This window comes from Brenneria populi, assembly GCF_036016195.1.
GTDB classification, from domain to species: Bacteria; Pseudomonadota; Gammaproteobacteria; order Enterobacterales; family Enterobacteriaceae; genus Brenneria; species Brenneria populi.
On record NZ_JAYWTM010000009.1, the window covers coordinates 115,343 to 171,887 of the forward strand.

At 55.5% G+C, this 56,545-nt stretch carries 59 protein-coding genes and 2 pseudogenes (2 of these 61 cut by a window edge); 20 read left to right on the plus strand and 41 right to left on the minus strand.

Features of this window, described 5'->3' with window-relative positions; genetic code table 11:
* The 3 genes from bcsG to VSX58_RS12110 form a co-directional block, all read left to right on the plus strand.
* Nucleotides 1–1,382 carry the 3' portion of a cellulose biosynthesis protein BcsG gene (gene bcsG, locus VSX58_RS12100; protein ID WP_327618307.1) on the plus strand. The gene continues 274 nt to the left of window position 1, outside the view, so only the last 1,382 of its 1,656 coding nucleotides appear in the window; its start codon lies beyond the left edge, outside the window; its stop codon occupies nt 1,380–1,382.
* A 421-nt stretch (nt 1,383–1,803) separates the two neighbouring features.
* Nucleotides 1,804–2,994, plus strand: a complete 1,191-nt coding sequence (locus VSX58_RS12105; RefSeq protein WP_327618308.1) for an adenylate/guanylate cyclase domain-containing protein — start codon at nt 1,804–1,806, stop codon at nt 2,992–2,994.
* Between the two features lie 367 nt (nt 2,995–3,361).
* Entirely contained in the window at nt 3,362–4,666 is a 1,305-nt protein-coding gene (locus VSX58_RS12110; protein ID WP_327614180.1) for a dicarboxylate/amino acid:cation symporter, read from the plus strand.
* 84 nt (nt 4,667–4,750) lie between these two features.
* Here VSX58_RS12110 and VSX58_RS12115 read toward each other — a convergent pair whose 3' ends face one another.
* The 5 genes from VSX58_RS12115 to acrD all read right to left on the minus strand — a co-directional run bounded on the left by VSX58_RS12115 (nt 4,751) and on the right by acrD (nt 13,362).
* On the minus strand, nt 4,751–5,593 hold the full coding sequence (locus VSX58_RS12115; protein WP_327618309.1) for an ABC transporter permease: 843 nt from the start codon (nt 5,591–5,593) through the stop codon (nt 4,751–4,753).
* A gap of 15 nt (nt 5,594–5,608) precedes the next feature.
* Nucleotides 5,609–6,634, minus strand: coding sequence for an ABC transporter permease (locus VSX58_RS12120; RefSeq protein ID WP_327618310.1), 1,026 nt, complete (start codon nt 6,632–6,634; stop codon nt 5,609–5,611).
* A 17-nt stretch (nt 6,635–6,651) separates the two neighbouring features.
* A complete protein-coding gene (locus VSX58_RS12125; protein WP_327618311.1) occupies nt 6,652–8,340 on the minus strand; it encodes an ABC transporter substrate-binding protein in 1,689 nt (562 codons plus the stop codon).
* 48 nt (nt 8,341–8,388) lie between these two features.
* Complete coding sequence (locus tag VSX58_RS12130; protein WP_327614184.1) at nt 8,389–10,101, minus strand: ABC transporter ATP-binding protein; 1,713 nt, start codon at nt 10,099–10,101, stop codon at nt 8,389–8,391.
* 147 nt (nt 10,102–10,248) lie between these two features.
* Nucleotides 10,249–13,362, minus strand: a complete 3,114-nt coding sequence (gene acrD, locus VSX58_RS12135; RefSeq protein WP_327618312.1) for a multidrug efflux RND transporter permease AcrD — start codon at nt 13,360–13,362, stop codon at nt 10,249–10,251.
* Nucleotides 13,363–13,746: 384 nt separating this feature from the next.
* On the opposite strand from acrD, the gene VSX58_RS12140 reads away from it, so the two are divergent.
* Nucleotides 13,747–15,219: a M16 family metallopeptidase gene (locus VSX58_RS12140; RefSeq protein WP_327618313.1), complete on the plus strand. Its 1,473-nt coding sequence runs from the start codon at nt 13,747–13,749 to the stop codon at nt 15,217–15,219.
* A gap of 36 nt (nt 15,220–15,255) precedes the next feature.
* Here the strand turns inward: VSX58_RS12140 and kdgK are convergent, their stop codons facing one another.
* From kdgK to yhjD, 3 genes are all read right to left on the minus strand, one after another.
* A complete protein-coding gene (kdgK, locus tag VSX58_RS12145) occupies nt 15,256–16,188 on the minus strand; it encodes a 2-dehydro-3-deoxygluconokinase (RefSeq protein WP_327618314.1) in 933 nt (310 codons plus the stop codon).
* 302 nt (nt 16,189–16,490) lie between these two features.
* A complete protein-coding gene (locus tag VSX58_RS12150; RefSeq protein WP_327618315.1) occupies nt 16,491–16,688 on the minus strand; it encodes a 4-oxalocrotonate tautomerase family protein in 198 nt (65 codons plus the stop codon).
* A gap of 50 nt (nt 16,689–16,738) precedes the next feature.
* A complete protein-coding gene (gene yhjD, locus VSX58_RS12155) occupies nt 16,739–17,752 on the minus strand; it encodes an inner membrane protein YhjD (RefSeq protein WP_327618316.1) in 1,014 nt (337 codons plus the stop codon).
* A 370-nt stretch (nt 17,753–18,122) separates the two neighbouring features.
* Here yhjD and VSX58_RS12160 point away from each other — a divergent pair, with 370 nt between their 5' ends.
* Nucleotides 18,123–19,652: a flavocytochrome c gene (locus VSX58_RS12160; protein ID WP_327618317.1), complete on the plus strand. Its 1,530-nt coding sequence runs from the start codon at nt 18,123–18,125 to the stop codon at nt 19,650–19,652.
* 84 nt (nt 19,653–19,736) lie between these two features.
* A pseudogene (locus VSX58_RS22515) lies at nt 19,737–19,841 on the plus strand (site-specific integrase); the annotation flags it as partial.
* Nucleotides 19,842–20,090: 249 nt separating this feature from the next.
* On the opposite strand, the gene VSX58_RS12165 reads toward VSX58_RS22515, so the two are convergent.
* The 4 genes from VSX58_RS12165 to VSX58_RS12180 all read right to left on the minus strand — a co-directional run bounded on the left by VSX58_RS12165 (nt 20,091) and on the right by VSX58_RS12180 (nt 22,622).
* A complete protein-coding gene (locus tag VSX58_RS12165) occupies nt 20,091–20,834 on the minus strand; it encodes a type VI secretion system-associated protein TagO (RefSeq protein WP_327618318.1) in 744 nt (247 codons plus the stop codon).
* Nucleotides 20,835–20,838: 4 nt separating this feature from the next.
* On the minus strand, nt 20,839–21,171 hold the full coding sequence (locus tag VSX58_RS12170; protein ID WP_327618319.1) for a zinc ribbon domain-containing protein: 333 nt from the start codon (nt 21,169–21,171) through the stop codon (nt 20,839–20,841).
* A gap of 122 nt (nt 21,172–21,293) precedes the next feature.
* The gene (locus VSX58_RS12175) at nt 21,294–21,542 is read right to left on the minus strand and encodes an ogr/Delta-like zinc finger family protein (RefSeq protein ID WP_327618320.1); all 249 of its coding nucleotides are present in this window, start codon (nt 21,540–21,542) and stop codon (nt 21,294–21,296) included.
* 36 nt (nt 21,543–21,578) lie between these two features.
* Complete coding sequence (locus VSX58_RS12180; protein ID WP_327618406.1) at nt 21,579–22,622, minus strand: phage late control D family protein; 1,044 nt, start codon at nt 22,620–22,622, stop codon at nt 21,579–21,581.
* 253 nt (nt 22,623–22,875) lie between these two features.
* Here VSX58_RS12180 and VSX58_RS12185 point away from each other — a divergent pair, with 253 nt between their 5' ends.
* From VSX58_RS12185 to VSX58_RS12210, 6 genes are all read left to right on the plus strand, one after another.
* Nucleotides 22,876–24,060, plus strand: a complete 1,185-nt coding sequence (locus tag VSX58_RS12185; RefSeq protein WP_327618321.1) for a phage tail sheath family protein — start codon at nt 22,876–22,878, stop codon at nt 24,058–24,060.
* On the plus strand, nt 24,061–24,576 hold the full coding sequence (locus VSX58_RS12190) for a phage major tail tube protein (RefSeq protein WP_327618322.1): 516 nt from the start codon (nt 24,061–24,063) through the stop codon (nt 24,574–24,576). It abuts the gene before it with no gap.
* A gap of 187 nt (nt 24,577–24,763) precedes the next feature.
* Complete coding sequence (locus VSX58_RS12195) at nt 24,764–25,072, plus strand: phage tail assembly protein (RefSeq protein ID WP_327618323.1); 309 nt, start codon at nt 24,764–24,766, stop codon at nt 25,070–25,072.
* Between the two features lie 20 nt (nt 25,073–25,092).
* Complete coding sequence (locus VSX58_RS22585) at nt 25,093–25,233, plus strand: GpE family phage tail protein (protein ID WP_327618407.1); 141 nt, start codon at nt 25,093–25,095, stop codon at nt 25,231–25,233.
* Complete coding sequence (locus VSX58_RS12205; RefSeq protein ID WP_327618324.1) at nt 25,220–28,213, plus strand: phage tail tape measure protein; 2,994 nt, start codon at nt 25,220–25,222, stop codon at nt 28,211–28,213. The genes VSX58_RS22585 and VSX58_RS12205 overlap by 14 nt, the downstream gene beginning before the upstream one ends.
* Nucleotides 28,214–28,225: 12 nt before the next feature.
* On the plus strand, nt 28,226–28,717 hold the full coding sequence (locus VSX58_RS12210) for a phage tail protein (protein WP_327618325.1): 492 nt from the start codon (nt 28,226–28,228) through the stop codon (nt 28,715–28,717).
* A gap of 81 nt (nt 28,718–28,798) precedes the next feature.
* On the opposite strand, the gene VSX58_RS12215 is transcribed toward VSX58_RS12210, so the two are convergent.
* From VSX58_RS12215 to VSX58_RS12290, 17 genes and pseudogenes are all read right to left on the minus strand, one after another.
* Nucleotides 28,799–28,996, minus strand: a complete 198-nt coding sequence (locus VSX58_RS12215; RefSeq protein ID WP_327618326.1) for a hypothetical protein — start codon at nt 28,994–28,996, stop codon at nt 28,799–28,801.
* Nucleotides 28,997–30,776: 1,780 nt separating this feature from the next.
* Nucleotides 30,777–31,256, minus strand: a pseudogene (locus tag VSX58_RS12220) (phage tail protein); the annotation flags it as partial.
* Nucleotides 31,253–31,948 carry a phage tail protein I gene (locus tag VSX58_RS12225; protein ID WP_327618327.1) on the minus strand — a complete coding sequence of 232 codons (696 nt, stop codon included), beginning with the start codon at nt 31,946–31,948 and terminating at the stop codon, nt 31,253–31,255. The gene VSX58_RS12225 and the pseudogene VSX58_RS12220, both read right to left, overlap by 4 nt.
* Nucleotides 31,941–32,837 (minus strand): baseplate assembly protein, encoded by an 897-nt coding sequence (locus VSX58_RS12230; protein WP_327618328.1) that lies wholly within the window; start codon nt 32,835–32,837, stop codon nt 31,941–31,943. Before VSX58_RS12230 ends, VSX58_RS12225 begins: the two co-directional genes overlap by 8 nt.
* Nucleotides 32,824–33,192 (minus strand): GPW/gp25 family protein, encoded by a 369-nt coding sequence (locus VSX58_RS12235; protein WP_327618329.1) that lies wholly within the window; start codon nt 33,190–33,192, stop codon nt 32,824–32,826. The genes VSX58_RS12230 and VSX58_RS12235 overlap by 14 nt, the downstream gene beginning before the upstream one ends.
* Nucleotides 33,189–33,770, minus strand: a complete 582-nt coding sequence (locus tag VSX58_RS12240; protein WP_327618330.1) for a phage baseplate assembly protein V — start codon at nt 33,768–33,770, stop codon at nt 33,189–33,191. Before VSX58_RS12240 ends, VSX58_RS12235 begins: the two co-directional genes overlap by 4 nt.
* Entirely contained in the window at nt 33,767–34,405 is a 639-nt protein-coding gene (locus VSX58_RS12245) for a phage virion morphogenesis protein (protein WP_327618331.1), read from the minus strand. Before VSX58_RS12245 ends, VSX58_RS12240 begins: the two co-directional genes overlap by 4 nt.
* Nucleotides 34,402–34,863 carry a phage tail protein gene (locus VSX58_RS12250; protein WP_327618332.1) on the minus strand — a complete coding sequence of 154 codons (462 nt, stop codon included), beginning with the start codon at nt 34,861–34,863 and terminating at the stop codon, nt 34,402–34,404. Before VSX58_RS12250 ends, VSX58_RS12245 begins: the two co-directional genes overlap by 4 nt.
* Nucleotides 34,864–34,873: 10 nt before the next feature.
* A complete protein-coding gene (gene lysC, locus VSX58_RS22590; protein ID WP_433913811.1) occupies nt 34,874–35,065 on the minus strand; it encodes an Rz1-like lysis system protein LysC in 192 nt (63 codons plus the stop codon).
* Nucleotides 34,983–35,420: a DUF2570 domain-containing protein gene (locus VSX58_RS12255; RefSeq protein WP_327618333.1), complete on the minus strand. Its 438-nt coding sequence runs from the start codon at nt 35,418–35,420 to the stop codon at nt 34,983–34,985. Before VSX58_RS12255 ends, lysC begins: the two co-directional genes overlap by 83 nt.
* On the minus strand, nt 35,417–35,962 hold the full coding sequence (locus tag VSX58_RS12260; RefSeq protein ID WP_327618334.1) for a lysozyme: 546 nt from the start codon (nt 35,960–35,962) through the stop codon (nt 35,417–35,419). Before VSX58_RS12260 ends, VSX58_RS12255 begins: the two co-directional genes overlap by 4 nt.
* A complete protein-coding gene (locus tag VSX58_RS12265) occupies nt 35,946–36,248 on the minus strand; it encodes a phage tail protein (protein ID WP_327618335.1) in 303 nt (100 codons plus the stop codon). Before VSX58_RS12265 ends, VSX58_RS12260 begins: the two co-directional genes overlap by 17 nt.
* The gene (locus VSX58_RS12270; protein WP_009114931.1) at nt 36,239–36,439 is read right to left on the minus strand and encodes a tail protein X; all 201 of its coding nucleotides are present in this window, start codon (nt 36,437–36,439) and stop codon (nt 36,239–36,241) included. The genes VSX58_RS12265 and VSX58_RS12270 overlap by 10 nt, the downstream gene beginning before the upstream one ends.
* On the minus strand, nt 36,439–36,936 hold the full coding sequence (locus VSX58_RS12275) for a head completion/stabilization protein (protein WP_327618336.1): 498 nt from the start codon (nt 36,934–36,936) through the stop codon (nt 36,439–36,441). The genes VSX58_RS12270 and VSX58_RS12275 overlap by 1 nt, the downstream gene beginning before the upstream one ends.
* 102 nt (nt 36,937–37,038) lie before the next feature.
* A complete protein-coding gene (gpM, locus tag VSX58_RS12280; protein WP_327618337.1) occupies nt 37,039–37,968 on the minus strand; it encodes a phage terminase small subunit in 930 nt (309 codons plus the stop codon).
* Between the two features lie 44 nt (nt 37,969–38,012).
* The gene (locus VSX58_RS12285) at nt 38,013–39,062 is read right to left on the minus strand and encodes a phage major capsid protein, P2 family (RefSeq protein WP_327618338.1); all 1,050 of its coding nucleotides are present in this window, start codon (nt 39,060–39,062) and stop codon (nt 38,013–38,015) included.
* 36 nt (nt 39,063–39,098) lie between these two features.
* Nucleotides 39,099–39,932 carry a GPO family capsid scaffolding protein gene (locus tag VSX58_RS12290; protein WP_327618339.1) on the minus strand — a complete coding sequence of 278 codons (834 nt, stop codon included), beginning with the start codon at nt 39,930–39,932 and terminating at the stop codon, nt 39,099–39,101.
* A gap of 164 nt (nt 39,933–40,096) precedes the next feature.
* Between VSX58_RS12290 and VSX58_RS12295 the strand changes: the two genes are divergently transcribed.
* Nucleotides 40,097–41,818 carry a terminase large subunit domain-containing protein gene (locus tag VSX58_RS12295; protein WP_327618340.1) on the plus strand — a complete coding sequence of 574 codons (1,722 nt, stop codon included), beginning with the start codon at nt 40,097–40,099 and terminating at the stop codon, nt 41,816–41,818.
* Between the two features lie 2 nt (nt 41,819–41,820).
* Nucleotides 41,821–42,873 carry a phage portal protein gene (locus VSX58_RS12300; RefSeq protein ID WP_327618341.1) on the plus strand — a complete coding sequence of 351 codons (1,053 nt, stop codon included), beginning with the start codon at nt 41,821–41,823 and terminating at the stop codon, nt 42,871–42,873.
* Between the two features lie 608 nt (nt 42,874–43,481).
* Here the strand turns inward: VSX58_RS12300 and VSX58_RS12305 are convergent.
* The 11 genes from VSX58_RS12305 to VSX58_RS12355 all read right to left on the minus strand — a co-directional run bounded on the left by VSX58_RS12305 (nt 43,482) and on the right by VSX58_RS12355 (nt 50,503).
* The gene (locus VSX58_RS12305; protein WP_327618342.1) at nt 43,482–43,943 is read right to left on the minus strand and encodes an AcrIF11 family anti-CRISPR ADP-ribosyltransferase; all 462 of its coding nucleotides are present in this window, start codon (nt 43,941–43,943) and stop codon (nt 43,482–43,484) included.
* A 92-nt stretch (nt 43,944–44,035) separates the two neighbouring features.
* Nucleotides 44,036–44,710 carry a DNA adenine methylase gene (locus tag VSX58_RS12310; protein ID WP_327618343.1) on the minus strand — a complete coding sequence of 225 codons (675 nt, stop codon included), beginning with the start codon at nt 44,708–44,710 and terminating at the stop codon, nt 44,036–44,038.
* A 93-nt stretch (nt 44,711–44,803) separates the two neighbouring features.
* Nucleotides 44,804–47,317: a replication endonuclease gene (locus VSX58_RS12315; RefSeq protein WP_327618344.1), complete on the minus strand. Its 2,514-nt coding sequence runs from the start codon at nt 47,315–47,317 to the stop codon at nt 44,804–44,806.
* Nucleotides 47,317–48,159: a DNA adenine methylase gene (locus VSX58_RS12320; protein ID WP_327618345.1), complete on the minus strand. Its 843-nt coding sequence runs from the start codon at nt 48,157–48,159 to the stop codon at nt 47,317–47,319. Before VSX58_RS12320 ends, VSX58_RS12315 begins: the two co-directional genes overlap by 1 nt.
* On the minus strand, nt 48,156–48,971 hold the full coding sequence (locus VSX58_RS12325; protein ID WP_327618346.1) for a 3'-5' exonuclease: 816 nt from the start codon (nt 48,969–48,971) through the stop codon (nt 48,156–48,158). Before VSX58_RS12325 ends, VSX58_RS12320 begins: the two co-directional genes overlap by 4 nt.
* The gene (locus VSX58_RS12330) at nt 48,968–49,192 is read right to left on the minus strand and encodes a TraR/DksA family transcriptional regulator (protein WP_327618347.1); all 225 of its coding nucleotides are present in this window, start codon (nt 49,190–49,192) and stop codon (nt 48,968–48,970) included. The genes VSX58_RS12325 and VSX58_RS12330 overlap by 4 nt, the downstream gene beginning before the upstream one ends.
* A complete protein-coding gene (locus tag VSX58_RS12335) occupies nt 49,192–49,419 on the minus strand; it encodes a DUF2732 family protein (protein WP_327618348.1) in 228 nt (75 codons plus the stop codon). Before VSX58_RS12335 ends, VSX58_RS12330 begins: the two co-directional genes overlap by 1 nt.
* 70 nt (nt 49,420–49,489) lie before the next feature.
* Entirely contained in the window at nt 49,490–49,825 is a 336-nt protein-coding gene (locus VSX58_RS12340; protein ID WP_327618349.1) for a DUF5347 domain-containing protein, read from the minus strand.
* A gap of 3 nt (nt 49,826–49,828) precedes the next feature.
* Complete coding sequence (locus VSX58_RS12345; RefSeq protein ID WP_327618350.1) at nt 49,829–50,029, minus strand: phage filamentation protein Fil family protein; 201 nt, start codon at nt 50,027–50,029, stop codon at nt 49,829–49,831.
* Nucleotides 50,022–50,255: a DUF4761 domain-containing protein gene (locus VSX58_RS12350; protein WP_327618351.1), complete on the minus strand. Its 234-nt coding sequence runs from the start codon at nt 50,253–50,255 to the stop codon at nt 50,022–50,024. Before VSX58_RS12350 ends, VSX58_RS12345 begins: the two co-directional genes overlap by 8 nt.
* Nucleotides 50,231–50,503 (minus strand): Cox family DNA-binding protein, encoded by a 273-nt coding sequence (locus VSX58_RS12355; protein ID WP_009114912.1) that lies wholly within the window; start codon nt 50,501–50,503, stop codon nt 50,231–50,233. Before VSX58_RS12355 ends, VSX58_RS12350 begins: the two co-directional genes overlap by 25 nt.
* A gap of 236 nt (nt 50,504–50,739) precedes the next feature.
* Between VSX58_RS12355 and VSX58_RS12360 the strand changes: the two genes are divergently transcribed.
* The 3 genes from VSX58_RS12360 to VSX58_RS12370 all read left to right on the plus strand — a co-directional run bounded on the left by VSX58_RS12360 (nt 50,740) and on the right by VSX58_RS12370 (nt 52,798).
* Nucleotides 50,740–51,207 carry a hypothetical protein gene (locus tag VSX58_RS12360; protein WP_327618352.1) on the plus strand — a complete coding sequence of 156 codons (468 nt, stop codon included), beginning with the start codon at nt 50,740–50,742 and terminating at the stop codon, nt 51,205–51,207.
* Nucleotides 51,208–51,451: 244 nt separating this feature from the next.
* Entirely contained in the window at nt 51,452–51,745 is a 294-nt protein-coding gene (locus VSX58_RS12365) for a helix-turn-helix transcriptional regulator (protein WP_327618353.1), read from the plus strand.
* 69 nt (nt 51,746–51,814) lie between these two features.
* Nucleotides 51,815–52,798, plus strand: a complete 984-nt coding sequence (locus VSX58_RS12370) for a phage integrase (protein ID WP_327618354.1) — start codon at nt 51,815–51,817, stop codon at nt 52,796–52,798.
* A 266-nt stretch (nt 52,799–53,064) separates the two neighbouring features.
* Here VSX58_RS12370 and cpxP read toward each other — a convergent pair whose 3' ends face one another.
* Nucleotides 53,065–53,547: a cell-envelope stress modulator CpxP gene (gene cpxP / locus VSX58_RS12375; protein WP_327618355.1), complete on the minus strand. Its 483-nt coding sequence runs from the start codon at nt 53,545–53,547 to the stop codon at nt 53,065–53,067.
* A gap of 152 nt (nt 53,548–53,699) precedes the next feature.
* On the opposite strand from cpxP, the gene cpxR reads away from it, so the two are divergent.
* The 3 genes from cpxR to VSX58_RS12390 all read left to right on the plus strand — a co-directional run.
* Nucleotides 53,700–54,398, plus strand: a complete 699-nt coding sequence (gene cpxR, locus VSX58_RS12380; RefSeq protein ID WP_327614194.1) for an envelope stress response regulator transcription factor CpxR — start codon at nt 53,700–53,702, stop codon at nt 54,396–54,398.
* A complete protein-coding gene (cpxA, locus tag VSX58_RS12385; RefSeq protein WP_327614195.1) occupies nt 54,395–55,765 on the plus strand; it encodes an envelope stress sensor histidine kinase CpxA in 1,371 nt (456 codons plus the stop codon). The genes cpxR and cpxA overlap by 4 nt, the downstream gene beginning before the upstream one ends.
* A 193-nt stretch (nt 55,766–55,958) precedes the next feature.
* Nucleotides 55,959–56,545 carry the 5' end (the start) of a hypothetical protein gene (locus VSX58_RS12390; protein ID WP_327618356.1) on the plus strand. Its footprint extends 1,591 nt past the window's final position, so 587 of the gene's 2,178 nt are visible here — the first part of the coding sequence; its start codon is at nt 55,959–55,961; its stop codon lies off the right edge, out of view.

Below are 56,545 nucleotides of genomic sequence, written 5' to 3' on the forward strand. Positions count from 1 at the left end.
ATCAGGGCGGCAGCCTGATGGACTTCGATGCGCTGTATCTGCTGGAACTGGTCAACCGATTCATTAACTGGCAGATGGTCGGCGCCGCGCTGGTGCTGGTGGTGGCCTATCAGTTTTTCTCCCAGTGGATTCGTATTACGGTGTTTACCGTCGCCATCCTGGGGTGGCTCAACGTGGTTCATCTCACCGGCCCGATGGTCTCTTTCGTGCCGAGTGTGGCGGCGGTGGCGGCCGACACGCCGTCTGGCTCGGCCGGCGATACGCCCTCGGCGTCGCCCGCGGCCGACCTTCCGCCGACCAATGAGAATTTGACCGCGTACCTGAATCAGTTCTATGCGCGGGAAAAAGCGCGCGCGACCGTGTTTCCGACTTCGCTGCCGGCGGATTCGCAGCCTTTTGATTTATTGATTGTTAATATCTGCTCGCTGGCATGGTCGGATATGGAGGCGAGCGGTTTGATGAATCATCCGCTGTGGAGCAAATTCGACATTCTGTTCAGCAATTTCAACTCGGCGACGGCCTACAGCGGCCCGGCGGCGATTCGTTTACTGCGGGCAAGCTGCGGCCAGGAGTCGCACCACGATTTATATCAGCCCGCCAATCGGCAGTGCTATCTGTTTGATAACCTGGCCCAACTGGGCTTTGAAAAACTGCTGATGCTCGATCACTCCGGGGTATCCGCCCTATCGGGCAACTACCTGAAAGGAATACATGACGAGGGTAATCTGCAATCGCCGATGATGTCGCAGGCCGGCATCAGTCACCAGCTGACGTCATTCGAAGGCGAACCGATTTATAACGATCTGGAGTTGCTTAACCGCTGGTTAGATAATCGCAATACGGCGGGGGCCTCGCGCAGCGCAACCTTCTTTAACCTGATTTCGCTGCACGACGGCAACCGTTTCGTGGGCACCAACAAATCGGCTGACTTTAAGCCCCGGGCGAAAATCATGTTCGATCAGTTGGATACCTTCTTTGACGCGCTGCAAAAGTCCGGGCGCAAAGTGGTGGTGGTGGTGGTGCCCGAACATGGCGCGGCGTTGGCGGGCGATAAAATGCAGATGTCGGGGCTGCGCGATATCCCCAGCCCCAGCATCACGCACATTCCCGTCGGCGTGAAGCTGTTCGGCATTCAGGCGCCGGCGCAAAGCGGCCCGCTGGAGGTGAAAGCGAAGAGCAGCTACCTGGCCATTTCGGAACTGGTGTCGCGCATGGCGGACGGAAAACTCTTTTCCGCGCCGGCGATCGACTGGCAGGCGCTGACCAGGGACTTACCGCAAACGGAAGCGATTTCGGAAAATGAAAGCGCCATTGTTATGCCGTATCGGGATAAACCCTATATTCGCCTTAACGGCGGGGAATGGGTGCCTTATCCGCAGTAATTAATGCGCTACGGGCGGAGGAGGCGTTCCTCCGCCTTTGGGCCGCCGCCTATCATCTCTTAGCGCCGCTCGAGGCACTCCGTCAGTAAACGCCTTTTTCTTCCCTCTCCCGTTCCTCCGGCGGATCGCTTCGCTTGCCGCTCCCTATGCATTCATCAATCTTTCATCCGGCTTGAGTACTTTTTGCTAGCGTCGCATCCCGCGATCCCGCGCCGGGAATGCGGTATTGTCGGCGGCTTAGGATTAAGATGAAATCCTGAAGATAGAATAAGAAAACAGCATTGGGGCAAAGTATACTAGCCGGATTTATCAGGCGTCGGACATAAAAGACGAAATTTTAAGCATTTCAATCCCATAGCGGGTATATTCGCGGTAGATATTGGTAAATGCGGCAGCAATACGGAATTAACGGAGAAAACGCTTGCGGCTTAGACGTTCGTTAACTATTAAACAGATGACCGCCGTGTCCGCCGTGGCGCTGGTGACCATCAGTCTTTTTATAGTGATACAGCTTTTTCACTTCGTGAATCAACGTCGTGACGATTACGCCAGGCAACTGGAGGTGGTCGCTTACTCCGTGCGCCAGCCGCTGACGGAGGCCGTACTGCAAGGCGAGGTGCAACGAGCCGAAGATATTCTGAACAATTTGCTGCCGGTCGGCTTTCTAAGCCGCGCCGAAGTGATGCTGCCTGACAAATTTCAGACGCTGCACGCCAATTTCCCGACGGAACGCGCGGTGCCGCATTGGATAGCCCGCGTCTTTGAGCTGCCGATACGCATCTCGGTGCCTCTCTATTCTCCGCCGCAGACGCAGCATTCGACGCCATTGGCCTATCTGGTCTTGCAGACCGACTCGTACCGCATGTTTCAGTTCATCGTCAGCACATTCTCGACCATGCTGGCGACTTATCTGCTGCTGGCGCTTATTTTGTCCATCTCCATCACCTGGTGCATAAACCGGCTGATGGTGCATCCGCTGCGGGCGATGATCGCCGAGCTGCAGAGCCTGTCGGCGGAGACCATTCCTCACCACCGGCTGACGCAGTCGGAATGGCATAAGGATGATGAGCTCGGCATGCTGGTGCGCAGCTATAATCGTAATCAGCAGCTGCTGGCGCAATCTCTGGCGCCGGCCGCCGCGCGCTATGAGCTGCCGGATGAGGCCGATTTTATTCAATGTCTGGAACGGCGGTTGGCGGAGAACGCGCCGCTGAGCCTGATGGTGATAGGGCTTGATCCGCCGTCCGCGGGCGGCGACGCGGCGCTTAGCGCGGTGAATCGGCTGAAGGCGGCGGCGGGCGAACGGGAAGGAGAGGATCGCATGCCGCTGGCCTGTCTGAACAACGACGAGTTCGCGCTATTGGGCGGTCCTCAGGTGTGCGGCGAAGCGGCGCGGATCTGGGCGCAGGCGCTGATCGCGCAAATAAATACGTCGCCGATGGAGGCCGACGGCCGACCCGCGGCGCCGGCCGCCAGCGCCGGTATCGTCAACATTGACGCCGCCGGCTTAAGAGAAACCAAGAGCGCGGTCCTTCTCCTTTCACAGGCGCGCTTCGCCATGCAGCTGGCCCGCCATGAGCGGAAAAACGGCGTTCGCGTGCTGATGGATTAACCGCCGGATCGCTCCCCGTCTCCGCGCCGCATAACCCGCGCCGCAGGATAAAAAATTATCGTTTTGCACCGCGCTCCCGCGTCTTGAGGCTTGCCCTCTCGGGATGAGGTGCGCCCGCTCCCCGCGGCGTTTTGATGCGCCGAATGTTGCATTGAATGGTTGTTTGTTGCAAATAAATTTCACTGATGTTTAATATTCATATCTGCTGAAGCGATTCCCCTCTTATTTTTAACCGTTTGTTCACAAACTAAAGTTATAAAACATTTCCAGACTGTTATTGCGGTGTTACTTTCCGGCGCAATCACAGGTGGTATTCCCTACACCGACTCCACCGTCCGCCTGTGTCTCCTCACCATAGGATATAAGTATGAAAACATCTATTTTTAAAAGTCTTTATTTTCAGGTGCTTGTTGCTATTACGATAGGGGTTCTGCTGGGCCATTTCTATCCGGAAATCGGTGAGCAGATGAAACCTTTGGGCGATGGCTTCGTTAAATTAATTAAAATGATTATCGCGCCGGTTATCTTTTGTACCGTGGTGACCGGTATTGCAGGCATGGAAAGCATGAAGTCAGTGGGTAAAACCGGCGCGGCCGCCCTGCTGTATTTCGAAATCGTCAGCACCATCGCCCTGATCATCGGTCTGGTGGTGGTAAACCTGGTGAAACCCGGCGCGGGCATGAATGTCGACCCCGCGGCGCTGGACGCCTCCGCGGTGGCGGTTTATACCCAGCAGGCGGCGCAGCAGGGGCTGATTCCGTTTCTGATGGACGTCATTCCCGCCAGCGCGGTCGGGGCGTTCGCCAGCGGGAATATTTTGCAGGTGCTGCTCTTTGCGGTCATGTTCGGCTTTGCGCTGCACCGGCTGGGCGCCAAAGGCAAGATGATATTCGATGTGATCGAAAGTTTCTCCAAAGTCATTTTCGGCATCATCAACATGATCATGCGTCTGGCGCCTTTGGGAGCCTTCGGCGCCATGGCGTTTACCATCGGTAAATACGGGGTCGGCTCGCTGGTGCAGTTGGGCCAGCTGATTGTCTGCTTCTACGTCACCTGTCTGCTGTTTGTTTTCCTGGTGCTGGGCAGTATCGCCAGGGCGACGGGGTTCAGCATTTTCAAATTTATCCGCTATATCAAAGAAGAGCTGCTGATTGTGCTGGGCACCTCCTCTTCCGAATCCGTGTTGCCGCGGATGCTGGAAAAGATGGAGAAAGTCGGGTGTAAGAAGTCGGTGGTCGGTCTGGTTATCCCCACCGGTTATTCGTTCAATCTGGACGGCACCTCGATCTACCTGACGATGGCCGCGGTGTTTATTGCTCAGGCCACCAACAGCCATATGGATATCTGGCATCAGATTACGCTGCTGGTGGTGCTGCTGCTTTCCTCCAAGGGCGCGGCGGGCGTGACGGGCAGCGGGTTTATCGTACTGGCGGCCACCCTCTCCGCGGTGGGGCATCTGCCGGTGGCGGGCCTGGCGTTAATTCTGGGCATTGACCGCTTTATGTCGGAAGCCCGCGCGCTGACCAACCTGATTGGCAACGGCGTAGCGACGATCGTCGTCGCCAAGTATTGCCATGAACTGGACGCCAAGCAGATGAACGCGGTGCTTTCCGGCGATAAGGGCGACGCCGGCAAGAACGGCAAAGCGGCGGAATCGACGACGCTGTCATAATTCGCCTTTCCCGCCCGCTTTACTCTTCCCCACCGTACGGACGTGCGGTGGGGAAGTTTGTTTTCAGCGCGGGACGCGCCGGATTCACAGTATGGAGAACGCCGAGCGCCGGCGGCGCAGGCGCGGATTCAGCGCGGTGTGCAGCGCATCGCTCAACAGATTCAGCGCCATTACCGCCAGCATGATGGCGACGCCCGGAATGGCCGTCATGTACCAGCCGGTTCTCAGCGCATCCCGCCCGGTGCCAATCATCGACCCCCAGCTCACGACATTCGGATCGCCGAGACCAAGGAAAGACAATCCGGCTTCGGAAAGAATCGCGTTGGCGATCAGCAAAGCGGTGGAAACCACCACCGGCGTCCAGGCATTGGGCAGGATTTCACGGAAAATAAGGTGCATATCGCCGGCGCCCAGAGAGATGCTGGCGCGCACGAATTCCCGCTGGCGCAGGGAGAGGAACTCCGTGCGCACCAGGCGGGCGATACTGGTCCATGAGGTAATGCCGAGCGCAAAGGTGATGGTGCCGATGGAGGGCTGGAGCACGGCCACCAGAATAATCGCCAGCAAAAAAGCCGGGATAGTTTGAAACAGCGTGGTAATGCCCGTCAGCACCCGATCCACCGGGCCGCGATAAAATCCGCAGGCCACGCCGACGGCAATGCCGATAGACAGCGCGATCAGGGTCGACGCCACCCCCACCAGCAGCGACACGCGCGCGCCGTGCAGTAGGCCCGCCAGCAGATCGCGTCCCATCAGGTCTGTGCCCAGCGGGAACTGGGCGTCTTGTCCCGGCCAGAGATAAGGCTCCGCCACCATGTTCATCGGGTCGTCGGGGAAAAACCACGGCGCCAGACCGGCCGCGACGACAACCAGCGCCAGTACGGCCAGACCAATCAGCGCAGACGGCTGTAATAACCAGCGACGCATATTACCTCTCTTTTCCTATTGCCGTTTTTTTCGTCCGCCGCCGGCGACGCGCACCCGCGGGTCAAACCAGGCGTGCGCCATATCCACCAGCAGGTTCGACGCCACCACCAGCACGCTGCTGAACAACAGCACGCCGAGCAGGATGGGGATGTCTCGATTCCTGATGGCCTCGAACGACAGCTGTCCCAGCCCCGGCCAGGCGAAAACGGTTTCGACGACGATGGAGCCGCCCAGCAGGGCGCTGCTTTGCAGCCCCAGCATGGTGATGACCGGGATGATGGCGTTATGCAGCGCATGGGTAAAAATCACCCGCCCTTCGCGCGCGCCCTTGGCCCGCGCCGTACGGATAAAATCCTCGGAGAGCGTTTCAATCATCGAGGCGCGCGCCAACCGGGCGTAAACCGCCATGTAGTAAATGGTCAGCGTCAGCACCGGCAGCGCCAGGTGCGCCGCGATATCCCGCAGTTTATCAACGCCGGCATAGCCCGCGTTGATATCCTGCCAACCGCCGGCATAGCCCGCGTTGATATCCTGCCAACCGCCGGCGGGCAGCCACTCCAGCTTGACGGCGAACAGCACAATCAGCATCAGCGCCACCCAGAACATCGGCGCGGAGTAGCCGATGGTGGAGAGCATGGAGATGAGCGAATCCGTCACGCCGTGGGGACGGCGCGCCGACGCGACGCCGAGCAGTACGCCGCCCGCCACCGACAGCAGCAGAGCGCCGCCCACCAGCAGTACGGTCGCCGGCAGCCGATCGACGATCAGATCCAGGACCGGCTCGCCAAAACGAAATGAAAAGCCCAGATCGCCCTGCGCCAGTTGCAGCAGATAGGATCCCCACTGCGCCGCGAGATGCCGGTCAAGACCGTAAAGTTCGCGCAGCTGCTGGATATATTCCGGCGTCGCGCTGCCGCTTTCGCTGGCGATAACGTCCACCAGGTCGCCGGGCAGCGACTTCAGCAGAAAAAAGTTCAGGGTGGCGATGCCGATAATCACCCCGGCCAGTTGCAGCAGCCGGAAGAAAATACGTGCCGTCATGAGATTACGTCCCTCGCTCAGACGCCTTTTTTATCCAGCCATACGTGGGCGAAATTATTTTGGCTGTGGTTGAATGTGTCCGTCACGTTGCGCAGATTGCGGGCCCAGATGCCGAACCATTTGAATTCAAATAGGTTGATCTGGGGCAGGTCGCGCTGCACGATGCGCTGCAGGTCGTGATAGAGCGCCAGCCGTTTTTGCGCATCGACCTCGACCTGCGCCGCCTCGATAATCCTATCGGCCTCCGGGCTGGCGTAGCCTGAGGCGTTGGTCCAGGGCGTTCCCTTGCTTTCCGCCTTCGACCAGTAGAGCTGTTCCACGCCCAGCTGCGGATCGGTCCAGTTCACTCCCCAGGAGCTGGCGAGTTGGTAGTCATAGTTTTTGAAGACGTTGGTGGTCCAGGTGGCCAGATCCAGCGCGCGCAGCGTGACGTCGATGCCGATGGCGCGCAGCGCCTGGCGGACGAACTCGCCGGTGCGGCGGTAGTCGTCGCCGAACGGGATGAAGTCGTGGTTCAGCTTAAAGCGCCAGCCGTCCGCCTTTTTCGGATACCCCGCTTCGTCCAGCAGCGCCTGGGCCTTTTTAATATCGAACGGATACTGCTGGGTGTCGGCGGTATAGAAGGTGCTGAGCTGCGAAGATACCGGCCCGGTCGCCGGTTTGGCGTAGCCTCCCCACACGGTTCTGACCAGCAGATCCTTATTGACGGCGTGGGCGATGGCCTGGCGCACCTTCAGATTGCTGAGAATGGGATCGCGCAGATTGGGCAGCAGCCAGAATGAGGTGGCGAAGCCGTTATAGCCATCGGTATCCAGCGTCAGGGTAGGGAGCTTCGCCAGACGGGCGGCGTCGGCGAAGGTGACGGGATTGCGTTCGCCGTACTGGATTGCGCCGGTTTCAAAGGCGGTGGCGCGCCCGGAAACGTCGGGGATGATTTTGAACAGCAGTTTATCCAGGAACGGACGCTCGGGCTGCCAGTATTTATCGAATCTCTCCAGCGCGATGTGGCTGCCGCGCTGCCATTCGCGGAACACGAACGGCCCGGTGCCGACGGGCTTATTGTTGTAAGGATTGTTGGGAATATCCGTGCCTTCGTACAGATGACGCGGCAGGATCGGGGTCGCCACCACGTCCAGCGCGTTGAGCACCACCGGCGTGGGTTTGGAAAGCGTCAGGACCACGGTGTGTTCATCAGGCGTTTCCACCCCGGACAGGTACTGGAACACCCTGCGGGCGAACGGCGAATACTGTCTCCAGACGTTTTCCGCCGAGAATTTCACGTCGGCGGCGCCGAATGGCTGGCCGTCATGCCACAGCACATTGCGGCGCAGGGAGAGCGTGACGGTCAGGCCGTCATCCGATACCGCCACTTTTTCTGCCAGTTGGGGACGCGGCGTCAGGTCCGGCGCGTAGTCAAACAGTCCGTCGAAGATCTTGCTGACGACGGTACGTCCGGGCGTCGAGGTATTGATAAAGAACGCCAGCGTCGGCGGTTCGGGATGCACCACCGCTTCCAGCGTGCCGCCGCGCACCGCGCCCGCCACGGTATTCGGCAGGCTGCCTACTTCCGCCGCGCTCTCGCTCGGCCAGATACCGCCAAATACCCCCGAAGCCAGAATAGCGCCGGAGATGCCCAGAAATTTGCGGCGGTTAAGTTCGTACTCGACCAGCGCGTCGATATTGCCCTCTGATGGACGCTTGTTCATTATGTGTTTCCCCTGTGCCTGTCAATAAAATCAAAGTAAGCCGAGCGCTCAACTTCGCGCGGCGGCGAATAACGGGGCGTCGGATGGCCGCCGCCCGCGGTCTTTTCTTCCCGGCACGGCGTCCAACAGCGTCCGGGTATAGGGATGCCGGGGGTGATGCCAGATATGTTCGCTATCGCCTTCTTCCACAATACGCCCGCCGTTCATCACCAGAACGCGGTCGGCGATGTAGCGCACGACCGCCAGGTCGTGGGAAATAAACAGATAGGTCAGCCCCAGCTCCGCTTTTAAGTCCACCAGCAGATTGATGATTTGCGCCTGTACGGAAACGTCGAGAGCGGAAACGGGTTCGTCGCAGATAAGCAGCTGCGGGCGTAGAACCAGCGCCCGGGCGATGCCGATGCGCTGACGCTGGCCGCCGGAGAATTCGTGCGGGTAGCGCTGGCGGGCCGACTGAGGCAGGCCGACGTCGTCAAGAATGCGTACGATGCGCCGCTCACGTTCGCGCCGCTCTTTGATCCCGTGGATCGCCAGCGCATAGCCTAAGATCTCGTCGATGCTCTGGCGCGGATTGAGCGACCCGTAGGGGTCTTGAAACACCATCTGGATACGCTTGCGCCAAGGCAGCAGACGTCGGCGCGACAGCGTCAGCAGATCCTGTCCGTCAAAAACGATCCGGCCGCTCTGCGCCTGCTCCAGCCTCATGATGGCGCGTGACAGGGTGGATTTGCCGCAGCCCGACTCGCCGACCAGGCCGAGCGTTTCTCCGGCATGCAGCCGCAGGGAGAGATCGTTTACCGCCGCAATATCGCCCTGGGCGGATTCATAGGTCACCGTCAGGCCGTCGATCGCCAGCAGCGGCCGGGACGCGGCGGCGGCCGGGGCGATCTCCGCCTCCGCCGCGCGCGGCGAGGGCTGAAACAGGGTGAAGCCCTGTTCATCGCCGTAGCGAATCTCCGGCAGCCGCGACCGGCGATAGTGCGCATCCTGCTCCAGATGCAGCGAGGCGTGCAGCAGGCCTTGGGTATAGGTATGCTGCGGATGGCGTAATATCCGATCGGCCGGCCCTTCCTCCAGCTTGCGGCCGTTATGCATCACCGCCACGCGATCGGCCCACTGGGCGACCACGCCCAGATCGTGGGTGATGAGCAGCACGGCCATGTTCAGCTCGCGCCGCAGCTCGTCGAGCAGGGCCAGTATCTGCGATTGGATGGTGACATCCAGCGCGGTGGTCGGCTCATCGGCAATCAGCAGGTCGGGCTGGCAGGCGATCGCCATGGCGATCATCACCCGCTGGCGCTGTCCGCCGGATAGGTGGTGGGGGTAATCGTCAAAGCGGTTTTCAGGGTCGGGCAGCTTGACCTGCCTCAGCAGTTCAATCGCGCGGGCGCGCGCCTGCCGCCGGGTTAACGTTAGATGCAGGGTCAGGGCTTCTTCAACCTGACGCCCGATGGACATCACCGGATTCAGCGAGGTCATCGGCTCCTGAAATATCATGGAGATGTCGTTGCCGCGCACATCGGCCAGCTGCCGCTCTCCCAAACGCAGCAGGTCTTTGCCGCCGAGCGTGATGGCGCCGCCGATTTTTGTCTGCGCCGGCAGCAGCCGCATGATGCTCAATGCGGTAGTGGACTTGCCGCAGCCCGATTCGCCCACCAACGCCAGCATTTCTCCCTTTGCGATACGTAGGTCGAGATTATCCACCGCCACGTGTCCGGGGAAGTGAACGCTTAGCCCCTGTATATCCAGTAATGTCGTCATCCCGTCCCGATCCCTAAATCAATCTCTTTAGGCAGTAATCGGTTACTTTAATCGCGACGGTTATTATTTTTCTATTATGGTTTCTTCTTACTTATAGCTATTACGCATATATCCGGCCCGCCTAGAACCGCGCGGGCGTCGGCCGCGTTACTCCGCCTTCGCTTTCAGCGGAAAGCGTCTGCGCACCACCACAAAGAAGAGCGGCACGAAGAAGATGGCGAGGATCGTCGCGGAGGCCATTCCGCCAATGACGCCGGTCCCCACGGCATGCTGGCTGGCGGAGCCCGCGCCGTTGCTGGTGGCCATCGGCAGCACGCCGAAAATGAACGCCAGCGAAGTCATCAAAATCGGCCGCAGGCGCTGGCGCGCCGCATCCAGCGTCGCCTCAACCAGCTCCCGACCCTGCTGGTTCATCTCGTTGGCGAACTCGACGATAAGGATGGCGTTTTTCGCCGCTAGACCGATAACGGTCAACAGCCCCACCTGGAAATAGACATCGTTCTCCAGACCGCGCCCCCAGGTGGCCAGTAGCGCGCCCAGTACGCCGAGCGGCACCACCAGCATCACGGAAAAGGGAACGGTCCAGCTTTCGTACAAAGCGGCCAGACACAGGAAGACGACCAGCAGCGAAATGGCGTACAGCGCCGGCGCTTGCGACCCCGCCAGCCGCTCCTGATAAGACATGCCGGTCCATTCCAGACCGATGCCTTCAGGCAATTGCTTGACCAGCGTCTCCATGATGTTCATGGCCGTCCCGGTGCTGACGCCGGGCGCCGCTTCCCCGACGATCTCCAGCGAGGAGTAGCCGTTGTAACGCTCCAGGCGCGGCGAACCGCTCTCCCATGAGGTTTGCGCAAAGGCGGTAAAGGGCACCATCCCGCCGTGGCTGTTGCGCACGTACCATTTGCCGATGTCGTCCGGCTGCATGCGGTATTTGGCCGCCGCCTGCACATAGACTTTTTTCACCCGGCCGCGATCGATGAAATCATTCACGTAGGTCGAACCCCAGCCGGTTTGCAGCACGCCGTTGATGTCGTCGATAGCGACGCCCAGCGCCTGCGCCTTGCGTTGGTCAATATCAATTCTCAGCTGCGCGTTGTCATCCAGGCCGTTATGGCGCACCCGGGTCAGCGCCGCGCTGTCGCCGGCCATCGATAAGAGCCGGTCGCGCGCGTTCATCAGCGTATCGTGGCCTAGCCCGGCGTGATCCTGTAATTCCAGGGTAAAACCGGCCGCATTGCCCAGGCCGCTGATGGAAGGCGGATTATTGGCAATCACCCGCGCTTCGTTGATATGGCGAAACGCCCGGGTCGCCCGCTCGATAATGGCGAAAGCGCTATTATCCGACCCCGCGCGCTCATCCCACTCTTTCAGGCGCACGAACAGGCGTGCCACGTTCTGTCCGTTCCCGCCCGGACCGGAACCCACGGCGGAGAACACCGATACGACATTTTCCGCCTCCTGGGTGAGGTAATACTGTTCGACTTTTTGCACCACTTTTAGCGTCTGCTGCTGCGTCGATCCGGGCGGCAGCTGTACCTGCGTCATAAACACGCCGCGGTCTTCCTGCGGCAGGAACGATGTCGGCAGTTTCATAAACAGAAACGCCATGATGCCGATGATGCCGAGATAGAGCAGCGTCCAGCGGCCGCTTCTCACCAGGATTTTCGCCACGCCGTGTTCATAACGCGACGCGCTACGGTTGAAACTGCGGTTAAACCATCCGAAGAACCCCGTGCGGCCGTGATGGTGGCCTTTGGCGAGCGGCTTGAGCAGGGTGGCGCACAGCGCGGGCGTAAGGATCATCGCCACCAGCACGGACAGAATCATGGAGGAAACGATGGTGATGGAGAACTGGCGGTAGATCGCCCCGGTGGTGCCGCCGAAAAAGGCCATTGGAACAAATACCGCCGAGAGCACCAGCGCGATCCCCACCAGCGCCCCCTGCACCTGCCTCATCGATTTGCGCGTCGCTTCGCGCGCAGAGAGCCCCTCTTCGCTCATGACGCGCTCGACGTTTTCCACCACCACGATGGCGTCATCCACCAGCAGGCCGATCGCCAGCACCATCGCAGACATGGTGAGGGTGTTCAGGCTGAATCCGCCGACGTAAAGCACCGTGAAGGTGCCCAGCAGCACAACCGGAACGGCGATGGTGGGGATCAGCGTGGCGCGGAAATTCTGTAAAAACAGGTACATTACCAGAAATACCAGCAGTATCGCCTCAAACAGGGTTTTCACCACGTCGGTAATCGACGCTTTGACGAAGGGGGCGGTTTCAAAGGCGATTTTGGCTTCCAGCCCGCGGGGAAAATAGTGCGACAGCTCGTCGATGCGCGCGCGCACCAGCTTGTCCGTCTCCAGCTCATTGGCGCCGGAGGCCAGGGTTACCCCCAGTCCCGACGCCGCCTGGCCGTTATAGCGGCTGAGATAATTATAGCTTTCCGCGCCCAGCTCGACTTCGGCGACATCCCCCAGCCTGACCGCGGAACCGTCCTGATTGACGCGCAGGGTAATGTCGCGGAACTGTTGCGGCGTTTGCAGCAGCGACTGGGCATTAATGGAGGCATTCAGCAACTGGTCGTCCACCGACGGCGTTCCCCCCACCTGGCCGACGGAAACCTGACTGTTTTGCGACTCGATGGCGGACACCACGTCCTCGGTGATCAGCGCGTAGTTCGCCAGCTTCAAGGGGTCGAGCCAGATGCGCATCGCATATTGCGAGCCGTAGGCCTCCACTTCGCCGACGCCGTTGATGCGGCTGAGCGGCTCCTGAATGTTACTGGCGACATAGTCTGCGATATCCTGTTTATCCATGCTGCCATCGGTAGAAACAAAGGCGATCATCAGGATATTGGTATCGCCGGTTTTACTGACCGTTACGCCCTGCTGCTGCACGGCCTGCGGCAGTTTGCGCAATGCCGACTGCAGCTGGTTCTGCACCTGCTGGCGGGCTTCATTCGGGTTGGTTCCGGCTTCAAAACTGAGCGTGATCCTTGCCTGCCCTGTATTGCTGCTGTTTGACGCCATATACATTAAATTATCCAGCCCGGTCATGCTCTGCTCGATAACCTGCGTCACGGTATTTTCAATGGTTTGGGCGGACGCGCCGGGATAATTGGCGCTGATCCGCACGCTGGGCGGCGCCAGGTCGGGATATTGCTCAATGGGCAGCGAAACGATCGCCAGCGTACCGCACAGACTGAGTAAAATTGCCAACACCCAGGCAAAAATGGGGCGATCGATAAAAAAATTCGCCATTGAAATACGGCTCCTCGGCAGCGTTGTTATTGCGGCATATCTACCGAGAATTACTTTATCCGCTAATGTTTTACGAATCGTGGAAAAATTAAGGAGAAAATGTAAATAATCGTCGGCGCATGGCGGGCCGTGTTGGCCCGCCGGCGTCTCCGCCATCTGAATTTCATACTAATCGGTTAAATCTCAATCTTTTCTTTATTTTGAACATTATTTATGTCTGTTGAGGTGACATAGATGAAAGCGCGTGGTCAAAGGGGATGGTACACTTCGCCTCTCCATTTTCCGTGATGCATTCATGAGAGTGTTTGGTGGCAAGCGCAAGGCCACTGTGATTATCAACAACAACCACATTTATGTTGGCTGGTTATTTAAGTAGGGGTTCACATGCAGGGCACCAAAATAGGACTTTTCGTTGGTGGAATGTTGCTGGCGGTTGTCGGCAGCAACGTGCAGGCTGAAACACTACAACCCGATCCTGCCTGGCAGCAGGGTAAACTTGATAATGGTTTTACCTGGCAGTTACTCACTACCCCGCAACGTCCGGGCGACAGGGTTGAGTTACGTTTAATGGTGAATACCGGATCGCTGACGGAAAACGCGCAGCAATCAGGATTCGCCCGTTTTATTCCCCGGTTGGCGTTAACGCCAGCGGACGGTTTTTCGGCGACGCAGTTGTCTTCCCTATGGCAGCAAACAGAGCCGGGCGCGCGCGCGCTGCCGCCGGCCGTCACATCGTACGATTTCACCTTTTACAATCTGAGCTTGCCGAATAATCGGCCGGAGCTGCTGAAAGACGCGTTAAATTGGCTGTCGGAAACGGCCGGCCGGCTTTCCATCGACGATCGGCGCATCGGCGCGGCGTTAAGCTCGGCCGATCGGGTGGCGGCCTTCCCGGCTAATCCGCAGGAGCCCGCCTGGCGCTACCGCTTGAAGGGTTCCACGCTGCTGGCCCACGATCCGGGACAGGCGGTGACGCCGCCGCTAAGCAGCGAGCAGTTGCAGCAATTTTATAAAACCTGGTACACGCCGGACGCCATGACGCTCTATATCGTCGGCAATGTCGACCAGCGCAGCATCGTCGAGCAGATCGGTAAGGCGTTCTCAGCGCTGCAAGGAAAACGCGAAGCGCCGGCTCCGCTGCCGACGCTGAGCCCGTTGCCGCTGCAGGCCATCAGCCTGATAGACGCGACCGTTCAGCAGGATACATTGTCGCTGATCTGGGACATGCCCTGGCATCCGATTCGCGACGACCGGGCGCTGGTCCGCTACTGGCGGCGCGACTTGGCGAGGGAGGCGCTATTCTGGCATGTGCAGCAGGCGTTAAAGCAAAATCCGCGCAAAGGCGAAAACCTCCGTTTTAACTGTAATGTTCTCTATACGCGCGCGCAGTGCGCCATCCATATGGACGTTCCCGGTATCGACGGCGTGATGCCGGCGGTGACGTTTTTGGCCCAGGAGCTGGCGGCGCTGAGAAGCGACGGGCTGACGCAGCAGGAGTTTGATGCGCTGATCGCACATAAAACGGATGAGCTGGGCAAACTGTTTGCCACTTACGCCCGTACCGGCACGGATGTGTTGATGGAGCAGCGCCTGCGGTCGCAGCAAAATGGCGTGGTGGATATCGCCCCCGAGCAGTATCAAAAATTACGCCAGACGTCGCTGTCCGAACTCACGCTGGATATGTTGAATCAGGAGCTGCACCAGTGGCTGTCGCAGGATGCCGCCCTGATGCTGATACAGCAGCAGGGCGAGCCGGAGGCGCATATGAAGACGCTGCAGGAAGCCTATAGCCGGATTATGACGCCGGCCGCCGCCGCGGAAGAGCCTAAGCCGCAGGGTGAAGAGGCGGCGCGCTAATGGCATACGCCGGGCCTAGCCGCGGCCCGTCCGCGGCTAGGCGGGCATCGCGCCGCGCGGGATAATGGCGCCGCGATGCTGAATCACCATGCTGGCGAGCAGGTGTCCGCGCCGCGCCGCCGCCTGCGCGCTGCCGCCGGTAAGGCGCACGGCCAGATAACCGGCGCTGAAGGAGTCGCCCGCCGCGGTGGTGTCCGCCACCTGCTCGTTCGCCAGCCTCACGGCGGGAACCTCGAGCAAATCTTGCCCCTGCTGTGAAATCAGGCAGGCGTCGGCGCCGCGCTTAATCACAATCTCCGCAACGCCGAAGCCATGAGTGCGCGCAAGCACTTCGGCCACGGGTTTCGCTCCCCACAGCATATCTTCGTCATCCAGGGTCAGGAATGCGATATCGGTGCAGGAGAGCACGTCGCTGTAGGCTTTTTGCGTTTGCGCCCTGTTTTGCCACAGGCGCGGGCGATAGTTGTTATCGAAAATGATTTTGCCGCCGTTGGCGCGACAGGCGTGCAATAAGGCGAACAGGCGCTGACGGCTGTCGTCGTCGAGGATCGCCAGGCTGATGCCGCTCAGATAGAGATAATCGAAGCGCGCCAGACGCTGGCTGATTTTTTCCGCATCGGCGCCGTCGAGCCAGTAGCGGGCGGCGGCATCGTTGCGCCAGTAGTAGAAGGTACGCTCGCCGCTGTCATCGGTTTCGATGAAGTATAACCCGGGCAGCTTGTCGTCCAGACGCTGGATCAGATCGGTGCGCACCCCTTCTTGCCGCCATGCGACGACCATCTCTTCGCTAAAGCTATCGGTTCCGAGCGCGGTAACATAATAAACGCCCAGTGCCTCGGGCTGAACCTGACGCGCGATATACACGGAGGTATTCAGGGTATCGCCGCCGAATCCACGGCTAAGGTCGGCGCCTTTTTGCGACAGTTCGATCATGCATTCGCCGATTACGGCAATGTTGTTGGTGGTCATCAGCGTTGGCCTGTTTGCAAGAATAAATCGCGCTATCCTTCCGGTGCGACGGTATCGGTCGCCGCCTGAGATGCCAATTCGTCGGCGGGGGGGCGCGGAGATTTTGTCAGTCTCAACATAATGGGAAGGCGAGTCAATAGTATTGAAATGATGTTTTATTTTTTTATGATGTGGATCGAAAAACGGAGATCGTCCCGGTCAAAAAGCCGGCGCCCGTCCGGGCTGGTGCCGGCAATCATTGCCGTAGGAGCGAACGATCGGTCACTTTTCGCTCCCGGCGCGCCAGACTCCGATCGGCAGGGTTATTTGCGGCGGAGATGGGTGACGCTTTCTCCTCCAATCCCCCAGTTGTCGGTATCCACTTCATCGATCACCACGACGGTGGTGGCCGGGTTTTTCCCCAGCGTATCGACAAGAAGCTGCGTCACCCCGGCGATCAGGGCGCTCTTTTGCTCGGCGGTCGCGCCTTCGCGGGTAATTTTTATATTGACGTAGGGCATAGTGGCTCCGGGTATTGCTGTTGGTAAGGTCGATTAAGTATATATCTTCGTCATTCTTCGCGCTGTCGCCGCGCGTTGCGATCGGCCGAGGTGTCGCCTTTATAATTCGCCGTGGCGATCCAGGCGGCGCAAAACAGCGTCAGCCGGGCGAAAAAATAGAAAAACGCCATCAGCCCGATAACGGAACCGAACGCGGCGCCGGAGGGGGAGCTTGCCAGTTTGGGCAGCGAGACGGTCATGGCGAACTTGATCGCCTCAAAGCCGATGGCGGCAAGCAGCGTTCCCCGAAATAACGCTTTGCGTTTCGGCTTGTGCCGGGGCAATACAAAAAAGATCCACAGAAATAATAAGTAGTTGGCGAAAATTGAGATCGATAAGGCGATCAGGGTCATCGCCGGGCGCAGCCATTCGATACCCTGCAGGCCCAATGCGTTGACGATGGTATTCTGCGCGGTGCCCGCAATGGACGTCAGGAACAGGGTAACCACCAGCGCCATCATCAGTCCGGTCAGAGATAAAAAATCGCGGGTGTACTTAAAGTAAATTTTCTCTTCGTCGTGCGGGTTGCGTTCCCAGACGTCGCGCAACTGCGCGCGGATCGCCTCGCGTAAGTTGCCCATCCAGCTGATGCCGGAATAGAGGGCGATGAGTAAGCCGGTGATCCCCACCGTCGTACGCTGCTGGATGGCGGTATTCACCGTGTTTTTCAGCGTATTGGCCAGGTTGGGGTCGCTGATGCTGTTGACGATGCGGTTAATCAACTCCGTCAGCAGATCCGGATTGGACGCCAGCACGAAACCGACGGCGGCAAAGGACACCATTAAGATAGGTATCAGCGACAGAAAGGAGAAATAGGTGATCGCGGCGCCGAACTGATTCCCCATCCGATCGTTAAAGCGCTCTCCCGCGCGGATCATATGCGCCACGCTGGGGATGGCCTGAATGCGTTTTACCCAACTTTTGCTCTGGCTTAAAAGCGTTCGGGACTGCTGCGATGGTTTGCCCTCTGTTTTTTCTGCGGGGGCCGGCTGAGCGTGAGGCTCTTGGTCTGCCGGTGCTGGCATTGAACATCTCCTGTGCTTGGATTTGAGTTTGCGTGGCCTGCTTAATTATAACCAACAATATGAGATTGTTACGATTTCGCCTTATCCGACCGCCGGTGCGCCCCGTAGTCGCCCCGTGTCTCTCGAGCTGACAGACGGGTTTGTCAGCAAACTCAAACGCTTTTGGCGTTTTTGTCCCGCAGTTCGCCTGACTTAGGGGATAAATCAATAACCACAGTGCGGGGAGATTCACGTTTAATCCTTATATTTTATGTTGAGATACCAATAGGTGTTTAGCCTTGCATTCATCACCTGCCTGAAATTTCGCGTTATCCCGAATACCTTCCGCTTTTTATTGTGATTTACCGTTTCTGAACATGGAGATAATCCAATGAGCAACAAGCCAACGCATGATCCGCAAGATCGCCGCCGTTTTTTGAAATCAACCGGCATCGTTATCGGCGCCTTGGGCGGCATGGCGCTATCGCGCCCCGCGCAGGCGGTGCCTTCTCCGGCGCCGGCGCCGGAGAAGTGGGACACCACCGTCGATGTTTTGGTTGTCGGTACCGGGTTCGCCGGGCTGGCGTCCGCCATTGAGGCGCGCAACGCGCAGGCGAGCGTGCTGGTGATAGACAAAATGCCGCTGTTGGGCGGGAATTCGGTGCTCAATGGCGGGGATCTCTCCGCCGCCGGCTCCAAAATGCAGCAAGCGCAGGGGATCCAGGATTCGCCCGATCTGATGTATCAGGACATGATGAAGGCGGGTAACTGGCTCAATTACCCGGAGCTCGCCAGAACGGTGGCCGACCATTCGGTGGAGGCTCTGGAGTGGGCGCAGAGCATCGGCGCGGAGTTTAACGTCGTCAACTACCACGGCGGCCACTCCGTGAAACGCGCGCATCAGCTGGCGCAGCGCTCCGGTTCCGGTTTGATCATGAAGCAGCAGCAGAAAGCCAAAGAGCTGGGGGCGGTGATCGAGCTGAGAACCAAACTGCTGCGGCTGATCGTCGATCGGGACGGCGGCGTCATCGGCGCTGAGGTCAGACGTCGCTACCGTTTCCCGGATGAAACCTCCGGCGATATCGCCTACGTTCGCGCCACCAAGGGCGTGGTGCTGGCGTCCGGCGGTTTTTCGCAGGGCGTGGCGCTGCGGCAGATGTACGACCCCAGACTGACGGAGGCATTCACCTCGACCAATCACCCCGGGGCGACCGGCGAAGCGATTATGGCCGCCTGTATGATTGGCGCGCTGGATACGCAGATGGACTGGATCCAACTGGGGCCGTGGACCAGTCCCGATGAACAGGGATTCGGCTATATACCGCAATTCGTCGAACGTATCGTCGGCTATGGCTTGATGGTCGACCCCGCCACCGGCAAGCGCTTCTTTAAGGAAACGGGTAACCGCAAAGAGCGCGCCGATGCGATTATTCAACTGGGCCATCCCGCCGTCATCATGGCGGATAAGAGCAATACCGCCAATATGGTGGATCCCGGACAGCTGGAAGGCGCGTTAAAGAACGGCTCGCTAAAAGCGTATAACACGCTGGAAGAGGTGGCGAAAGCGTACGATATGCCGGTCGCGGCGTTTGTCACACAGGTTAAGCGCTGGAACGAATTCGTCGACCGGCGTAGCGACCCCGAGCTCGGCTGTATGATTTTCAAGGACGCGAAGCCCAACGTTACGCCGCCGTTTTATGCGGCGCGCCTGTGGCCGCGGGTACACCACACGATGGGCGGCCTGGCGATAAATAAAGAGGCGCAGGTTATCGGTTTCGATCTGCAGCCGATACCCCATCTGTATGCCGCCGGCGAAACGGTCGGCGGGGTGCACGGCGCGGTCAGGCTTGGCAGCGTCGCCATGACCGACTGCATTGTTTTCGGCCGCATCGCCGGGAAAAACGCCGCGCTGAGCGCCTGAGCGTGAGAGGGAGGCGGCGGCCTGAGCGCGGCCGCATTCCCCATTCCCCACATCAACACACTGGCACGGTGCGCGCCCCGCAGTGGTCGATTCAGGAGCCAGCAGACCATGACTTACGCGCACCTGGCGCCGGGCTATCTGGAAAACGCTATTACGCTCAACCCGTTGCGGGGGAAAATAGCCGTTTGAAAGTGTCCACATGTTGACCACATTTTAACCGTTTACAGTTGCTTGTAATTGCTTAATAGGTGGTTGTTTTAAAATGATTTCCCTGGAAAAGGCCAAAAAAAAGCCCTCCATCATGGAGGGCGAAAGACAGGGATGGTGTAGAATTTATCCCTGTATCGATATGAAATAAAAGGATTTATTTCTTTCAATGTCCACACGTTGACCACATCGAACAAACAAGCCCGCTTTGGCGGGCTTACTCTTTCTTGGTTACTTCCATCCGCAGGCTTTTTGTAACGGCTTAATGGCTTCCGACAATCCCTTGAGGTCAAAAGTAACCGCTTCGGGGTTTTCGTTGTACGGGGTGATCTGAGCGTACATCTTTTCCGCAGACATCAAGTTCTTAATGAAATCAATTGTTCTTCCATTGTAAAAAACCGCTTTCGTGTCTGTTGATATTGACCATGCCCTGTTGACGGCTTTTTGTTTATCCAGCCTGTGTAACATTCTTGTTTCATCAAGTCCCAAGTAGACATCCCAATTTATGTACAACTCTGTTTTCTTCTCGCGGCATAAGATATACAACGTTGGCCTTACCGACCCCCCAAACGTTGAGGCAAAGGATTCGTTAGCGTCCAATGAAATAAAGACGTTCTGCGAATCGTCAATCGGCGATATTTTTGTGTTTACACTCCAGTTTCCTTTATTTTCTGGCGCTGGTTGGTCGCTCACTTTGCTTTTAGTAAATGTCGTCGGGAAGAACCGATCATAACAGGCAAGGCGTTTTGTTCCATTCGTCTCATCTTGGCACTGATCCCGGTCTTCCAGTTTTTGATCGTTCTTTGTATATGTTGGCGGCAGTGACTTGTCATAACACCCAATACGATCTATTCCACTCTCTATTTTTCTACAATGTAGTACGCCGTCGAAATTCTTGGAACTTGCCTTTACTCCAGTTGAAAGAGTGGCAAGCACGATACAGCCAACGGCAACATACCAAAATCCGTTTTTCATGCAATCACCCCTTTGGCCTAGTCAGAAATACAAACATTCCAATAATAATATCTCCAATTACCCATATCGCTCCGAGCATAAACAACCCTATTCCCGTTCCGATTGCTGCCCCCGCCCTCTCGGCATCAGAGCCAGCACTTTGAATCACTTCTCCGCTACCGCCAATTCCGACAAAAGCGCTATAAATCATGAAAATATTAAACAAAATAAAGATCCATTTAACTAATTTTCCAAAAAGCGATCGAGTCGGTTTTCTTAATTGTTTTCCGCACGATGGGCATTTAAATGCCGTATCGCTTACTTCTTTATTACACTCAGAACAACTAACTAACGCCATGACATGCCCCTTACGTTTTAATGCTTAACTTTACCTAATGTTTGCATTTATAAGGTGTTTATCAGAGTTTAGTCAATTGACAATATAGAAAAATAAAGCCCCTTGTTTTTGGGGCTTGTGCTTTAGATGGCGAGGTTTAACTGATCGCGGCCGTAATGTGATGAGGGAAAAGCGTCTTTCGGCACGAAGTCTACCGGCACATCCTCGCATCTTGCGCGGGCTGTAACCAGGCGTTCAACGCTGTTAAGCGTCGTGAATGTGATGCTGCATTCCAGGTTTTGACACTGATGATATTGACGAACTGTCATATCACTGAGTTTACGACTGGTGCGCGTGCGCGCAACTGCGCCGCAGTGAGGGCAAGTAAACATGATTGAATCCCCGGCGGGGTTTGACTCCATTCCATTCTAGTCACTTTCCGCTATCCAGTCAGCGATTTTTGCTTCCAGCTCCAATTGTGATGTAAAACCGTTACCGTCAATGACGTGCTCAATGCGCGATATTATCCATTCCTGATTATCAATATCCGACTTAAAGCCGCTGACTGATACCGGCACTTCCGGGTAGAGATCGGCCCGGCCCCGCGCCAGGGTGATAGAGAATTGTGCCGCGCCGCGCTGCAACTGCTGCCACTTCGCCGCCGCGGCGCGTCTGGCTGCGGTTTCGTTCTGGTAGGTTTTCCGCAGCACGTAGACGTTCCCGTCTGCGCCCTCCATGTAATCCCCCTCGCGGCTGCTGCTTTTCTCCTGTTTCTTTTTGGTTGCCCGGGCTGTGCGCTTTTTTACGCTGACCTTTTTCTTTTTGCCAAAATTCAGATCCAGCCAATACGCTCGCACGCCGGTGTAGGCATCACGATCTGCAATGCGGAAGCTGTGACGGTCGCCGCTTGAACGGGTGATTTCAGCGGCCGGCAACGGCTTGCCGGATGCGCTCACGCCGCCGCCGGGCAGAATAAACAGCAAGCACCCATTCTTTACCGTGGCGATGGCGCCCAGCATTTCCGCCATACGGGTTAAAAACGACATATCGCTTTCCTGCGTCTGGTCGGCGTGGTCGATCTCTAAATCCATCAGTTGCGTGCTGATGTAGGGCTTAAGGCTGTAGCGGTGCGCGATGGCTGATATCACTCGCTCTACCGTCACGTCATGCCAGGACACCTCGCGCTTAACGTTGAACTCTTCCCGAAAATCAGCGCTTCGGGCGGTGATCTCGATGGTGTCCGGCGGGCCGGAATGCGCTACCTCATCAACAACAAAAATCCCTTTATAGACCAGCGCTTCGCCCTTCCAGCCGATTGATACGGATAGCTCTGCGCCGCGCGGCGGCAGGTTAAGGCGTCCGTCCGTGTCGTCAACGGAAAGCGTGACCTGATCGGCCTCAAACCCCCGGTTATCCGTCATTGAAAGCGAAATCAGGCGTTCATCCAGCAATAGCAGCGTTTTGCCGCCCATTGTGATGTTAAAGCCGGGAACCTTAACGGCTTCCGTCAGTGCGTTATCGAGATCTGAAACCCCTGATTTCAGCGTTTGCTGAATATCCGTCAAATTACTGAATGCCATTTTTCACCCCCGGCGCAGATAGTTTCATGCGCGCGCGAGGCGGCAAACCGGCATTTGTTGTCGCCTGTCTGCAACAACCGTAAGCGCGTGTCTGCCTTACTGTTTTCGTGGAACATCACCCCGAACTCACTACGAGGTGGCAAACATGACTGACGCTTTTTTTCATGGCGTGCGCGTGCGGGAAAACACCGATCTGGTAACGGCTATCAATGACATTGACTCAACGGTCATTGGCATTGTGGGCGTTGCTGACGATGCAGACGCTGACACGTTCCCGCTTAACACCCCTGTACTTATCACGCGCGTAAATAACGTGCTGGGTAAGGCGGGTAAAACCGGCTCGCTTTACAAAAGCCTGAAAGCCATTTCCGACCAATGCAGTCCTAAAGTGATCGTGGTGCGCGTTGCTACGGCCATTGAGGGTGAAGGTAATCAAACGCAATCACAGCTGGTGATCGGCGGCACTGCGGCCGATGGCAGCTATACCGGTATGTATGCGTTTTTGACGGCGGAACAGAAAACCGGTTACCGCCCGCGTATTCTGGCTGTTCCCGATTACGACACGATCGAGGTTGCTACGCAGCTTGGCGTCATCGCGCAGAAACTGCGTGCGTTCTTTTATGCGTACTGCCACGGCTGCGAAACCATCGCTGAAGCGAAAGCCTACCGTGAAACGTTGAACTACCGGGAAGTGATGCCGATTTGGCCCAACTTTATCGCGTATAACTCGCTGACCGGGCAAAACGAGGAATTTCCCGCCGTAGCGTATGCCTGCGGCCTGCGCGCGTTGATTGACAACACGCAGGGCTGGCACAAATCCTTGTCTAACGTCGCCGTTAGCAATGTGTTGGGGATTGCCAAAGATGTGTTTTGGGCGCTGCAAGCGGAAGATTCCGACGCCAACGAACTGAACGCGCACGAAATCACCACGCTGATTAAGCGCGACGGCTTCCGGTTCTGGGGCAACCGCACCACCGATCCCGATAAAGAATACATCTTTGAGGTGTACACCCGCACCGCGCAGATCCTGGCGGACAGCATCGCGGAGGCGCAATTTACCACCGTGGATAAGCCGCTGACGCCGGCCAACGTTAAAGACGTGGTGAGCGGCATTAACGGCAAGCTGCAAGCGCTGGTCACGGCTGGAAAACTGCTGGGTGCGGCGTGCTGGTTCGATATCGTTGATAACCCAACCACCGGGCTGCGGCAGGGCAAGTGCATCGTGCGTTACAACTACACGCCGGTGCCGCCGCTGGAAGATTTGAGCCTGTATCAAACCTTCACCGATCAATATTTTGAAACCGCTTTTTCTTCATTGGGGGGCGCGTAAATGGCCGTACCTAAAAAGCTCCGGCTGTTCACTTGTTTCGTGGATGGCGACAACTATATCGGGAAGATCCCTAGCGTCACACTGCCGAAAGTGACGCGCAAAACGGAAGATTTTCAAGGCGGCGGAATGATTGGCGCCGCGGCTGTCGATCTCGGCCTGGATTCCGGCGCGCTTGATGCGTCGATGCAGGTCGGCGGCTTTGAGGAACAGCTGATCCTGAAATACGGCGGCGATATCGACGAGCTGAAATTGCGCTTTGTCGGCGAGTATTACACCGGCGGCGTCAGTTCGATCATTGAAGTGGAAATGCGCGGGCGTATTACGGAAATCGACGGCGGCGATGCAAAGCAGGGCGACGATACCAACCAGACTTACGCCATCAAAAACACCTATTACAAGCTGTCTATTGATGATCAGCCGTTGCTTGAGTTTGATTTGCTCAACTTCATCTACAAGCGCAACAACGAAAACCTTTATCCGGATCGCGTGCGTTCCGCTCTCGGCCTGGGCGGCTAACCCATAACGCCGGCGCCATACTTCCCGGCGGGGGCGTGGCTATGCCGGCAAACATAGTTCTTTTTATCTGTGCTGCAGCAGTGTCATTTTTGACTGTGATCGATGCCGCTGGCCAACACAGCCATTTATGACTGAACGGCAAACTTTCAATATTAAACGGCGGCGCTGACCGCCAGGAGAAAAAAATATGACTGCAAAAACCATCGCGCTGTCGGCGCCCATTGCGCGCAAAAGCGGTGACGTTAATCAGGTTGAAATTACCGATGCCATCAAGCAGGCCGGATCGCTGCGCGGCCTGCGCCTGGGCGATGTGATCAATCTGGACTTTGACGCCGTGTCAACGCTGCTAACCCGCGTCACTGCGCCGGCGCTGACGCTGGCCGAAATCGCCAGCCTGCCGACTGCCGATTTTGTTCGGCTGAATGAAGCGCTAGTCCCTTTTTTAGCGCCGCAGGCGCCTGCCGAACAGAGCGAGGCGGGGACGGGGAATCAGTAACCGTTCTGTTGTTTGACCGTGTGGAGGATCTGATCGCAGATATCGCCACGATTTTTCACTGGCCGCTCTCGGAAATGTACGGCATGGATCTTTGCGAGCTGATAGCCTGGCGTGAGCGGGCGGCTGTCAGAAGTGGAGCCAATCAAGATGAAGAGCCTTGATATCCGTGTCGCATTCAGCGCCATTGATAAGTTTACCCGCCCTGTTAATGCCGCCCGCAATAGCGCGGGCGGTCTTTCCGAATCCATCAAAAAAACCCAGGCGGCGATCAAAAGCCTGGAGTCGCAAAGCACCTCTTTTCAAAAGCTGCGCAACAGCACCAACGACACCGCGCAAAAACTCAATAAGGCCCAGCGTGAAGCGGCAGGGCTAAGCCAGCGGCTGAAAGAAACCGGCACCCTGTCGGATGCGCAGCGGGCGAAACTTGACGGCCTGCGCACAAAAATAACCACGCTTTCCACCGCCTACAGTGCGCAAACCGCAAAACTCCGTGAGGTGGGGCAGGCGCTGCGCCAGCATGGCGTTACGCTGACCAGCGGCAGCGGGGCGATACAAAGCGCCATCCGGCGAACGGAACAATATAACCAGACACTGGAACGAGAGCGGCGGCAACTTGCCGCTGTCACCACGGCGCGCGCTCGTTACGACAATGCGAAATCACTACAAGGTGAAATTACTGGCGGCGGCATTAGAGGAGTAATGATAGGTGCCGCTGCATTAGTCCCCATTAGCAAAACAATTAGCGATTATGCCAATCTTGAAGATGCAATGAAGGGGGTCGCCAAACAAGTTGATAGCCTGCGCGATAGTAGCGGAAACCGAACTACCCATTTTTATGAAATGCAACGGGCCATTAAAGACGCCAGCGAACGGCTACCGCTGGATAACGGGGCAGTAGACTACGCCGCGCTGGTTGAAGGTGGCGCGCGTATGGGGGTTTCAAATAGTGATGACCCTTGGGAAAAGCAAAAGAGCGATCTATTGTCATTCGCATCGACGGCAGCAATGGCCGCTAAGGCCTTTGAGCTACCCGCAGATCAGCTGTCGGAAGACATGGGTAAGATTGCTGGACTATACAAAATCCCGACTCGTGATATTGAGCAACTTGGTGATGCGATTAACTATCTTGATGATAACGCCAAGTCTAAAGGCTCGGATATTATCGACGTCTTGAAGCGCGTCGGCGGATTGGCTGATAAGTTGAGTTATCAGCAAGCGGCGGCGTTAGGCTCAACGTTTCTAACTTTGGGGACAGAGCGGGAGGTTGCAGCCAGCGCTACTAACGCGATGGTGCGAGAGCTATCGATCGCCACAAAACAAAATAAGAATTTTATTGAGGGGCTTGATCGGCTTGGTCTTAGCGCTAAAAAGATTCAGGGAAATATGTCCATTGACGCAATGGGGACCATTATTTCCGTACTGGAATCCGTAAAGAAGCTCCCAAAATCAGAACGTACGCCAGTATTAACCCAACTGTTCGGCAAAGAATTTGGCGATGATGCGGAAAAGCTCGCCAATAATCTCCCTGAACTTTATCGACAGTTAAAACTTGTCAGCGGTGTAGCTGCAAAAGGTTCCATGCGGAAGGAATCGGATATCGACAAGGATTCAGTTTCCGCGCAATGGATGCTGCTCAAGTCCAGTGTAGTAAATTCCCTCAGTGGGTTGGGTGAGACGTTACGAAAACCGCTGCTTGAAATCATTTCCTGGGCGAGAGACACATTAAAAACCTTTCGACAATGGATTGAGTTAAACCCGGTCCTTGTCGGTTCATTGATGAAGGTAGCCGTAGTTGTTGGCGCGCTTACCGTCGCATTAGGCGTGATGGCGCTGACGGTTGCCGGCATTATTGGCCCGTTGGCATTGATGCGTCTCAGTTTTACGCTACTAACCAGTGGTCGCGGTATCGGCGGCACTATCACTATGTTTCAAGCGCTCGGCACCGTAGCGGGCAGCTCTATGACGCGCATCAGCGGATGGTCGCAGGTTATAAAGTCGCTGGCCGCAGGTTTTGGCCGGTTGCCCGCGCTGTTAACGCCGTTGCGCGGCATGCTGTTTGCCGTCTTCACGTCGCCGCTGTCGTCGCTTGCCGCGCTGGGTAAGGGCATCGGCATGCTGCTGCTGAGGTTAACCGGCCTTCCTGCGTTATGGGGGCTGATTAGCGGCGCGGTTTCGGCGCTTGGCGTCGCCCTGTCGCTGCTTCTTAGTCCTATTGGCCTGATCGGTGCGGCGTTTGTCGCGGCCGGCCTGCTCATCTGGCGATTTTGGGAGCCGATCAAAGCGTTTTTTGGCGGTTTTTTTTCTGGTGTTATGCAGTCGCTGCAACCGTTTCGTGATGCTTTCTCATCACTGGCACCTATTTTTAATGCCATTTCCGCCGCCGTTTCTCGCGTCTTTGATTGGTTTAAGCAACTCTTTACCCCGATAGAGTCCTCCCGTGAATCATTGGAGAAATGCACCAGCGCCGGGGAAACCTTCGGCAAAGTGTTTGGCTTCTGGCTGCAAACTCTTCTTACCCCGTTAACCGTCCTGATGGACGGGGTAGGTTGGCTGCTTGAAAAACTTGGCATGATCCCTGATGGGATCGATGCAGCGCAGAAAAAAGCAGACAAGTTAAAAGGCGAATTAACCCCGTCCGGACTTCAATTGTTGCAGGGCAGAATCGGAACACTCATCGCTGATGTTGGCGCAATTACAAAACCCGTAGCAGCTAAAGGCCCGGATAAAAGCAACGCGCCACCGTTGACGGGGAATAATAACGACCTGAAAAAGATCGCAAACAACACAAGCGGCATACTGGATGAAACCAAAAAGCGGATAGGGCCGGGGGATATCGTTTTCAAAAACCTGCCGCGCGCGTTTGCCGTGCAGGGCGCCTGGCAGGAAACGCGCGTCGCGGCGCAGAAAGTGCCGCGCGTTGTTTCTCAGCAAATGCAGGACATTACCACGCAACCCAGCCGCCAGGGTTCAACGGCGCCCGTTTCTGCGTCACCCGGCGCGGCGCCATCGTTCAAGTTGGTGTTTAACGATGTTGGCAAACAGGATCCGCGCGAGCTGGCGCAGCTTGTTGAACAGAAAATAAGGCAAATCCTCAACGAAAGAGATCGCAACCGCCGCGGCGCATTCCGCGACCAGGATTAAGGAGAAAATATTATGATGATGGTATTCGGCATGTTTGTGTTTGCCCTCAAAACCGTACCTTACCAGCAATTGCAGCATTCCCAGCAGTGGCGCCACGTTAAGAATGATCGCATCAACCGGTCGGCAAGCTGGCAATATATCGGCGCCGGGGAGTCACAGATCACGCTTAGCGGCGTTCTCTACCCGGAAATCACCGGCGGCAATCTGGCGCTATCGGCATTAACGACAATGGGCTACATGGGGCGCCCCTGGCCGCTGATTGAAGGAACGGGGAAAATTTACGGAATGTATGTTTTAACCGGATTGCAGCGCACCAATGAGGAATTAGACCGCTACGGTAACGCGAAAAAGATAGAGTTTTCTATCAGCCTGCAACGCGTCGATGAGGACTACCGCGAACGGCTACAGTCATCGTCATTTAGTGATGTGCTGACCAATATCCGCAGCGGCGCCACTGAGGCGTATAACGCGGTTAATTCTGCGGCGGGGGGATTGCTTTCTTGATTTGCCAGGCAGCACAGCCGGTTATGGCTGTGCTCAATGTAAAAAACCCGCCGATGTGGCGGGTTTCCGATAATGCGGTTGTTATGCGATGTCTACTTCATCCGATCCTGATGCAACGTAAACAGTTTCGTAAACAGACCCATCGCCAGAATACATTATCCCCGGTACGGCATACATATCTGCTTCCTCAACTGTGACTGCGGCTTTCCCTGTGGCTTCAAAGATGGAATCAGCTGGTGACTTTATTTTATCGCCTGGATTGATTTCAGTAATCTTCATGCCTTTCTCACACGTTAAATGATGAAATCCGCATTGTTACCGGATATGCCATCTTGTTTGTTACGTTAAATGTGTTACCAGACTTTGTTATATATACTTTTCCAGAGTCTGATGAATTTTGAGTCCCATCCGCAATGACTTCTCGCAGATTCCCCATTATATTTACCGCCGCGGCGCTGTTATTCATTAGCAGCATTGCCGAGTCAACATAGGTAACCCCCCCCGAATCCGTCCACGTTGCTGATAAAAGAATAAAAGAACCCGTAGTTAAATTGCTGAAGCTCGCTACCCCATCTTGCGCTATCGTTGCAGAGTTATATCTTACCGGATATTTTTGCGGAGACGATCCAGTAAACGGCAGAGGATAACATCCGGTAGCGCCAGATATGATTGATGTAAATTTTCCGCCATCAATAGTTCTGTTACCGTACGCGTTTACAGTCGATACAACTGATGGATTAATGCTTATAGCAGTATTTCTAGCGCCGCTCAGCAGATTATTAACAACCTCCGCGTCTGTGGCTCCCTCCCCGATGTAGACACCAACAAAGCCATCGTTTATTGCACCTGCAAAGTGGAACTTATTATCACTGACATCACACCCGCCGCCATTCACGGAAACTGCTGGTGTTGATGCCGATGTGGGTTGAAGAATATTTCTCCAATTCACGGATCTGACGGTAATGTTATCTGTCCCTGAAACGATGGCCGGCCCTGATTGATTCGCCGTCCCCCCGATGATGTGTATATTTCTCCCTTGCGCTAGAGTCCTTACGCCTCGCATTTGTGCGTTGTTTATAGATAATGGCCCCAATTGTGAGTCATAATTGAAGTAATTACCTATGGTTCCCATAGAGGAAATTAAAACGGGCGTATCGAAAGATAATAATTGATTATCTTCATCCACTGACGTTCTCACCATATCAAACATAAATAAATCTGAGCGTGACCACGTCAGTTCGCAACCATTAAACAATACTCCGATTGTTCCCTTTATCGTTGACGAAATAGAGTCCGTGTGATGGCTTTCGAACTTCGCTCCGACAAATGTACAATGCCGCGTGCTTTTTTGTATTTGTAACAGTTGAGGGCAAGACTCAACATGAAGGCCGTAGAATCTAACAGCATTCGTGCCATCATTGGGATGCCCTCCCGGCCCAATTAATAGTCCTGGAACTGGATTATTAATATCATCAATATTTCCGCACTCCATTATTCTTAGCCCGGTAAAATCGCTATCCCATACATTCCCAAGCCACAGACCTGAACCATTAAGATAACGGCATGCGACATTTTTCAATGTAAAGTAAGACGCCTCGTTAACACGTATACCGCCCACGCCACTTGGCGGATTTGTATAATTAGGTACGCTGGTTCCCTGATACCCTGTTCCGATCGTCATATCTTCAATACCAGCTTGATATAATCGATTGTCAGTGATTTCCGTTGTCGTAAAGCAAAATGAAGCCCCTGGTTTTGGCATTATTCTCGTAGCAAATCTTCCTTGCCCCCGAAATTTGACGCCCGTCAAAAACGGTATATCGCCTAATAAGTAAGTTCCATTGCCAAAAACAACCTCGGCATACGTTGATATAGAACCATCGTAACCTGATTCAATCATAGTGTTGACTGCTTTCAATGCATCAATCACTGCGTCTGTTGAGTCAGTAGCACCGGTATTATCCGCCCCGTATCCGTCAACATAAAAAGAAACCAATCCGTCCTGAACTGTTCCACCTTGCTTAAGACCCATCATAGCGGCGCCCGCTAATGACCACTGCTGCTTTATCTCAATAATCTCATTATCGACGTATGAACGCGTAGCCAACACAACGGACGGATCAATCTTCAACGTCACCGCGTCGGTACTGCTGACGACAATAATCATGCGCACGGTTTGCACGCGGCCAGAGCCTTCCTGTAATTTTGGTTTATAGGTTTCCGGGCAGTTGGCGATAGCGATCAGGTCGCCGTTGTCATCGTACAAGCCGATTTCACGGATCCAGAAACCGCCCTCAGATTCGGGGATAACCTGCTCGGCAATAATCTGACTGTCGTTTGCCGGGTCAATGCTCAACATATTGAGCGCGGCGCGGCGTTTTTCATTAATCAGCGTTGTTTGCGCCGGGTTAGGGGTCGGCAAAACACCGCCACCGTCGCCGACCGCCATTTTCGTGATACTTAATTGAGTACCCAGCGCGGCGGCATTAGCCAGCTTTGCCGTGCCGATATTTGTCAATAATGCAAAGTATGTGCTCATGCTGTTACGCTCATATTGTCAATAATGTGAATTCGTGCCGCCATGGCTCCCCGGCCATTGGCGCTAACAACTTCCGGCATGTATGAATAAGTGGTTAACTCATCACTAACTATGCTGATCCCTGCGCCCACGACGCCCGTACCGCTTACGCTGATGACTTCCGGCATATAGGGGTAAACCGTCAATTCATCGCCCAGATATCCCACCGCCGCCGCGTAGGCTTCCCCTTTAACATCAAGGCTAACGGATAGCCCCGTAAGGTGACGCGAACAGGGCTTCGCTTGTTCGATAAGCCGCTCAAGCTCCCAATACAGATCATCAGTGATGCCCTGATCGTTAACGCCGACATCAAGTAGAAATGTCCCCGGCTCGCCGCCGTTCTGGAACCACTCAATAACGCGAACGGTAAAACCGAATGGTTCGATCGCCCGGCGCAACGCCGTGATGGTTCCCTTTTTTCGGTGAACCATCCACGCAGCCTTGATCACCTGGCGCTTGGTCTGTTCCGACCAATTCTTATCCCAACGATCAACGGACAGCGCCCACGCCAGATAGGGCAGCAAATCAACCGGGCACTTGTTCGCATCCCACAGCGTATTGAGATCGACGGGCAGAAGGCTAAGCACTTCCGCCGCCTGCGCGGCTCGGCGCATAAAGTCACTGGAAGAGGGCGGCAGTAGCGTGTTACTCATCTGTGCCGCCTTCGCCAATAACAACTGATTCGCACCAGGCCGACTGTGTTTCATCAATCACAATGTCAACGGCCGGCTCTATCAGTTCTACGCGCTGCACGCCCTGGACATGCAGCGCGGCCATGATCGCCGATCGCGCAACGTCGCGGCCTATTTTCCCCTGCGCGCTTATCCATGACGCTAGCGCAGCCTGTGCCGCGTTGTGTATCGGCTCCGATTCCGGGCCGGGGTAAAAATAAAGCAGGGCGTTGATTGAATAATTGACGATCTCGGCGCTCTGCACAGTCAACCGGTCAGCCACCGGGCGCTTATCTTCGGCTGATAACGCCGCATCAACGGTTGAAAGCAACTCGGCAGATGCGGCACCGTCGCCATCGGAAGACAGCACGGATACAACCACCACGGCGGGCGACGGGCTGGTCGCTTTCGCGTCTTTAACTTTCCCGCTGGCGCTCTTGGCAAAATATTCATATGCCGCTGTCGGCCCAGCCACGCTAAGCCCCTCAAAGGCCGCTTGCGCGCGCAGACGGAACGCATCATCGCTTTCCATCACCGCGTCGGCCGTTTCCGTTTCTTCCGTAATGACTAACCGCGCCGTGTTCAGGTTCGCCCCTAAGTTATCCAGATCGCCGGAAACCGCATGACTGAGCATGCAGGCGGCGGCGCCGTCATTAATCCGCTGGCGCAACATCAATTCGCGGTACGCGATGACCTGTGCTATCTGGTTTAGTGGCTCAGACTCCAACTCAAGCGCGGCGGTCACGGATGACTGTTGGTCAGCAGGGAAGGCGGCGATCATGACCGCCTTGACGTCCAACAGAATCGCCTCAAAATCCAGCGTTTCGATGATTTGCGGCTGGGGTAGCTGCGATAAATCAACCGTTGCCACTGTTACCCCCTTTTATCGTTATTGCTGCGTTGCTTGATTCCATCGTTTCCGTTACCAGCCCAGCTAATTCGACGTCTACCTTTCCGTTTTTCGAATAATTCACATCGACGGTATTCAGCGCTATGCGCGGCTCCCAGCGTGTTACCGCAATGACTGCCGCGCTCATCAGTTGCAGGCGCGTGACCTCGTTTTGCGGCGCGTCAAGCAAATCCGGCACGATAGATCCGTAATCACGACGCATCACACGGGAGCCGATCGGCGTGGTCAGTATGTCGCGCACGGATTGCCACAGATGATCGCTATCCGTCAGCGTTCCCAGGCCGTCCGGGTTCATGCCGGTATAGCGCGCGCTCATTTCGTGCCATCCGTCCAACTTTCGCCGCTCTCTACGGCGCCGTGGGCGTGATCGTCAACCTGAACGCCATTTGACTTAAACGCGCCGCCTTGATGATCGACATTGCCCGTCATTTTCCCGCCCTCAGTAAACGAAAAGGTTTTGGCAACCAGGTGTTTAGTACATTCAACGATCGGCGTATCCAGCGTGACGCCCACCGATGCGACGATGCGCGCCGTTTTCATTCCGCTGGCTTCCAGCGCGCCGGCGGCAGCGTCATAACGTACAGTGGCGCCGTCCGGGGCCTTGATTACCAACTCGTTGATGCTGCTGCCCGGCGCCGGGTTTTCGTCACTGTACAGACTGCCGATAATCACGGCGGTTTCTGGGTTGCCGCCGATGCATCCCATCAGAACCTGCTCGCCCACAGAGGGCGGGATCCAGACATTGAATGCCCCGGCGCGCGTTGCTTGCCAACGCAGCCAATCCGTATTCAGTTCGCCGGAATTGACGCGAACCCGCCATGAGTCAACATCTATCTCTGTTACCGTGCCGACGCGCAGCACGTTACCCAGCAAACGGAATAGTTCGGCAGTCATGACAGCCTCATGGATTCAATCATTTTCTCGGCGATGATCCGCCGGTCTGCCTCGCTCAGGCCAAGCAGCTCGCGGCGCGGGTACGTCACCAATACATTGCCGCTAATCTTGTCTTTCAGGCCGAACTGATGCGCGCGGGCAATGCGCGCGGCAACGCCTGAAAATCCCACCGTGGCGCCTGCCGCGTCTGCTTTGGTGCGCAACCACTTGGCCGTTCTTATGCGGTGGAACATGGACTGTTTTTTAGTGATGTTTTTTTGCGTTTCCGCTAAATCAATCTCTAACCATGCTTCAATGTCCGCGCGGCGTAGCGATCGCTGCGCGCCTTTCTCCGTATCCTGGCCGGTTACCATGCGCGCGTTGCCCCGCCCCGTGGTATGGCGCCAGTTGACCAACTCTCGCAACCTTCCGCGATACACTACGCGCAGGCGCCGATGGGTCTTACTGATTCGCCGGCGGCGCTCTTCATACTGCGATCCGTCCGGGTTCTGCTGCCTCGCAATGCGTTGCTGTTGGCTGCGGCGTAGGGCGATCGCGATGTCCCTGGCCGATGCCCGGCGCCCCTGCGCGGACATTCCCGCCAGAATGCCGTTAAACACCTCATCAAGCTGATGGAACAGATCGCTATCGCTCATGCGCCAGCCCCTTTAACCATTTCACCCTCAAAGACCGTGTCCCATTCACTGCCGATCAGGCGCGGGCGAGGTTCGGCCAGGTGCTCGGCGGTCACTGCTCCGCTGTCGTCGCGCGTGACAATCACCCGCTCCCATACGGGGATTTTGAACAGCACATCAGCGGTTTCATCGCTGGCAATATCCGCATCGAATTCAATCAGTTTGTTTTTATCGGGGTTCAGCAACAGATCGGGCTGATTAATGCGCAGCCAATCCAGGATCGGCAACATGAGATCGTCGATATTGCCGGGGTAGTCCATCGCAAAGACGCTGATCGGGTAGCGATACATGAAGGAACTATCATCGCCGGCTATTTCAATCGATCCCTTTTCAACCCAGACGGTTACGCCCTCCGGGTTGGCTTTACACCAACGATTTTTATCTGTCAGCGCCTGGCGCAATGATTCAGCCTTTAACATTACTTTCCCCTTATTGACCCGTTTTTGCCGCATTACTCAGTCGCTGCATGCGGCGCAAATAGAGATCGGCGATCGCCGCTTTATCATCGTTGCAGGTGTCCAGCGCATCGCTGAGTCGATCACTCCAGATGGCTATCCCGCCCCAGGTTACCGGCGATTGCAGTACCGGCCGGGGCGTTGGCGCCGTCAGGCTTTCCGGCATCGGCTCGTCCACTATCTTGAATGCCGGCGGCGGGGGCGTGTTTTTGCAGCCCATCGCTGATAGCAGCAGGCACGATAGTGTTAGCGCACGTATCGCCTTGTGTTGCAGCACGCATCTTTTCACGCCGGTTTTCCCCTTCCGCATTGCGCTTCTGTTCATTTGCCCGTATCGCCGCCAGCGCCTCGCGGGCATCGGCTCCCATCGCCCTGATCTCTTCAAGCACCGTATTCTGTTGCCTGGCGCTGGCCGACAGCGCTTCATTGCGCGCGCTGCTGGTTCCGCGCTGGTAGGTTTGCCAAAGCAACCCGGCCGATACCAACGCCAGCAGGGCGGAAAGAACAATCGTCAGTTTCATTTGGCTTTCTCCAGACCGCGCAAACACCAGGCTTTAAAGTCGGTTCGGCGGTTTACCAGCCCGGAAGACCGCTTGCCGGCGCTGTTAACAAAGTCGGTTAGCCGGGCGCACATCTGCGGCCATTCATGCGCCTGCGCGTGCCTCCATATCGTTGTCCTTTGCTTGCGTCCCTGTGCGTTGGTAAACCACATCAAATTAGGGCACCCAAGATTCAACGCCGCGTCCGCCATCGCTTCAAATGGGTATTGCGGCATTGCCTCCCCTTCAAAATTGTTATTGATGCAGTTCTCCGCCCGCTGCATATCGTTTACCCAGCGGCGCGCGATCTCGTCGTTGCTGTAGTCCCGCTTTTGCACGTTGCCCGTCGAACCAATGCCGACAGTCAACACGCCAGCGGGGCAGTAGTAGGGGGACTGGCGGCAATCTTCCCAACTCGCGGTTTTTTGCTGCGCCTCCGGCGACGTGCGCAGCGTTCCCGGCGATAGCGTCACGCCCAGCGCCACGATCGCCGCAATCGAACAGCGCTTAATTACGGCTTTCATCGTCAAACTCACTTTGTTTAAGAATGGAAACCGCGCGGCGTTCCGAATCGTTCAGAGAACGGCTTTCGGCCTGCTGCAAAATCTTTTCAATCAAGGCATTGCGGCGACGTTGCGCGCGCTCAATACGCACGCGGTACAGCCAGGCGCGCGCGGCGGTCACAATGCCGATAACCAGGCCGGCAACCGCCACCTTTTCACTGACCGTCATGACGCCGATACCGGTTACCATCGCGGACATGCCGAAAGTCACCCAATCATTCAGTCGCTGCAAATCATTCAATCCCATAGCTGCACCGTTTCTTGTTCTGCGCTTTCGGTGATTTCCGGCAGCTCTATTTCTTGGCCGGCGGCGAGAAAAAGCTGATTGCTCAGGCCGGGATTAGCGGCGACAACCGTTTCGGTAACGCCTTCCGTGCGCCCGTAGTGTCGGTAACACAACTGATCGACGGTATCGCCCTGTAACGCTTTCACTTTCACTAAAACGCCTCCGCGAAATTGCGCACAACGCCGATAATGTCGGAGATCGCCCAACGCGCATCGCGCCACAAATCCGCTGCCTGCAAGGTCAATGCGCTGGCGTGCTTCTCGCCCGCGTCGCCGGTTGTATCAACATCGCGGTAGTTCTCAATAAGCAGCGCGCGGGCGATGCTGAACACCGCGCGGCGGTAGCGATACACTTTCACGCTTTCACTGTTTATCTGCGCGGCAGGGACGATAGCGAGCGATGCATAACCGGCCTTAGCCTGCTCGGTCTGCCACTTCGCTAACTGGTCGGTGACATGCGCGACAGCTTCGATCACAACGTGCTTTAGCCGGGTTGTCGTCACTGCGCCGTTAATGCGCATTTCCATGCGGACATCACTTAGCGAGATCTCCGGCCAGAACGCGCCGGCGCTGACTTTTTCGCCGTTATCATCGGTATCAGGCACATCGTCAGCGGCGGCGGTGACGGTTCGCCCGGCAACAAGGCTCATAATCAAAGCTCCTAAAAGGTTGGCGGTGAGCGAGTGGAGAAAAGCACAGGCTATGCCTTGCAGATCTCCGCCCGCGCCGCCAGCGCACGGGGCGCAAGTCGGTTATTCGGTTTTTCCGCTCGCGGTCTTTTTGGCCGCTGTTTTGCGGGACGCTGCTTTCCCAGCTGTCGCCGCCGTTTTGCGTATCGTTTTACGAGCCGCCGCTTTACTCGTCGCCGTGGCCACCACAGCCGAATCCGACGATGCTTCAGCGCCTTCGGCATCCGCCGCGCCTGCGGTTTCATCCGCGGCGCCATCCTCGGCAGCATTACCGGCATCGTTGCCGCTGTCCGCATCGCTTTCACCTTCCGCATCGGCGGCGAGGCTGGCTTTTTTAACCAGGCGCGCCAGGCGTTCGATCTCTTTTTTCACCCCGGCGCCCGCATCCAGCTTTAACGCTTCGCGCAGGTATTCCAGCGCCGTCGCCTGGTCTGCCTCCGTTCCGCTACGCAGCGCAAAGGCGCGGGTTTTAAGCAGCTTGGCGCGAACCTGATCCGGCATATCTTTGCCGTCAACAATCTGGGCGACCTCATCCAGCACGGCCAGATACGTAGAAATATCGGCGCTATCGTCGGCTTTCACTTGCACCAGGATCGGATCGCAGATTTCCTCAACTAGCACAGTCGGCGCGGTGCGGTTAAAGCGATCCGGCATGGCGAGGCTGTGAGCGATCACATAGCGCCCGATGCGTACCGCCAGCGGATAATCAGCGGCATCAATCGCCCATACCATCAGCGTGACAATCACTTCATCCTGGCGCCCGCTATCGCCGTCCAGCGTGCCGTCAATCCATCCCTCATACTGCGGTAGCAGTTGCTTTTTCAGCTCGGCTTTAGCCTGGTCAGATTGCACTCTGCGCAATGCACTCTGATCCATGCGCAGCCGGTGCAAAATTTGCTCATGCGCTGTGCGGGCGGTGTCCGTCAGCTCGTCGGTTTTGCCGTGGCGTTCCGCCATGACTTTTTGAAAATGTCGTTGTGCCGGTGTCAGCATTGCCCTATCTCCAAAGAGGGCGGGGCCAGCCCGCCCGCATGTGGTTAGCCGTTATTGCCTTCGGCGGTCGCGAAAGTGATACCGTCGATAAACGCCACGTTGCCATAGTCCTCAATGACAAAATCATCATTGGACGATTGATAGGTCGCCACGCGGTTATATTCCGGCTCTTCCTTGATGGTGCGGCGCAACCCGCCGCGCTGGTAATACAGCGACAGGTTTTTGAACGGCGTAATCAGGATGCCGTTTACCGGGAAATAGGGCGCGATAAAGGTCGGCATATTGCCAACTCGTTCTTGCGCAACGATCAGCTGTCCGGCCAGCATTTCGGTGTTGGGGTTGGTCTGGCTCATGGCGTTAATGGCCGGGAAATTGCTGGTTGTCAGCAGGTCGCCCGCCAGGATCACCACGTTATCCGGGTTGCGCTTGTGCCACTCGTCCATCAGACTGTTTTTAGCGTCATAGACGGCGGCGGAAACGTTGCCATAGGTGCCTTTAGCAATGATTTTGTTGTCTTCATCGCGCGAGGTTACCGTAATGCCTGAAATCCTGCGGTGCGGGGCTTCCTGACGAATTTTCTCCAGCCAGCCGATGCCGCAATCTTGCAACAGCGGATGAGCGGCGCGGTCAGACGGATCGGCGTAACTGGTGCCGTTGAACCCGATCATGATGCGGTCAAGCGACATCTGGCGCGCCATTGCCGAACTGATCAGCGGTTGGAAATTCGGCTGATGGGCCCAGGCGTCTAACTGCTCATAGCTAATGCCGTAGTCATAGTTGACCTTGCGGCAGGTGTAGTTGAGCGGCTCCATGTTGCTGTTATCAGCTGGATTGCGGCGCGTCGTTGTGCTGTTGTTCACCCCTGCCATAGGGCCTTTGCTGCCAACCAGCACCTTTTGGCCGATCTGTTGATTAACGCCAAACACGTTAATCAGTTTCAGGAAAGCATCGCTTTCCTGCGCCGCGGCTTCCATTCGCTGCTGACGCGTTGGATCGACGGCAAATTTTGCCGCAACGGCAGCGGGCGATACGCCGTTTAACTCGGCCTGTCGCATAACGTACCGATCAAACAGTTGGCGGGTATTATTTTCCATGTTCGTTTTTCTCTCGTTGTGAATATCAGTACGGGCTTAGAAATCGGCCTGCTGCACGTTGCCGCCACCGCTGGCCGGCGGGCGCTGGCTGAAATTGCCGTCGGTGCCTTCCAGCTTTTGTTTCAACGCAGACAGATCGGCGGTCAGCTTTTCAATCGCCTGCTTATCACCGGCGCGCGCTTGTTCTGCGGCGCTGAACTGGTCGCTTAAATCGGCCTGCGACTGCGCCACGACTTCAACCGCCTGATGTACCTGGCCGAATCGCTCATCGTCGGTTTTTTTGCCTTTGCCCAGAATGCCCATAACGCGGTTAAACCACTGCTTGCCCTCCTCGCTGTGCTGGGCGGTCAACTCAATGATTTCGGCTTCGATAGCATCGGAAAATAGCGGGGCTTCGGCCTGTTGATTGTTGAAGGCCATCACCTGCGCACGCTGCTGGGCGGCAAACTTAAGGCGCTCAGTGCCCAGACTTGCCGGGGTGTCCGTCATTGCCAGACCCATCACATAAGCCCGTCCGTTTAATGCAAATTGCGGATGAAGCTCAATGCTTGAGTAAACCTTTTTCCCGTCATCGGTAAGCTGTTTCATGCGCGCAGAGGGTTCGATCTCTGCGTAAAGCGCGGTTCGCCCCGACAATGGGCCGTCGGTAATCTCCTCCGCGCTCAGGGCGGTAACGTCTCCCATCGCGCCGAAATCACTACCGGGATAGGGGGAAAGATAGTGCTCCACGTTGACGCGGGCGCCGTACACCTCCGGGCTGTAATTTGCCGCGGCGTCGCGCAGGTGTTCCGGTTTGATTTCTCGCCCGTCCACGGTGGCGCCGGATACAGCAACCCGGAACTTTTTACGCGTACTCGTTTTACTTGCCATGTTTGCCTTGCCTGCTCAGGAATTGTTTAGCTCCCGGTGATGATTCCATGCCGCTTAAACCCCCTCAACGCCTTGTTGTTGTAGGGGAAATGCCACAACCGGCGGCGCAAGAAACTACCCGCGCGCGCGGGTTAATCTCCCTGCCATGAAACAAGGGGAGAGCGATGGCGGTTCAGGAAGCATTCATCAGACTGCGGGCACGACAACTTTACTGGCAGGGATACCCGCCGGCGGAAATCTCGCGCCTGATGGGCATCAATCAAAATACGGTTTACGCCTGGAAAAAGCGCGACGAATGGGACGAAACACCCCCGATCCAGCGTGTTACTACGTCTATTGATGCGCGTCTTGTTCAACTGACCGCGAAAGAGAAAAAGACCGGCGGCGACTTTAAAGAAATTGACCTGCTGACGCGCCAGTTAAAGAAGCTGGATAACGGCACAGCGGCGACGCAGCCCAAAAAGAAAGTACGAAAGAAACAAAATTTCTTTTCAGAGACGCAGATAGCCGCATTGCGGGCGAATATCCTCGACTCGCTTCACTGGCATCAACGCGGCTGGTATGAAAACCATCATTATCGTAACCGCGCGATCCTTAAATCCCGCCAGATTGGGGCAACCTGGTACTTTGCCCGCGAGGCGCTATTGCGGGCGCTGGTCGATGACGTGAAGTACAAGCATCAGCGCAATCAAATCTTTCTGTCGGCCAGCCGCCGCCAGGCGTATCAGTTCCGCAGTTTTATCCGCTCCGCAGCGGAAGAGGTTGATGTTGAGCTAAAAGGCGGCGACATGATCCAACTGTTCAACGGCGCAGAGCTTCACTTTCTCGGCACCTCGGCAGCGACGGCGCAGTCTTACACCGGCAACCTGTATTTTGATGAATTCTTTTGGGTAGGCCGATTCGCCGACTTAAAAAAAGTGGCGGGGGCAATGGCAACCCTGAAAGGGCTTACCCGCACCTATTTTTCTACCCCTTCAGCAGAAAGCCATGAGGCTTATCCGTTCTGGACGGGAGAAGCCTTTAACAAGGGTCGCAGGAACGGCAAGCGCATCGAATTTGATACGTCATGGAAAACGCTTAACAGCGGTTTGATGTGTCCCGATAACGTTTGGCGGCAAATCGTCACGCTACAAGACGCCATCGATCACGGCTGGGATTTAACGGACATTGAGGAAATCCAGAAGGAGAACAGCCCGGAAGAGTACGACAACCTATATAACTGTCAGTTTATCCGCACCGGTGAAGCCGCTTTCGATTACAACATGCTGCTGACCTGCGGCGCCGATGGTTATGACGACTGGCCGGACTGGAAACCCTACGCCATGCGCCCAATGGCCGATCGTCCGGTATGGATTGGTTACGACCCCAATGGCGCCAGCGGTAAAGGCGACAGCGGGGCGATCTCTGTCAACGCGGCGCCGCTCATCCCCGGCGGCAAATTCCGCACTATTGAAACGCTACGCGTTCGAGGCATGGAGTTTGAAGAGCAGGCCGCGCTGATTATCAACATGCTATCCCGCTACAACGTGCAGCATATCGGCATTGACGGCCAAGGCATTGGCGAGGCGGTTTATCAGTTAGTCAGAAAAAGATTCCCGGCGGCAGTGTGCTATCAGTTCTCCCCATCCAGCAAGCGCATGCTGGTATTGAAAATGTTACAGATTATTCGCGGCGGACGCTGGGAGTATGACCGGGGAGAGTACGATCTGATTACCGCGTTTAACTCAGTTCGCAAGGTTGTTACGCCTGGCGGGGTTATCACTTATGACACCGATCGCTCGCGCGGTGCCAGTCACGGCGATCTGGCCTGGGCGACCATGCTATCAATTATTAACGAACCGCTGGGACAAGAAGACGGCGGCGGAATGACGGTTATGGAGTATTAAAATTGAGTAGACGAAAATCACCGCGCGGGCGGCATAGCGCCACGGCGCAGACTGATCTGGCGGCAGAACTCCAAAAACTTCCCGGCCTGAGCTCGTTCACTTTCGACGGGCCTTGGCCGGTTACATCTTCCTATGACCTGTTGGATTCGATGTATTGTGCCGATAACGGCCGTTACTATGAGACGCCGATCAGCTGGTACGGCCTGGCGCGCCAGTTCGGGCACGCCAGCTGGCACCAATCCGCCCTAATGTTCAAGCGTAACGTGCTGGCCGGCTGCTTTGTTCCGCATAAGCTGCTGTCGCGTCAAACGTTTTTGGCCTTTGCGCTTGACTGGTTTGTATTCGGCAATGCGTACCTGGAGTTAAGAAAGAACATGTTCGGCGGGGCGCTGGGGTTTCGTCACTCGCTGGCAAAATACACCCGGCGCGGGTCAGATCTGGATACATATTGGTTTATCCAGGCAGGGATGGATGATCACCAATTCAATACCGGCGATGTTTGCCATGTGATTAACCCCGATATTCACCAGGAAATCTACGGCATGCCGGAATACCTGGCCGGCCTGCTATCCGCCAACCTGTCACATTCTGCCGATAAGTTCCGCAAAATGTATTACGACAACGGTAGCCATGCCGGATGCATTGTGTACGTCAACAGCGCGATCGCCGACAAGGACAGCCTCGACAAACTGAAAAAGACGCTCACCGATACGCGGCGAGGCGGGGCATTCAAAAATATTTTGCTGCATGCGCCGGGCGGGGGAAAAGACTCGGTTCAGATCCTCCCGTTCAGTCAGATATCCGCCAAGGATGAGTTTCTGGGCGTCAAGTCGGCTACGCGTGACGACATCTTGGCGGCGCACCGCGTACCGCCGCAGCTTATGGGCGCCATTCCTCAAGGTAACGGCTCGTTCGGCGACGTTGAGAAAGCGGCCAAAGTGTATGCCATTAACGAATTAACGCCGGTAATGGAGGCCATGAAACATGTTAACGACTGGCTGGGCGAGGAGGTGATCCGCTTCAATCCCTACGCGCTACTTGATACCGACAAATAATCACTTCCGCCATGCTGCCCGGCGGCGGCATGGCTTTGCCAGCTGGCATAGTCATTACTGACTGTTCCGGCCAACGCCCCCGATAACTCCCCAGACGCTATGCATCGAGCATAGCCACAACCGATCCATTTATCGCAACCCATCAACCCCGCGCCAGACGCAACAGGCGGCACGCTGGCACGCGTTCTCATCCTCACTCGACTGATGCACCGATGCGGTGCGCGCCTCACAGCGGGCGATTCAGGCAACACCAGACCCCCTACCTAGCCCCCAAAGCGCGCGCTTGCTCCCCCGCCTCGCCCGCGCGCTAAACATGCCTCTTTTTGTGCAATATCTCAGGGTAGGAAGAACCGCGCCAGCGCTGGCGCGGGATGGGATTCGATGATGTGAAAAAATTGTGCAAATTTGTGCATGTTTTTGCAAATAGAAATCATGAAAATTCAGGCTTTCGGTATATCCCGTCGAACAGAACATAGCTTGCTATCAACTACGATCCATCCAGACTTAATCCACTCTTGGATTTTTTGCGGCCTTACGCCCATATGTCGAGCAAAAGCGGCTTGATTTCCGCCAAAATTCAATTTTATGTATTCTATTAATGGCATTAGTTACTCCGCTAAAATTTCAGGATTAACTATCAGATAGCTTGTTCCGTGCTCGTCATCCATTTCTACAGCATCAAAGCCCAGGTAAGCAGCAACGCGACCGCGCAGACGCTGCATTTCCCAACTGTGCGTTTCGTAAGCATCGCGTGGCGTAATCAAGTGGGAGAATAAATCATCACATTCATCATCGGCAATTGCATAAGCCAGCGCTTCCAACTCTTCTCCATCCGTTTCAACTTCGCGGCGCAGATATTCGATAACGTCTTCAATGCGGGCATTCAAATCTGAGTTATCAGCGATTTTGTCTACGTTATAGCAGTAGACAAAATCACCGTGTGATTTAGCAATGTCCGCATCTGCACTGGCGAATAGACCTTCGAAAATGTTGTCACCGCCATTCGGCAAAATGCTGCGCAGAGTGATTACGGGAGCGGCGTTGCTATATGAGCCGTGAAACAGTTTCATTCTAAACCCCTCAATCTCGTTTCTATGAAATAAATATAACCGATAATCGGTTATGTGACAAGTGTAGATCGCCCCCTCTTTTTGTTATTTTTTTACTCAGCACTCACTCTCATTAGTTCACACATGATCGCCAGACGTTCCGCTGGCGACATTGCCCGATATTTTTCCGCCCATCGTTCCGCTTTTCGCTTGATCCGCTGCCGGTCGATATAGTCTTTACCGGCAAACGCCGCGCTATATGCCCGCTCTTCCTGGTAGTTCATCCATAGCTGTTCCGTGCGCACGCCGCCGCGCGTCATCACCTGGAATGTTACCGTGCGCCAGTCTCCCAAAAGTTCGTCATAGAGCACGGACGGATAACCGGAAATCATCACATTGGCCGGTACTTGCCGGAGAACGGCGATCAATTCCCGGTGATCATCAATGGTGTATTCATGCCTATAACACGCGCGACTGGTGCGCGTTTCCGGCAGATAGGGCGGATCTGCGTAAATCAACACCCTGCCAGCACGGGAAAAATCAAACATGCGCAGGTAATCGGCCGCATCACGACAAACCAGGTTGACCTGGTTCAACTGGTGAGTAAACGCGAAATCTTTTAACGCTTTTTCATCAATATCATTGCCGATATTTCGCAGTGCCGGCGGCTTACGCAGCATCACCGCGCCGCCGCCCAAATGCGTTTCTATGTAAGTGTCGTGCGGCGGCATGTTAGCGATAATTTTTTGATACGCGCCTGATGCGGCCTTGCTTCCCAAATACCCCATATTTCCCCCTTTTGGTACTACATAGCTGTTTTTATCTGTGCTGCAGCAGTGTCATTTCTGACTGTGATCGATGCCGCTGTCCAGCACAGCCATTTACGACTGTGCGGCCAACTTCCGCAGCGCGGCGACACGTTGCAATAACGCCGCCGCTTTATCCTGATCCCCGGATTCCCGGCCCTTCACCGGCGCGCAGTACAGGCACCCGTCAGCGCGCGCAATGTATGACCGGCCAGCAACGGCGATCGCATGGCCCATCGCCAGGCGCTGAATCTCTCCGCTGCTGATATCCCAGCCCAACGAACGGGCGAAATCGGCAACGCTGGCGCGCCATTCGTCCGACAGTTTGATAACCGTCTGTTTTTCATTCGCTTTAATGGGCTGACTTGTGGACGAGTGTTTGTTATGTCGCCGATCCGGCGGCTGCGATCTGAGCCTACTTAGCAATGCGCGCCGTTCCGCGTCTGTCATCTGTTGAAAGTCGATGCTTTCTTGTTCAGACGTGCCGTCAATCTCCCTATCGGTTGGCTCGGAAATGTTTATTTTTTCGTCTACCGTAGAGTTATTGACAGAACTCCAAGCGTCGCCGGGGGGCGACGTAACAGCCAAAACCCTCCCGGTGCTGGCATTGGCGCCATCGTCAACGGCCTGTTTTTTCCTGATTTTCCACTTAATTAACCGGGTACAAATACGTGATAGTGCGCCTAGGCGCGGAGAAAACACCCCGAATATTTTTTCTGGCGTTTCGCCGTATGTGTTTTGTTCGTCCGCCTCTTCATATGCGATGCGCACCGTATAGCGTTCGCGTGGGATCAGTACGCCGCCTTGCTTCTCGATGTAAGTAGCGAAACATCCCGCATCTGCGGCCGCTAACACGGCATCCATTGCGGGATCGGCAAGCTGCGGCGCTCCGCGTTTGAATGCGCCGGTTTCTTTCTGCGCCGCGGTTAACTGGTTCGCCAGTCGGCGCAACTCGCGCCATACTGTCACCGGCGGCATGCCGAACGGCTGAAACTGCCGGATATTATGCTGAGACGCCCAGGCCATCGCATACTTTGCCGTATCGCGCAGTGGCTTACCGGTTTCATTGTCCAGCTCGCCATCCAGCGCGTAACCATCAATGTTTTTGCTGATGTACTTCGCCACGTAAGCGGTGGCGCTGCCTTTCTGTGGGTCGAGTTTCTTCGCTTTAAATCGGGCGCCCGTATTGCGGCCTAACTCGGCCCGATCCTCGGCAATAAAGTAATCGCGCAGGATATCGGTGATTTCTTTTCTGTCATCCGGCGGCATGAATAGCAGTACATGCCAGTGAGGCGTAGCGTCGTGATGCGGCTCCGCAACGCGGAAGCCATACGGGCGCAGGTTGCGGCGATTGAGCGCCGACATTGCGCGCGCCCATGTTTTGCACAGATAGCGCTGACCTTGACGCGGGGAAGTATGATCCCACTTGGGATTTTGATGCCCGTTCTGCGTGTTCGCGTGATAGCGAGAGGGGCAAGTGATAGTCAGAAAAATACCGGCATCGCCGCGCGCCATAGCGACCATTTCAACGCCAGCCATTCGGGTCATTAGTTCATGCCGGCGTATGGCTGGGTTGCTGATGCTGGCATAAACCATATTTTCCAGTGATGCGATGTTGCCATCTTCATCAACTAATTCATGAGCCTGGAAAAATGCGCGGTTTTTTCGGCGCTGCTCTTGCCACTGGTTCAGCGCGTCGATGCTGACATACGGCATGCGCTTTTTGTGGATCACGCCGATAGCGCGGAACTGGTTTTCTCTCCATTCGCAACGCAGGCGCCACAACTTACGCCCCCACCATTCGGGGCTGGTGATGCGCAGAATAGCGGAGTAAATACGGTTACGTGATTCGGCATCACTGATAATCACACCCCAGCATGGCGGCGTTACGCGCAGCGCCAATATTTCCCGGCCAAGATGCCAGAAAAGCGCCTGAATATCGTCATTCTTCATTTCTTCCGGCGAGGTGTCGCCGCATTCAGTCTCAAGCATTTCCGCAATGCTGGCGGCGATGGTATGCCCGGCGTTAATCGCTTCCTGCTTTGTGAACTCGGCCAAGTGCGGCCAGCGGGCGCGCCAGTACATAGCCAGCTCTGACGAAAAACCATCACGCACGCTTTGCTTAGCGCGCACGGCCTCAAGACGCATCAGGGCTTTTTTCACGGTTCCCATGAAAAAGGCGCTGACGTGTCGCGGCTCGCGGTTGGCCCGCAGCCATTCTATTTTTTGCCGATAGGTATCGCGGATAAAAAATGGTTGTTCGCGCAACCTGGCTTCTACGCCTTCATGTGTATTCGTCCAGTTGCTTTGCTCTTCCAGGTATTCCGCGCGGGCTTTTTCTGCAAACTCATGCCGGATGTACAGCAAAGTGCCGTTAGGCTCTGAACGATCAAGCCTGGCGACAGCCTGATTAAAGTCTAAACCTGGCGTGGAAATGGCGCGCGCCACCAGGCGTTTTAAGTGAAGGTCAACGGCGGGATGCTGCTTAACTTCCGCAGTCGGCAGGGCAGGGGAAGATCCGGCGCTCTCAGAGAAGGGAGAGATCGCCGGGCGCGGGGCATTCCAGGGATAGGCCCATTGCTGGGTCATTACTCACCCTGCCTAACGAGCACACCAATCAATTCCCTGGCCTTTTTGCGTGAATCCACGGCAGCGCCCAGCGAGCGGCTTACGTCAATCTCATAAAACTTGTAATTCTGGTAAATCTCGCGCGAGGCAGGGGTATTGCTATTTGAAATAACTACGGCGGCGCCGCGTGATTGGTTCACGTTCAGCAATGCCGCTGCCAATGAGCGGTGGTGCTCGACGGAAAATGCGCAGTGGTAATATTGCGTAAAATTGGCCGTATCACTGGCCGGCATATATGGCGGATCACAATAGATAACGCTATGTTCATTTATCGCTTTCGCGGTCAGCGTTTCCCGAAAATCGGCCGCGATAAAAACGGTTGATGTGTCGTTGGCCTTTTCCGCAAACAGCTTTATCTCGGCTTCCGGGAAGTGCGGTTTTTTATAGTCACCGAACGGGACATTAAACACCCCGGCGTTGTTGTACCGGCAAATGCCGTTAAAACAATGGCGATTCAAGTACAGAAACAACGCAGCTTTTAAAATACGTTGGTGATATTCCTTAACTATCAGACTATTGAATGCATCGCGATTGCGATAAAACTCACACGAACTATTACCGTTTTCGAATAGCTCTTTTGCCACGTCGATAAATGGTTTTGCAGCGTTCTGAACCACTTGATAAAGGTTAATAAGATCAGCGTTAATATCAGCCAGCACATAGCGGGGATAATCGGTATTTAGGAACACGGACGCACCGCCGACAAACGGCTCAAACAGACGATCGCCTTTCGGCAGGTGCGGCAGCAAATCAGGCAGGACGCGGGTTTTACCCCCCGCCCATTTGATGAACGGGCGGATCATTTCGGCGCCCTCGCGTCCATTACCTCCGCCAAACGGTTAATCAGCGCCTTTTGCATTGTTGCGGGTGATGATGGTTCGCCAGGCTGACCCAATCCAGCAAAGAAATCCGCTACTTCACTGAATACAAGATCGGCGGTCGGACTACGAAATTTACCGCCTCTGATATCAACCATTGCCTGAAGGCATTCATTCCATCCGGCTATATAGTTTGGCTCTAATGACTCAAAGCGGCATTCGTCCAAACTATGCGGCAATTCAAGACCATCAAGGCGAGTTAGATTAGCCCAGACATAAGTAACCATCCTGGCCTGGTTAATCGCATCATCAAGCGCATGATGTTTAATCCCTTTAAACATCTGCGTGCCGACGCCTTTCGCCAGCCCCAAAGCCTCAATAGTCCTGACGTCCCGCTCATTCCAATATTTCCACGGAACATCGTCAAAACTTAAACCAAACGCCGTTCTCAGAATGACGCAATCAAAAGACGGGCTTTTCGCCCATACTTTCAGCGAATCCAGATCATCAGCGTTATCTGTCAGCCAGTCGCTAAAATCGCCGAGCGCATCATGGATCGATGCGGCATCATCACCAACCAACTCGGCGCGCGCTTCGGATGGCTGGAGCAACCACCATTTGATAGTATCGCCATCCGCTACCGCGCCTTTTTCCATGTGATTCTCAAAATCAACGCGGGTATAGAACTTTTCGCCCAGGCCATAATTTTCCGGGTCAAAGAACACGGCGCCGATGGCGGCAATCTGTGCGCTAGGCTTTTTACCCAGCGTCTCCAAATCAATCATGACGTTATTCATTTTTCACCCCGATAGTGCTTGCTTTTCAGTTCGCTAATGCCCTGGCAATGTACGCAGAGCGACACGCCGGGAACTGCAACGCGGCGCGCTTCCGGTATTGGCGCGTCGCAGTTTTCGCAGGTAAAAGCGGATGGCGCCGCAGACTTGCGGCGGGCGTTGGCGATATGTGCATCGCGTATCATGTCCTGCTGCTCTTGCGCGGCGTCCATGTAATCAGCCATCAGATAATCTCCTGCGCTGACGACTCAAAGCGGCCCGCCTCGGCGCGCAGCAGTTCAATGATTTCGGCCGCTGAAAGCTCATTTTTTTGAGCATGAATAGACAGCGCATCAAGACGAACAGAAAAGGAAAAATGCTGGTCTTTTTTTTCCGACATCCTGGCCTTTTTCAACAAATCAACGAGCGCGTTGTAATCTGCGCCCATTTGCTTAACTTCTGCGTTTCTCATCGTGATTTCCTTTTTTCAGGTAATAGAAAGCCCGGCGGGTTTACGCCATAAAAAATGGGTTTTATTACGGTTAAAGAATTAAATGTTTGGGGAATAAACTCACAACTGCCTTAAGTTTATTCATTGCCTTAATTAGCCTTATTTTTTCGTCATTTGTCAGTTCATTAAAATTCAAGTGATGGCGCTCTTTTCGGATATCTGCTAAATAAAAAATTGCAGATAGCACGCGCATATTTTCGTGATAATCACGATCTATCTTGTCCCGCATATCATCAATAAAACGGCACATATCCTTTTCACTGTCCGACTGAAAGAATTTCCCCCTTAGCGCGGCGATATGGTTAAGCCCGTCCGTTCTGGTGCTGATGCTCAGCGGAACGGCGCGGGCTGCTTCGGTGTTAGCCATAGCTTACGCCGCCCAGCCCAGCAAACGAGTGATCCAGCGGTGACGCTTTACTGTCTGCACATAAGGCTTTTGGCGTCCAGGGAAAAAATAAACCTGGCTTGGTTTTGGTTGAATGCGCTGGCCGTTCGGCAACTCCAACCAGCCTTTATTTTCTGGCTGCGGCGATGGCGATTGAGATATTAATAAACGCGCGATGCTAATCATTTTTAACTCCGCATAATTTATCTATAGTTTTACATGCTTCTGCCAGCGCAAAATCCAACCCGAAATAATCGCTTTCGCGAGTGATTTGATAACGCTGACGGTTATATGGTTTTTTACGTGGCAATTTTAAAATAGTGAAACCACGATATAGCGACGTTTTGCTATTTAGCTGAACCAGATTCACGACGCCTCTCTTATTTATTACAGCCCCAGCCACAATAACCATGCGTCGCGCTGTTCTTTCGGGCGATTCATGAAGGCGTCACGCATAGCGCGATTAAATTCTGGGATATACACCCAATTTTCACCACGGCGCGGGTTTGGGTTTTCCGGGTTAATCCACGGAATCAGCGGCAGCTTGCCGTTATCAACCATGCCCTTTACGGCCGCTTCCGACTTCCCGATCATTTCTGCGAACTTCTGATACGGCACCGCATCAACCGGGTGGCGAATCTCATAAACACCGTCTGCCATTGCTGGACTCCTTTTTTCAATTATTGGAATGTGTGCCGGGGTTTTTAGCCACGCCCGGCGCGTGGTTTGTGGTAGGCTTCAAGTGCCAGCAATCAACCAACCACGCAAGGAATTGATATGGAACCAAACAAAACCGACATTCGGCATCTGGTGGCGCCTGATAAAGACAGTGATGAATTTCACGTTCTTCATAAGCCTGCGCCTCCGGAGGAACAAGACGACGAGGAATAAGCGCCATGAATAAACAACCGACTGAACATGAAATTCATTTCCGCATCTGGTACAGCTACTGGCTGGAACATATGACCGAAACGCTTAATCGGCGTATCGATATGTTTACCAATGCGATAATTCTTACTCTTGGCTCCGCAATATTTGCGACCAGTCATTTCAGTTGGTTGTTTGGTGGCATCATTGCCGTTCTTAGCGGCTTTCGGATCGCCTGGCAATACGGGCAAAAAGCAGCAGCGGCCAAGCAACAGGCGAAAAGATATGCTGCCCTTATTGATGAGATCCCCAATATTGCGATCGATGAAACTCGCGAAAGGCTGGCAATGCTTGAGGAATTTGACAGCGTAGCCATTAATAGCCTGCGTAACCCGGCAAGAAATGGGGCATCTGTTTCTCTCAGCCTCAAGCATAGGGAGCCCCTTTCCTTTGCTGAAAAGGCTGTTTCCCTTTTGGCCGGCGGCACTCCCCGGTAACCTACCTATCAATACAACCACTTTCTGAATAATCATGGCGGGGCTGCTAATAACGGTGGCTCCGCCTACTTTCTGCCCTTCCATCCGTTCACCCCTTCACCGTGTCGTGATACTCTCATCCGATCGCCAATCGCTTAGGCTTGCTTTCTGTTGCTTGCTTGTGCGGTTGGTTTTTCGTGCCTTATGTTGTTCCTATATGAGAACAACATGAAGGAAATTTAATTCCTAAATAGGAACAAGTCAAATGAAATTGAGCGAAAAGATTCGCGCGATACGTATGGCGGAGGGGCTTAGCCAAAATCAACTAAGCCAATTAATTGATTTATCAAGGAATACATTAGCCAAATATGAGAGCGGGCTATATGAACCTAGTGGATCGTCGCTAATGAAGCTCACGCAGCATCCGCGCTTTGAAAAATACACCCTATGGCTGATGACGGATAAGACAGCGCCAGCGGCTGGGCAGATAGCACCGGCCCTCGCACACATTGGGCCAGACGCAACGCAATCCAACCACTCAGACAAACAGACTGGTTAACGCTCTATAAACATTACATTTTCACTATCTGTTATCAGGATGGTGATCTGACCGCCGGAGGGCTTTCTTATGGCAATTAAGAAGCTCGATGATGGTCAATATGAAGTGGACATACGCCCGGTCGGACGCAAAGGAAAACGCATCCGGCGGAAGTTTGAGAAGAAAACGGAAGCGGTAGCTTTTGAACGCTATACGTTATCCAGAACGGATAAAAAAGAGTGGCAGCACGGCTATGGCATTGAGCGCCGCCAGCTCAGTGAACTGGTCGAATTATGGTGGCTTTATCACGGTCAGACGTTGAAAAACGGCATGATTGAAAAGCGACACCTGAAGCGCACAACCGAACAGATGGGCGACCCGGAGATCTGCAGGATAAATAAACGCGCGATACTGGAATTCCGCACGCTGCGGCTGACTGGCGGCATCAACCCGTCAACCATTAACCGCGATATGTACCGGCTTTCCGGCATGTTTTCGGCGTTGATTAAGCTGGAAGTCTATGCGGGTGATAATCCGCTAAAAGGCTTGCCGCCGCTAACTGAAAAACCGGCATCGGTCACATTCCTGGCGGAAGCGGAGATCGCGCGGCTGCTGGCAGTGCTGGAAGGCGACGCGTACAGGTTGGCGGTGTTATGCCTGAGCACCGGGGCAAGATGGGGAGAGGCCAGCGCGTTACGCGCAGGTCAGATAGTGAATCACCGGGTGACGTTTACGGAAACAAAGAACGGCAAAAATAGAACCATCCCCATTTCGGAAGAGGTGGAACGGACTATTAAAACCCGCGAAACCGGCAGGTTGTTTAAGGTGGACTATCCGGCGTTCTGTGAGCAAATCAGGGCGGTAAAGCCGGATATACCGAAAGGCCAGGCATCGCACATTTTGCGGCATACGTTTGCCAGCCACTTTGTGATGAACGGGGGAAGTCTGGTCGCGCTACAGCAGATTTTGGGTCATGCCAGCATCCAGCAGACCATGACTTACGCGCACCTGGCGCCGGACTATCTGGAAAACGCTATTACGCTCAACCCATTACGGGGAAAAATAGTCGTTTGAAAGTGTCCACATGTTGACCACATTTGCCCAAAATGGCCCGTTTTTGACCACTTTCTAACCGTTTACAGTTGCTTGTGATTGCTTAATAGGTAGTTGTTTTAAAACGGTTTCCCCGGAAAACCGCCAAAAAAAAGCCCTCCATCATGGAGGGCAAAAGACAGGGATGGTGTCTATGGCAAGGAAAACAGGGTATAGCTACTCATTACTACAGGGTATTACTCGTACGACACACACACACTACACTCAGGATTCGTTTCGATGTCCGGCTATGGCGCGGACATCTGATTAAACATTGAAATCTGCTGCTGCATCTCTTTCATGCGCTGCCGATGTTTTTGCTCCAAAACGCTTTTTTGCTCTGCGGTCAGCAGGTTATACATCTGGTTGCGTATCCGGGTCATTTGAACCTGACGCTCGATCTGCACTTGCATCATCTTGGTGATCTGCACGCGCGCGGCCGCTTCATCAAACTGGTTGGCGATAACCAACTTATGCATGGATTCAATATCTTCGGCGTTAAACTCCGGAACACCCTGCCGGCCCTGATGCATGAGATCGCGCATTTGCTGCCGCTGTTGCTCGCTTAACTTCACACCGTCGAACATCCCGTGCTGACCGGAAAAAGGTTTCGTGGCAGAGTCATCGTGATGCCATCCACCCACAGACACGCTTTCAATCCCAGCTGCAAATGCCGTGAAAGAACTCAGCATCAGCAGTGAAGCGAGAGATAACGTTGTGACTTGCGGCATCAATAACTCCCCGGTCGGTGTGCTGTTTGGTGAATCAATGAAGATGAGTCTAATCGTCTTGCTGCAAACATGCGTCAGAGGATGTAAAACTACGTAAAGTCATGGAATAGCGGTAATCTATGACGTATTTTGCCCCTGGAGGTAGAGAAAATATGAACAAGATCCTGTTGGTTGATGACGATAGAGAGCTGACGTCTTTACTGAAAGAATTGCTCGAAATGGAAGGTTTTAACGTCGTTGTCGCCTACGACGGCGAGCAGGCGTTAAGCATATTGGACGGCAGCGTTGACCTGCTGTTGCTGGATGTCATGATGCCGAAGAAAAACGGCATCGATACGCTGAAGGAGCTACGCCAACAGCATCAGACGCCGGTGATCATGCTGACGGCGCGCGGCAGCGAGCTGGATCGCGTTCTCGGTCTTGAACTCGGCGCGGACGACTACCTGCCGAAGCCGTTTAACGACCGCGAGCTGGTGGCGCGCATTCGGGCCATTTTGCGGCGTTCCAACTGGACGGATCAGCAGCAGGCCGGTGAAAACGGCGCGCCGACGCTGGAAGTTGACGGGCTGCGGCTTAATCCCGGCCGCCAGGAGGCCAGTTTCGATGAAACCGTACTGGATCTGACCGGCACCGAGTTCACGCTGCTGTATCTGCTGGCGCAACGGCTGGGCCAGGTCGTGTCGCGGGAGCACCTGAGCCAGGAGGTGCTGGGAAAACGGCTGACGCCGTTCGATCGCGCCATCGATATGCATATCTCCAACCTGCGCCGCAAACTACCGGAGCGAAAAGATGGCCTGCCGTGGTTTAAAACGCTGCGCGGCCGCGGTTATCTGATGGTGTCCGCTGCATGATTAATAGCCTTACCGCGCGCATTTTCGCGATTTTCTGGCTGACGCTGGCGCTGGTTCTCATGCTGGTGCTGATGGTGCCCAAGCTTGACTCCCGCCAGTTGACGGCGCTGCTGGAAAGCGAGCAGCGGCAAGGTATTATGCTGGAGCAGCATATTGAGGCCGATCTGGCGGTTACCCCCGCCAACGATTTACGCTGGTGGCTGCGGCTGTTTTGGGTGATTGAGAAATGGGCGCCGCCGGGTCAGCGCCTTTTGCTGGTGACCAGCGAGGGGCGGGTGCTCGGCGCGCAGAAAAGCGAAACGCAAATCGTGCGCAATTTTATCGGCCTGTCCGATAACGCCGACCATCCGCAAAAGAAAAAATATGGCCGCGTCGAGCTGCTGGGGCCGTTCTCCATCCGCGACGGCGAAGACAATTACCAGCTTTATCTGATCCGTCCGGCCAGCAGCCTGCAGTCGGATTTCATTAACCTGTTGTTTGACAGGCCGCTGTTACTGCTGGTCTTCACGATGTTGATCAGTTCCCCGCTGCTGCTATGGCTGGCCTGGAGCCTGGCAAAACCGGCCCGTAAGCTGAAAAACGCGGCGGACGAAGTGGCGCGCGGCAGCCTGCGCCAGCATCCCGAGCTGGAGGCCGGGCCGCAGGAGTTTCTGGCGACGGGGGTCAGCTTTAACCAGATGGTCAGCGCGCTGGAGCGGATGGTCACGGCGCAGCAGCGGCTGTTGTCCGATATCTCCCACGAGCTGCGCACCCCGCTTACCCGCCTGCAGCTGGCGACCGCACTGCTGCGCCGGCGTCAGGGCGAAGGGAATGAGCTAAACCGTATCGAGACCGAAACCCAGCGCCTGGACAGCATGATCAACGATCTGTTGGTGCTGTCGCGCACCCAGCACAAGAACGAGCTTACCCGCGAATTTATCCATGCCGACGAGCTATGGAGCGACGTATTGGATGACGCGCGTTTTGAAGCCGAGCAGATGGGGAAAACGCTGGTCGTGACCTATCCCCCCGGGCCCTGGACGCTGTACGGCAATCCCTCCGCGCTTGATAGCGCGCTGGAGAATATTGTCCGCAACGCGCTGCGCTATTCCCATCATCACATTGAGGTCGCTTTTTCCGTCGATAATCAGGGCATTACCATCAAGGTGGATGACGACGGCCCCGGCGTTAGCCCGGAAGACCGGGAGCAGATTTTCCGACCGTTTTACCGTACCGATGAGGCCCGCGATCGGGAATCGGGCGGCACCGGGCTGGGGCTGGCGATCGTAGAAACGGCGATCTCGCAGCATAAAGGCTGGGTGAAAGCGGAAGACAGTCCGCTGGGTGGATTACGCCTGGTTATCTGGTTACCATTAGATCAACGATGAACGGCCGCGACGTCGCGCTTTCCGGCTATACCTCCTTCCAGATGCGGCATAGCGGCGCCCGCCGCCTCTTTCCGACGCCATGAGCTAAGCTTATCGGCGCCGGAACCGCGATTCAGGGCGTGGCGAAAAAGCCATCGCCAATCAGCCGGCAGCATCAATAGGGCCTGAAATTCATTCCTACAGGAATAGTGACATGAAAGGATTAACTTTGCTGGCGGGTCTGCTGACCGCCTTCTTTAGCGGCCACGCCTTCAGCTCCACCGACGGTATTTGCGGTTTTTCCGATGCGGAGTGCGGCATGCCCGCATTTCCTTACCTTTTGCCTGATAACGATACCCGGACCAATTTGATGTTGCTGCAAAGCAGCCGCAAACATATTGCGCTGCCGCTTCCCCAGCCTCTTCCCGACCAGACGCGCTCGCGCGACGATCCGTTTACCGCCTATCGCGTTATGGGCCTGGCGGCGACGGAAGAGGCCGCCGCGTCAACGGAGGACGCCTCGGCGCAAGCCGCGGCGGATAACGGCCCGCTGCTGGAGAAAGCCCGGCGGCTGCGGCTAGCGCCGGAGGTACAGGCGAAATTCGCCACGCTGACCGCGAACGATGGCGAAGGGCGGCAAATCTCCAACGATCTTGCGACGGTCGACGATTTCTTCGCCGTGCTGCTGGCCGATCAAACGTTAACCGACGATTGGCGCACGTCGCTCGCTCTGGCGCGTTTAATCATCCTCTCCGCGGATTACTCCCCGTCTTCGCTGGCGGCCGAGCTTGGCCGCCTGCC

Coding starts and splice junctions, on each gene's coding strand:
- VSX58_RS12110 (WP_327614180.1), top strand. CDS start 3,362: ATGAAAACATCTATTTTTAAAAGTCTTTATTTTCAGGTGCTTGTTGCT.
- VSX58_RS12125 (WP_327618311.1), bottom strand. CDS start 8,340: ATGAACAAGCGTCCATCAGAGGGCAATATCGACGCGCTGGTCGAGTAC.
- VSX58_RS12345 (WP_327618350.1), bottom strand. CDS start 50,029: ATGATTAGCATCGCGCGTTTATTAATATCTCAATCGCCATCGCCGCAG.
- VSX58_RS12335 (WP_327618348.1), bottom strand. CDS start 49,419: ATGAGAAACGCAGAAGTTAAGCAAATGGGCGCAGATTACAACGCGCTC.
- VSX58_RS12245 (WP_327618331.1), bottom strand. CDS start 34,405: ATGAGCGATAGCGATCTGTTCCATCAGCTTGATGAGGTGTTTAACGGC.
- VSX58_RS12355 (WP_009114912.1), bottom strand. CDS start 50,503: ATGGCAGACGGTGTTTATGAGATTCGCCACCCGGTTGATGCGGTGCCG.
- VSX58_RS12290 (WP_327618339.1), bottom strand. CDS start 39,932: ATGGCAAGTAAAACGAGTACGCGTAAAAAGTTCCGGGTTGCTGTATCC.
- cpxA (WP_327614195.1), top strand. CDS start 54,395: ATGATTAATAGCCTTACCGCGCGCATTTTCGCGATTTTCTGGCTGACG.
- VSX58_RS12315 (WP_327618344.1), bottom strand. CDS start 47,317: ATGACCCAGCAATGGGCCTATCCCTGGAATGCCCCGCGCCCGGCGATC.
- VSX58_RS12320 (WP_327618345.1), bottom strand. CDS start 48,159: ATGATCCGCCCGTTCATCAAATGGGCGGGGGGTAAAACCCGCGTCCTG.
- VSX58_RS12190 (WP_327618322.1), top strand. CDS start 24,061: ATGGCCGTACCTAAAAAGCTCCGGCTGTTCACTTGTTTCGTGGATGGC.
- VSX58_RS12310 (WP_327618343.1), bottom strand. CDS start 44,710: ATGGGGTATTTGGGAAGCAAGGCCGCATCAGGCGCGTATCAAAAAATT.
- lysC (WP_433913811.1), bottom strand. CDS start 35,065: ATGCCGGAAAGCCTGACGGCGCCAACGCCCCGGCCGGTACTGCAATCG.
- VSX58_RS12205 (WP_327618324.1), top strand. CDS start 25,220: ATGAAGAGCCTTGATATCCGTGTCGCATTCAGCGCCATTGATAAGTTT.
- VSX58_RS12250 (WP_327618332.1), bottom strand. CDS start 34,863: ATGTTAAAGGCTGAATCATTGCGCCAGGCGCTGACAGATAAAAATCGT.
- VSX58_RS12150 (WP_327618315.1), bottom strand. CDS start 16,688: ATGCCCTACGTCAATATAAAAATTACCCGCGAAGGCGCGACCGCCGAG.
- acrD (WP_327618312.1), bottom strand. CDS start 13,362: ATGGCGAATTTTTTTATCGATCGCCCCATTTTTGCCTGGGTGTTGGCA.
- VSX58_RS12115 (WP_327618309.1), bottom strand. CDS start 5,593: ATGCGTCGCTGGTTATTACAGCCGTCTGCGCTGATTGGTCTGGCCGTA.
- VSX58_RS12160 (WP_327618317.1), top strand. CDS start 18,123: ATGAGCAACAAGCCAACGCATGATCCGCAAGATCGCCGCCGTTTTTTG.
- VSX58_RS12215 (WP_327618326.1), bottom strand. CDS start 28,996: ATGAAGATTACTGAAATCAATCCAGGCGATAAAATAAAGTCACCAGCT.
- kdgK (WP_327618314.1), bottom strand. CDS start 16,188: ATGACCACCAACAACATTGCCGTAATCGGCGAATGCATGATCGAACTG.
- VSX58_RS12140 (WP_327618313.1), top strand. CDS start 13,747: ATGCAGGGCACCAAAATAGGACTTTTCGTTGGTGGAATGTTGCTGGCG.
- VSX58_RS12325 (WP_327618346.1), bottom strand. CDS start 48,971: ATGAATAACGTCATGATTGATTTGGAGACGCTGGGTAAAAAGCCTAGC.
- VSX58_RS12350 (WP_327618351.1), bottom strand. CDS start 50,255: ATGGTTATTGTGGCTGGGGCTGTAATAAATAAGAGAGGCGTCGTGAAT.
- VSX58_RS12305 (WP_327618342.1), bottom strand. CDS start 43,943: ATGAAACTGTTTCACGGCTCATATAGCAACGCCGCTCCCGTAATCACT.
- cpxR (WP_327614194.1), top strand. CDS start 53,700: ATGAACAAGATCCTGTTGGTTGATGACGATAGAGAGCTGACGTCTTTA.
- yhjD (WP_327618316.1), bottom strand. CDS start 17,752: ATGCCAGCACCGGCAGACCAAGAGCCTCACGCTCAGCCGGCCCCCGCA.
- VSX58_RS12260 (WP_327618334.1), bottom strand. CDS start 35,962: ATGAAAGCCGTAATTAAGCGCTGTTCGATTGCGGCGATCGTGGCGCTG.
- VSX58_RS12180 (WP_327618406.1), bottom strand. CDS start 22,622: ATGGGCGGCAAAACGCTGCTATTGCTGGATGAACGCCTGATTTCGCTT.
- VSX58_RS12340 (WP_327618349.1), bottom strand. CDS start 49,825: ATGGCTAACACCGAAGCAGCCCGCGCCGTTCCGCTGAGCATCAGCACC.
- VSX58_RS12170 (WP_327618319.1), bottom strand. CDS start 21,171: ATGGCGTTAGTTAGTTGTTCTGAGTGTAATAAAGAAGTAAGCGATACG.
- VSX58_RS12195 (WP_327618323.1), top strand. CDS start 24,764: ATGACTGCAAAAACCATCGCGCTGTCGGCGCCCATTGCGCGCAAAAGC.
- VSX58_RS12275 (WP_327618336.1), bottom strand. CDS start 36,936: ATGAGCCTTGTTGCCGGGCGAACCGTCACCGCCGCCGCTGACGATGTG.
- VSX58_RS12120 (WP_327618310.1), bottom strand. CDS start 6,634: ATGACGGCACGTATTTTCTTCCGGCTGCTGCAACTGGCCGGGGTGATT.
- VSX58_RS12225 (WP_327618327.1), bottom strand. CDS start 31,948: ATGAGTAACACGCTACTGCCGCCCTCTTCCAGTGACTTTATGCGCCGA.
- cpxP (WP_327618355.1), bottom strand. CDS start 53,547: ATGCCGCAAGTCACAACGTTATCTCTCGCTTCACTGCTGATGCTGAGT.
- VSX58_RS12370 (WP_327618354.1), top strand. CDS start 51,815: ATGGCAATTAAGAAGCTCGATGATGGTCAATATGAAGTGGACATACGC.
- VSX58_RS12360 (WP_327618352.1), top strand. CDS start 50,740: ATGAATAAACAACCGACTGAACATGAAATTCATTTCCGCATCTGGTAC.
- VSX58_RS12130 (WP_327614184.1), bottom strand. CDS start 10,101: ATGACGACATTACTGGATATACAGGGGCTAAGCGTTCACTTCCCCGGA.
- VSX58_RS12235 (WP_327618329.1), bottom strand. CDS start 33,192: ATGAGCGCGCGCTATACCGGCATGAACCCGGACGGCCTGGGAACGCTG.
- VSX58_RS12175 (WP_327618320.1), bottom strand. CDS start 21,542: ATGTTTACTTGCCCTCACTGCGGCGCAGTTGCGCGCACGCGCACCAGT.
- VSX58_RS12255 (WP_327618333.1), bottom strand. CDS start 35,420: ATGAAACTGACGATTGTTCTTTCCGCCCTGCTGGCGTTGGTATCGGCC.
- VSX58_RS12240 (WP_327618330.1), bottom strand. CDS start 33,770: ATGACTGCCGAACTATTCCGTTTGCTGGGTAACGTGCTGCGCGTCGGC.
- VSX58_RS12165 (WP_327618318.1), bottom strand. CDS start 20,834: ATGAAAAACGGATTTTGGTATGTTGCCGTTGGCTGTATCGTGCTTGCC.
- VSX58_RS12210 (WP_327618325.1), top strand. CDS start 28,226: ATGATGATGGTATTCGGCATGTTTGTGTTTGCCCTCAAAACCGTACCT.
- VSX58_RS12285 (WP_327618338.1), bottom strand. CDS start 39,062: ATGGAAAATAATACCCGCCAACTGTTTGATCGGTACGTTATGCGACAG.
- VSX58_RS12295 (WP_327618340.1), top strand. CDS start 40,097: ATGGCGGTTCAGGAAGCATTCATCAGACTGCGGGCACGACAACTTTAC.
- VSX58_RS12365 (WP_327618353.1), top strand. CDS start 51,452: ATGAAATTGAGCGAAAAGATTCGCGCGATACGTATGGCGGAGGGGCTT.
- VSX58_RS12330 (WP_327618347.1), bottom strand. CDS start 49,192: ATGGCTGATTACATGGACGCCGCGCAAGAGCAGCAGGACATGATACGC.
- VSX58_RS12185 (WP_327618321.1), top strand. CDS start 22,876: ATGACTGACGCTTTTTTTCATGGCGTGCGCGTGCGGGAAAACACCGAT.
- gpM (WP_327618337.1), bottom strand. CDS start 37,968: ATGCTGACACCGGCACAACGACATTTTCAAAAAGTCATGGCGGAACGC.
- VSX58_RS12265 (WP_327618335.1), bottom strand. CDS start 36,248: ATGGGATTGAATGATTTGCAGCGACTGAATGATTGGGTGACTTTCGGC.